Source organism: Fannyhessea sp., from assembly GCF_986145555.1.
In genome coordinates this window covers 1-57,671 of record NZ_CFRCNA010000008.1, presented here as the reverse complement: position 1 = coordinate 57,671, position 57,671 = coordinate 1, and the positions used below count along the sequence as shown (strand labels likewise).

Here is a 57,671-nt window from a genome sequence, read left to right as displayed (position 1 = left end):
ATCTATTTGTGCAGATAAGTATATAGATGAGCAATTTAGAGACGTTGATCTCATGCTTTTTGATCAACTTATTACTTTTGACCATCTACAAAACAAAATTCTTCTTACGGCGCAGGTGGAACTTAAAAACCTGAAAACAAGTTATAACAAAGCGCTTCTTAAAATTGAACAATTAGAGCAACTCATTACAAGAGGTAAACCTGCTTATATTGAGGCAGGAAGCCTAACAGGTGAGCTTCACATACAGCACAGTAAAAAGTCATTTTGCGAAATGGTTGTACGCGCGCAGGAGCATATCATGGACGGAGATATATTTCAAATTGTGCTCTCTAATAAAATTTCAGCAGCATATCATGGCAGTTTGCTTGATACCTACGAAGAGCTTAAGGCTATCAATCCATCTCCTTACATGTTCTACTTTTCGGGCGACGATCTAGAAATTGCAGGGTCTTCACCAGAAACGCTTGTACAACTCCAAGATGGAGTGCTTCACACCTATCCCCTTGCTGGTACAAGACGGCGCGGACGGAATGCATTTGAAGACAAACAGCAAGAAAAGCAACTGTTACATGACGAAAAAGAACTTGCCGAACATAATATGCTCGTTGATCTGGGCCGCAATGATCTTGGAAAAGTGAGCACGTTTGGAAGCGTATGCGTAGAACGCTTGCATAGTATTGAGAGATTTTCTCATGTAATGCATCTAGGATCAGCTGTACGTGGTTGCATTTCCCCTGATAAAGATGCACTTGATGCAATTGTTGCAACGATGCCTGCAGGAACGTTAAGCGGAGCTCCTAAAATTTCGGCGTGTAGGCTTATTGCTCAACTTGAAAAAACACGGCGCGGAATATATGGAGGCGCCCTTGGCTACCTTGATTTTTCGGGGAACATGGACACCTGTATAGGAATTCGCTTGTTATATACAAAAAACGGTGAAGTATATGTGCAAACAGGTGCAGGAATTGTAGCTGATTCGCAGCCAGAAAAAGAGTATGAGGAGTGCATGAACAAAGCCAGAAGCTCGCTTGCAGCACTTCACATAGATGATGAGAATATGCGCGAACTCACCTGAGCGCGTCGTTACAATTGCAAAATTAACTCTTTGGGCATCACGAAAGGAGCGAATATGAATTTACTTATCGATAACTATGACAGTTTTTCGTTCAATCTTTACCAGCTTATTGGTTCTATCGACCCACAGATACGCGTGATAAGAAATGATGAAGTCAAGGTTGAGGATATTCTACGCGAGCATTTTTCTTCAATTATTATCTCGCCAGGACCGGGGGCTCCAAAAGATGCAGGTATTTGCGAAGAGCTTATTCAAAAGCTCAACGATAAGACCCCTATACTAGGCGTGTGCTTAGGTCATCAAGCAATCTGTGAAGCATTTGGCGCAAAGATTGTTCATGCAAAAAAGCTTATGCATGGCAAACAATCTCATATTGAACTTGATTTAAGTTGTCCGCTCTTTAAAGATCTTCCCAAAAAGATCGATGTAGCACGCTATCATTCCCTTGCCGTGGAAGATAGGTGTTTTCCTTCCCCTCTTAAAATCTGCGCGCGAGCAGAAGATGGCGAGATTATGGCTGTTATGCACAAGAATTTACCAATATATGGCGTGCAATTTCATCCAGAGTCAATCATGACACCAGATGGATACACGATATTGAACAATTTTATTAGCATCGCACACAAAGGAGCAAATCATGATTAGTGAAGCAATTAAGAAAATCGTAGACAAACAGGACTTAAGCTATGACGAAGCTTACAAGGTTATGAAAGAAATTATGCAGGGGAAAACTACACAGACACAAAATGCTGCTTTTCTTGCTGCGTTATCTACCAAAAGTACCCATGCTGAAACGATTGACGAAATTTGTGGATGTGCCCAGGCTATGCGTGAATGTGCTACGGCAGTTCCCTATGATGAGGCAGTTCTTGAAATCGTTGGAACGGGTGGAGACAAGTCAAAAAGTTTTAATATCTCAACAACGGCTGCACTGATTGTAGCGTCAGCTGGCGTCAAAGTTGCTAAACATGGCAATCGAGCTGCGAGTTCGCTTTGTGGAGCGGCCGATGTGCTTGAAGCTCTTGGAGTTACTATTAAACAAACGCCTGCTACCTGCAAAAAGCTACTCGATGAGGTGGGCATGTGCTTTCTTTTTGCTCAAAGTTATCACCCCTCGATGAAGTACGTAGCTCCTATTCGTAAAGAACTTGGGGTACGAACAGTTTTTAATATCTTAGGACCCCTGACAAATCCTGCGCATCCTCGTATGCAGCTTTTAGGTGTGTATGATGAGCGTTTATTAGAGCCACTAGCTGCGGTGCTTAAAAATTTAGGTCTGACACGTGCGCTTGTTGTTTACGGAACCGATTGCTTAGACGAAATTTCGCTCTCAGCTCCAACACGTGTTTGTGAGCTTAAGCATGGTGAGTTTACAACCTATGAGATCTCGCCTTTAGAGTTTGGTTTTTCTTTCTGTAAAAAAGAAGATCTTGAGGGAGGCAATCCAGAGGAGAACGCACAAATTACTCGTGATATTTTAGCAGGTAAACAAGGACATTATCGAAACGCTGCAGTCCTTAATGCAGGAGCTGCACTCTATGTTGCAGGTAAAACTTCAAGTATTGAAGAGGGTGTACGACAAGCTGAAATGCTTATCGACAGCGGAGCTGCACGAGCACTTTTGGATAAATTTGTACGTCTGAGCAATACCTATGCTTTAGAGGAAAGTGCCCAATCTGAAGAAAGTTCGAGGTAGCTATGTCTATATTGGAGGAATTAGCGAAGTCTTCGCAAGCTCAGGTAAAGGTTAGAAAATCATGTCCAGGGAAAAGTTATAAAGAGATAGCTCAAAGGGCGCTTGAGATAGCTGACGCAGAACTACTCAATCAAAAAGAAGGAAAATTTTCATTTCCTTTTTATGCAGCGTGCGCGCAACCTGGGCTTTCGTTTATTTGTGAAGTTAAACGTGCAAGCCCCTCTCGCGGACTTATTGCACCTGAGTTTAACCATACAGAAATTGCGCAAGATTATGAAGAAGCAGGGGCAGATGCTATCTCGGTGCTCACCGAGCGCACGCGCTTTTTAGGGTCTGAAGAATATCTGGCAGATGTGGTACGCGCACAGACGTTACCGGTTCTGAGAAAAGATTTTATCATCGATGATTATATGATCTATGAAGCAAAGGTTTTAGGTGCCAGTGCAGTGCTTTTGATCTGTGCACTTTTAGACGATCACACGCTGGGCGATTATCTCAAGCTTTGTTACTCACTGGGATTAAGCGCGCTTGTAGAAGCACATACACGTGACGAAATAGAGCAGGCATGCTTTGCTGGCGCAAGAATTATAGGTATCAATAACCGAAATTTACACGATTTTAGCGTTAATACGCAGTGTACAGCTCAACTTGCTCAAGCTGTACCAGATGGTGTTCTTCTTGTAAGTGAAAGTGGAATCACGCAAGCTCAAGATGTGCGGCAAGCATTTGACGCGCAGGCTGATGCAGTGCTTATTGGCGAGGCTTTGATGCGCGCAAAAGATAAGAAGCAAAAGCTTTGTGAGCTCAAATCCTTATTACCCCAAAATATGCAAGGTCACAATAATGCTTAAACGATTGAGGGATAGGAACTATAAGTTATGACTAGAATTAAAATTTGTGGCCTCAGAACAGCTCAAGACATCCAAGTGGTAGCCACTCTTCCCTGCTCGTACGTGGGATTTGTTTTTGCACGTGGGTCCAGACGCGCAATAACTTTTGAACAAGCAAAAACTTCGCGCAAACAACTTCTGTGTGTATGCGCCAATAAACATAAAATAGCACCTGCTACGGTAGGAGTTTTTGTTAATGAAGCTGTGGATGTGGTAGCTCATTGTTTAAACAGTGGTGTTTGCGATATATGCCAACTACACGGTGTTGAAGACGAAAATTATATAGCACGTTTGCGCAAGCTCACTGACAAGCCCTGTATCCAAGCTTTTCGTATAACAAGTGCTGACGATGTAGCAAAAGCTCAACAAAGCGGAGCAGATTATGTACTCCTTGATGCCGGAGCAGGAGATGGAAAGTGTTTTAACTGGACATCTGCGCAGGCGATGACACGTCCTTACTTCCTAGCTGGTGGGCTTAATTCCCAAAATGTAACAGAAGCCATTACGTTACTTCACCCTTATGCAGTAGATGTAAGTTCGGGCGTGGAAGAACAAGGTCATAAAAGTGAATCAAAAATGAACACGTTTTGTACCGCGGTGGTTAATGCAGACAAAGCGTCTAAGAAAGAGGTGCAACATGGATAATCAAGCAGGTCGATTTGGTGTACATGGAGGTCAATATATCCCCGAGACACTTATGAACGCAGTGATTGAGCTTGAAAGTGCCTACAATCACTACAAGAATGATCCCGTCTTTACCCGTGAACTCACGAAGCTTCTCAATGAGTATGCTAATCGTCCCTCCCTTCTTTACTACGCAAAGAAGATGACTCAAGATTTGGGTGGAGCTAAGATCTATCTCAAGCGAGAAGATCTCAATCATACAGGCGCACACAAAATTAATAACGTGCTTGGTCAAGCCCTTCTTGCTCAGAAAATGGGTAAAACGAGACTCATTGCCGAAACAGGAGCTGGACAACATGGTGTGGCAACTGCCACTGCCGCTGCGCTTTTTGGCATGGAGTGCGAAATATTTATGGGTCGAGCTGACACCGAGCGCCAAGCTCTTAATGTGTATAAAATGCGTCTTTTAGGTGCAAAGGTGCATCCCGTTGATACCGGTACTGCAACGCTTAAGGACGCCGTGAATGAAGCCTTGCGCGAATGGACAAGGCGGATTAGCGACACGCATTACTGCTTAGGGTCAGTTATGGGGCCACATCCCTTCCCTACTATGGTTCGTGATTTTCAAGCAGTCATTTCCTCTGAAATCAAAACACAAATGCTTGAACGTGAAGGGCACCTACCCGATGCTGTGATTGCATGCGTAGGGGGAGGCTCTAATGCGATGGGTTCGTTCTATCACTTTATAGGCGATAAAAGTGTACGTCTTATTGGGTGTGAGGCCGCGGGTAGAGGAGTTAAAACTAAGGATACGGCTGCCACGATTGCAACGGGGAGTTTAGGAATTTTTCACGGCATGAAATCTTATTTTTGTCAGAATGACTATGGTCAAATAGCACCTGTATATTCAATTTCAGCAGGTCTTGACTACCCCGGAATTGGGCCTGAGCATGCGTATCTGCACGATATTGGTAGAAGTGAATATGTGTCTATTACCGACGACGAAGCAGTTGACAGCTTTGAATATTTGTCAAAGATGGAAGGAATTATTCCTGCCATTGAGTCGGCACATGCAGTAGCATATGCCAAAAAGATAGCAGGTCAAATGAGCAAAGATAAAATTTTAGTGGTAACTATATCAGGCCGAGGAGATAAAGACTGTGCGTCAGTTGCGCGTTTTAGAGGAGAGCAGATCGATGAATAATATGTCTAGAATTGCCGAAGCGTTTGGTTTTACAAACTCACAGAATGCAAGAAATCAATCTCATGATGAAGGCGAAATTAAAAAGCCAGATATAGATGCACACGAACGCTCAAATGATTGTGCCACCTATTCAAATGCGTCAGATATAAAGAATGGTCATAAAGCGTTTATCCCCTTTATTACCTGCGGAGATCCCGATCTTGATACAACACGTGCCCTTATTCTTGAAATGCAGTCGCAAGGAGCCGATCTCATTGAATTAGGTATTCCGTTCTCAGATCCCTGCGCAGAAGGTCCCATCATTCAAGAAGCAAATATACGCGCACTTAAAACAGGTATTACCACCGACGATATATTTGACTTTGTACAATCTCTTACTACATGCCCAGATAAAGGCGCGCCTACGCAGGCACCACTCGTCCATGTGCCACTTGTTTTTATGACCTATGCGAATGTTGTTTTTTCCTACGGCTCCACGCGATTTATGCAGCGTTGCAAAGAAGCAGGAATTGCGGGAATCATTCTGCCCGATGTACCTTTTGAGGAACGCAATGAATTTTTGCCCGATTGCAAAAAATACGGGATTGCGCTCATCTCTTTAGTTGCTCCTACATCAAAAGATAGAATTGAGCGTATTGCTCAAGGTGCACAAGGTTTTATCTACGTGGTCTCAAGCTTGGGTGTAACAGGCGAACGGAGTCAATTTTCAAATAACTTAGCCGACATGATTGCACTTATTAGGAAAAATACAAACCTTCCCTGTGCTATTGGATTTGGTATCTCTACCCCTAAGGCGGCAGAAGACATGGCTCGATTAGCCGATGGAGTAATTGTAGGATCTGCTATCGTAAAAATGGTTGGTCACTACCAACAAGATGCTCCTGGGCATGTTGGGAAATTTGTACATGCCATGAAAGATGCGTGCCGCTTGGCTTCTTAAAGCTTAACCTTTGAGACTAAATGCAATGTGTAGCTGGTTATACAAGTGTTAAAGTACCAACAAAGCGTGTAAAAAAGTCAATGAGAGGGGTCAAATTGAACATTTAGTTCAACGAGACCCCTTGAAAGATTGCAGATTACCTCTAATGAGCACACACGTAGTACCGTGAGCGTTTTACTAAGCCAATACTTTTGATACTACATGGTAAAACATGCTTATATGCATTCCTATTCATCTTTGTCACAAGACAATAAACGCTTGGCAACTTTATAAGCAATCGAAGGAGAAAATCCTTTTGAACAAACAAAGCGGACTATCTGAGCATAGGGATCACGAGCATGAAAAACTTTATGTTGACAGATGCGCCAAGCAGTTTGAAATTCGTCTTCTTCAAGTCCATAAGCAGCACATGCTTGATCAATGATCGAAGAATCTATTCCGCGCCTTCTGAGTTCTAACGAGATTTTCTTTGGTCCCCAGCCACTAGCATGCTTTTGTTGAACAAAAATACGTGCAAAGCGAAGGTCATCTATTAAACCAACTTCTTGAGCATGATCGAGAATCTCTTGCACTAAGCTACTTGAATACCCTAAACGAATAAATTTTTCTTTAAGTTCATAATATGAATAATCACGCTTGTTGAGAGCTGTTTCTAGGAGCTGATGAAGCATGTTACGAGAAAGCAGGTCAATCTTTGTTCTAAGCTCTTCCTCTGAAGAAAATGAACATAGCTTGTTACGAGCAAGCGTGCAAAGCTTACGACCCACTGCTACTGGCACTGAAAACTTAACCTCAGCACCATTTGGTTGAGAAACAATAACGTTTGCACGCTTTTTCGCTAATCGAGCATTCAAGGTATCACAGGTTAGTTTTGGAAATTCGACATTGTATTTCCATGTACCGTTATCTGTGCACACGTCAAACTCTTTTCACTTCAATGATACTTTGCACATTCTGAAAACTTAAAGCAATAATTTACTTCTCTGCAGGCGCAGCTTCCACAGGAGCAGGCGCAACGTCATCGTCAGCAAACTCTAAGCCGCAGGCAACTTTAACTTTATTGGTAAGCTCTTCAACAAGATCGGGATTTTGTACAAGAAATTCCTTAACAGCTTCGCGACCCTGACCTAAGCGCTGTTCTCCATAGTTAAACCATGCACCACTTTTTTGAACAATACCAAGTTCTACAGCCATGTCCAAAACGGTTCCCTCTTTAGAAATGCCCGTGCCATACATAATGTCAAATTCTGCTTGCTTAAATGGAGGAGCAACTTTATTTTTTACAACCTTTACGCGCACACGGTTGCCAATCATATCGTTATTCTTTTTAAGCGTTTCAACACGACGAATGTCCAAGCGTACGGAGGAGAAAAACTTAAGTGCACGTCCACCAGGAGTGGTTTCAGGATTACCAAACATAACACCAATCTTTTCACGTAACTGATTGATGAAAATACAGGTGGTTTTTGATTTAGATAAAGAACCAGCTAATTTGCGCAATGCCTGACTCATTAAGCGAGCTTGAAGACCTACGGTTGTCTCCCCTATCTCACCTTCAATTTCGGCGCGCGGAACTAACGCAGCAACGGAGTCGACAACAACAACATCAATAGCACCTGAGCGTACTAACATGTCACAAATCTCTAATGCCTGCTCGCCGGTATCGGGTTGCGATATTAATACTTCATCAATATCAACACCTATACGTGCAGCATAATTAGGGTCGAGCGCATGCTCTGCGTCGATAAATGCAACAACGCCACCTAAAGCTTGAGCCTCAGCAAGAATTTCAAGAGATAGTGTCGTTTTACCCGATGACTCAGGACCGTAAATTTCTATAATACGACCGCGAGGAACTCCGCCGATACCCAAAGCAACATCCAAAGAAAGCGCGCCTGTTGGTATAGCTTCAACCTCGAGATCTGGACCCGAATCCCCATACTTCATAATAGAGCCTTTACCAAAACGCTTTTCAATTTCAGCTGTAGTGGTTTCCAGCTGTTTATCGCGTTCTTCGCCATAGGTTTTTGCATGTATCTCACGTGAAACTTGCTTGGTTTTGCTCATGGCTTCTCCTTATATCGATTTATCCGACAGTATATAACGAACATGCGTTCTATGTCAATTACAGTTTTATAATACTCAACAAAACATGCACATAACTTGGCGCTAACTTGCACGATTAGAGAATAGCCACCCTTCGGCCGACAAATCCATACAGTACTATGAACACAAACACAAAATATCACTCAATACAGAACACAAGCACAACAGATGTGCAGCTTAAAACACAATCAGTCGCTTATTGTAATTTGGAACAAGCATGAGCTGCTTGTGCACCAAGATATTCATCAAGCACATCAGACATCATAGAGAGAGCAACCTTTGTGGTATATGCACGTACTGCAAATCTGGTGCCTTTGGCATGAATGCAGCGCAAGGTAGTATGCCAAGCAGAGCTTGCACAAATCCAAACGGTACCAACGGGCTTATGAGGCTCTTCTCCACCAGGTCCTGCAATACCAGTAACTGACACACTTACATCGCTTAAAAACTTTTTACGAACGCCTAAAGCCATTTGAAGTGCGCAAAACGAAGAAACAGCACCTAAGGACTTAGTATCAAGCAGCGTTGACGACACCCCCAAAATCCGTTTTTTGATTGGGATGGCATAACTAACGCATGAACCTAAGAAGCACGAAGATGAGCCAGGAACGGCTGTAAGAACTGTTGAAATCATGCCGCCCGTGCATGATTCTGCGGTACTCATGGTTAATCCTGCTTGATTAAGTTTTTCAAGGACTTGAGAAGCCACATCAGTTAGATCTTGTGAAATTCCCACAAAGGGCTCAAGCATAGCTTGATACGATGATTCATGAATCTGTCTATAGTTATCAGGTAATGCGGACGCTTCTAAAGCCACATAAGGTACAAGAGTGCCCAGTTGTGAATTTTGATCATAGCTGCACTGTTTAAGAGCTTTTGTCATCTGTTATCACACTCCAGGACTTTACTACATAATCAATTCCCGACAAAACCGTAAGGGCAACAGCAAGAAGCAATTCAAAAAGACCAATAGACTGAATGACTATTTGGATATTGGCCCAAGGCAAGCAAGGTCGCAGTAAAAGTGCACAGATTGCCACTAAAGTGAGGGCTGTTTTTGCTTTCCCAAGACCAGATGCCGCTACCACAACACCACGGGAAGCAACAAGCATACGAAGCGCAGAAATCAAAAATTCGCGGCTTACAATTACCATGAGCATCCAGGCAGGATAAACAGATTTTTCCAGTAAAAAGATGAGTGCAGTCACAACTAAAATTTTATCTGCAATAGGATCTAAAAATTTACCGAAAACCGTAATCTCATTACGACTTCGTGCAAGGTAACCATCGAGTTTATCGCTTAATGACAAAATGACAAACACAAGAAACACTATAAGTGAGCCAAGGTCAAAACACGAACACGCACCAGGCTGCTGGGTTGTTTGCGCCATAGCATCACAAGGTATCAAGCACAAAACATTATTGTTCCATACATAAGACGCTAAAAGAGCCCAGATGGGAACAAGGACAACGCGTGCAATGGTAACAATATTAGCTGATGTCCATATTCTATATTCAGGTGCAGTAGTGTTTTGAGTGTTTTTCATCGGTGTTACACCAACTCTCCCACTAATTCATAACAATAGGCTTCTTTAAGTTTAACACGTACAACATCCCCTGGATTGGCGTCTGTATCTAAAATATGAACGCAGCCATCGCAGTCTGGTGCTTGGAACCAAGCGTGACCAATGCGCTCTTTATCGGGCGAATCCATGTCAATGCTGTCAATAATAACATCAACAACTTCGCCGACGTGTTTAGCAGTTGCCGCAAATCCAAGCTCTTCTGCAGTATCGCGGAGTGTTTGTGTGCGCTCGAGCTTTGTTTCGGCACTGATCTGACCACGCATTTTAGCAGCGGTTGTTCCAAGCTCTTGGGAATAAGAAAACACCGACATATAATCAAATTCTTCTTGTTTAAAGAAATTAACAAGCTCTGCTGCTTCTTCATCGGTTTCTGTAGGAAATCCTACCATACCGGTGGTACGCAGTACCATGTGTGGAATTTCATGACGCAAATGTGCAAAGAGCTTATGAAGCTGTGAAGCCGAACCACTTCGTCCCATCTTCTTTAAGAGGCGCTCATTACAGTGCTGAATAGGAATATCAATGTAAGGCAAAACTTCAGGCGTATCGCGTATTGTAGCGATGAGGTCTTCGGTCATACCCTCGGGCTGCAAATAGAGCACACGAATCCATGCTTTATACGGACGAACAATACGTGCTACTTCGCGGAGCAGCCACGCAAGATTCATGTGCTCGCGTTGTGCGTCGGCTTTGGCAGAACTGCTTGCAAACGAAGGATCATGAAGACCAGAATCCTTTTTTAACGCAGAAGCCGCACCGCGTGACGATAAATCGTCTCCCCAAATACCTGTGTCTTGGCCGATGAGAATAATCTCTTTAACGCCACCTTCCATAAGCATGGTAATTTCAGAGAAAATTTCTTCTGGACAACGTGAAGCATAATGACCACGAATAAAAGGTATTGCACAAAATGCGCAGTATCTATCACAACCTTCAGAAATTTTAACAAACGCGCTGGTACCTTCTATAGTTCTGAGTGCACGTGCAGAGAGTTCTTGCGAAAAAGAGAACGTTGGATGCTCGATACCCAACACATCAGATACGATGCCCACAATGGAGTCCTCATCGGTAGCTTTCACGAATGCAGATACTTCAGGCAGCTCTTTATCAAGAGCAGCTCCGTAACGAGAAGGAACGCATCCGCACATAATAATCGGCAGTTTTTTGATGCCTGATGTTCTTTTTTGTGCTAAATCGAGGGTAACTTCAATGGACTCAGATGTAGCGGATTCCAAAAATGAGCAGGTATTAATAATAACCACATCGGCAGATTCAGCGTCACGGCTTTCTTCAAAACCGCTTTTAAGTAAAAGAGCACGCATGCGGTCGGTGTCAACCTGATTTTTAGCGCAGCCAAGTGTTACAAATAAACAACTTGCTTTAGGTTGTTTTGAAACGCCTGACGGCTCAGCTGTTTTGTCTTTGGAAGATACAGCAGTTGAAGAAACATTTGAAGGTAATGTGTCTATAGATGTATTCATAGTTAAAAAAGAAATCCTTTGTCCGAAAGTATAACCAATGAGCTCAACCTGCCATAACGCATAGCCATACAAGGATGTACATGCGCAAAATATGAGCTACGCTGGATAAGTAACTGCCAAGAAAGTAAGCTTATCGATAATTAGTAAATTGGAGAGGCTGCCCGTAATCTTGCTCTTTTAAAGCCGCAATAACTGACTGCAAAACATCACGAGAAGCAGAACTCACACGTAATTTCTCACCCTCAACTACAGCTTTACATTTAAGCTTTAAATTACGAATATCTTGAGCAATCTTTTTTGAGACTTCCTTAGAAATGCCTTGTATAAGGCTTGCCGTTTGGCGAACCGAAGCTCCAGAAGCACTTTGCGGCTTATTTACCTTAAGTGCTGATAAATCGATGGAGCGTTTAGCAAGTTTAGTACGCAAAACATCAATGACCTGCGAAGCAACAAATTCTGATGGAGCTTCAATGGTAAAGAGAGCGTCCTGTTTAGAAAATTCAATACTAGCTCCAGTTTGCTTGAGGTCATAGCGTTGCGTAAGTTCACGCACACATTGCTGAAAAGCATTGTCTACTTCTTGCATATTTACTTCCGAAACAATGTCAAAACTTGCTTCTTTGGCCATGTTCTTTCCTTTCCTACTAAACTCACTACAGATGAAACAAAGTAAAATACATCTGTTAGCGGTTAGTTATGAGCTCTTTTTATGGGTAGTCTTATTTGATTTCTTTTCTGCCTTTTGAGAAGAAACCTGTTCCTTCTTTGAAGTACTTTTGTTGTCTGCAGAAGTGTTACCTGTGTTAGTATCCACGGACTCATCAGAATCTTTCGATTCACTTTCGGGTTTAGTTCCTTTGATCGTGACAGAACCAATACCTGCAGTTTTTGTGTCAAACTTAACAGGAGTGCCATTTTTTGTCACACGAACTGCTCCGGGGTTGCTTACTTGAATGGTAATGGAATCGGTCACCACATATGTTTGACTCCAAGGTCCAGTTACTTGTTGAGCGATCTGACTTTTACCGTCATTAACGATCTCTACCCAACTGACTTCCCCATCGTTAACACTTACTTCAACTTCGGTTGTATTATGAGACTCTTCTTCTTCACGAGCAGCTTTATCCTTTGCAGCTTGCGAGGCAACATCATCGGTTTTAGAATCGTCTGATTGTTTTTTAGTTTCAGAAGTATCAGCTGCGGTAACCGTAACAGTTTTTCCTGATGAGAGAGAATTTTTTACACAGGAATTGATAGAGAAAATAATAATACACGATAGCAGAAAAACGCACAGAATCGCGCCGAATATAGCTAAACGACGTGGGTCATCAAATAGCCATAACAAGAGGCGTCTCCACAAAGGTTGATTGGCCATCTGACGGGAATTACGCGCAGCTGAAGATGAGCGGCGTTGTTGTCTGTTCACTTGAGGGCGCGTAGCAGAAGCAATATTGCGAGAACGGCGACGCCCAATTTGAGATGATGCAGCTTCATAGGGACGAGCCCCATCATAGTGAAGATCATCTACGTAGTTGTAGTCACGTGGTGAGCGCGTTTGAACCGAATCGCTACCATAACCATAAGGTTGAGCTTGAGGGTTATGGTTACGCCGAGAGTCATTCTCCGTGTCAAACATATAACCTGATTGACGATTGGTAAAAGGGCGATCAGGATAGCTACCACGAGAGCGTGCCTTCGACTGCATAAGCGCAGAGGTATTATAGCGTCCATAATGACGTTCGGGCAAACTTAAAACAGTTGAGCCGGTTTCGCGCGAGTGTACTTCGCTTGTAGTCGCGAAGTCGTGCATATCACCTGCATAACCGCCTGATGTTGGTAAAAGACCACTTCTACCTTGAAAATCTTGTGGTGTACGAGTGGCAATCGTACCACTTAAGCGGCGAGAAGCCATACGAGACGTTGTGTCGATTTGACTTCCAGCAGCACGAGTACCTTGTGAAGATTCAAAACTAGCTAAGTCGTTACTAAACTGGCTCACAATCACACGCGTGTTAAGCCCTAAATAACGAGCATATGAGGACAACATTCCTTGCGCATATCCGCTTTTTGGTATAGAAGGGAAATCACCGTCTTCAAAAGCTTGCAAAACTTGAGGTTTAAGACGCAAAACACGAGATGCTTGTGCGATCGATAAACCAAGTTGACGTCTTCTATCAAAAAGCATTTCACTAAAACGTGGGCGTGACATTCTTAAACCTCCTTATAAGCTGCTTCTTGTGTCTTAAATTCTTCAAGTTGATCTTTGTTCATAAGTACATCGCGAGGCTTAGAGCCGTTGGGAGGACCAACTATCCCTTTTGCCTCTAGCATATCCATAATTCTACCAGCACGAGCATATCCAACACTTAATCTTCGTTGAAGATTTGATGTTGCTCCTTGTTGAGAATCAACTACGATCTGTGCAGCTTCCCAAATGAGCGGATCATCATCGCTGCGATCCTGCCCCGAACCAGAAGCATTAAGCTGACTTGGAATAACCTGTGAAAGAATCTCTTCGTGATAATCAGGCTCTGCCTGCGCGCGGATAAAATCAACAACCGAATTGATCTCGGCATCAGAAGTATAACAGCCTAGCACACGTTTGGGCTCAAGTCCTCGATCCTTAAACAGCATATCTCCATTGCCTAAAAGACGCTCTGCACCTGTTTCATCCAAAATAACGCGCGAATCGATACCTGAAGAAACTTTAAGAGCAACGCGTGAGTCAATATTTGACTTAATTAAACCAGTTACAACATTTGCGCTTGGGCGCTGTGTTGCAACAACAAGATGAATACCTGCAGCACGGGCAAGTTGTGCAATACGAACAATCGAAGCCTCAACATCTTTTCCTGCAACCATCATAAGGTCTGACAACTCATCAATAATTACAACGAGATATGGAAGTGGATCAACGGTTTTATCTTCATCATCAAATTTGCCCTGCTTAACCATTTTGTTGTAACTCAAAATATTACGCGCTCCTGCACGTTCAAAAAGTTTAAGGCGACGCTCCATTTCTGAAACCGCCCATTGCAAGGCAGAGGCTGCTTGTCGTGGCTCCGTAACAACAGGAACATAAAGATGTGGCAAACCGTTATATGCACTAAATTCAACGCGTTTAGGGTCAACCATAATAAGGCGCACCTGTTTAGGTGTTGTTCGCATTAAAAGCGACATGATCATCGAATTGATCATAACCGACTTACCAGAGCCCGTTGTTCCTGCTACCAGCATATGTGGCATTTTAGAGATGTCGGTAATAACAGGCTTTCCACTTGAATCACGGCCAACTGCAACTTGCAAAGGACCACCTGTTGCAAAGGGAAGCACATCTCCTAAGCAAACATTTTGACGTACTGCATTAGGAATTTCGATACCAACATAGGAAGTACCCGGAATAGGCGCAAATATGCGAACCTTTTCGGCGGCAAGCGTAAGCGCAATATCGTCTTCAAGGTTGCGAATTTTATTAACGCGTTCGCCCTCACCCATTTCAACTCGAAACGTTGTAACAAGGGGCCCAGATACATAATCAACAACAGTGCTATGTAAACCAAATTCAAGCAGCGTTCCCTGCAAGCGCTCCATGGTATTTTCCAAATCTTGCGTGCTCGAAGCGCTTTGCGCACTTTTGGGATTAGAGTTAAGCATTGAAAGACTAGGCAACTTATAATCTGAGTCACTATCACCAGGACGTGTAACTACAGGTTGTTTGGTATGCACAACAGACGCAGGTTTTGCATCGTGGGTTTGTGTAGTAGCTGCTGCCTTAGTTGTGCGTGAAGTCGGCGCACTCATACCGCGTGAGCTTTTTGAATCAGAAGAAGTTTCAGAAGCAATATCATGGATATTTTTAGCAACTTTATTTCTAGGCTGTGTAGGGATATGCTGCGCCGAAGACTCCAAATGAGGTGTGCGCAAGAATTCTGGAATATCGTCTGAGGACACATCTTGGATTTCCTTATCATTTTGCACACGTTCTGCCGACTTTTGTTCAAGCGTCTTATCACCTTGAGCATGAAAAGGCATAAGTTTTGAAAAAAATGACGGTTTGGGTGTATCTCCAACAGTATGTTCATCATGTGATGCATGAGATGCTGCTGGCGTAATAACATTGCGTGTGAGCAATTCTGTTTTTCGCGCTTGCGGCTCTTCTGCTGGACTTTTTGTATCAGAAGTTGTAACAGCGGACGCTACACGAGGCGCGCGCTCAAGAACGGTTGTCTTACGCGCGCCCAGAAATGTTGTTTTCATTTCATCAACATCTTGAGAACGTTGTGCCCTTGAAGAAGCAGCGTGCGACGAATCTGCAGACATACCAAAATGATTATCCTCAAACACAGAGGGGTGACGTTGCATGATTTGAAACACGTGTTCGCAGAAATCATGTAATGAAGCCACCAGCGTATTCAGTAGTGTTGAAAGAGGTAATCCGCAGATAACAGCCCCAATAAGAGTTGTGCTGCACATAAGAGCAAGGCCAACAACTTTGCCTAGGTATTCATACAGTATCCAGCCAATACCTGCGCCGCAGATACCACCTTGATGTACAAAAACTTCTGAGCTTAGGATAAAGTCGCGCGTTGCGTAAGGCTCAATACAGATAAGCGTAACTGAAGCAAGTAAACTCAAAAATATAAGCAGCAGTCCACAACTCACTCTTGAAAAGCGAATGCGCTGATTATTGGTAAAAAATGTAAAGCTAAGCACATACAAAGCGTACGCCAAAAGCTGCGCACAAACACCAAAACAAAATTCAAGTGCGTCTTTAAACCCTTTTGTAATCAGAGCCTGCGTTCCTATAAACAAAGAAAAGAGGATCACCGTGGCAACGGTAGCAATAAGGATGCCTACAATATCGCGAACTGGCGCAGAAAGTTGAGTTATTTGTTGTGTATGTTTAGTTCGTTTAAGTTTTCTTCCTTGTGCCTGGGCCATTTAAACCTCCATAACCACAGGAATGATCATGGGACGGGTACGAGTTTGAGACCACAGGAGCTGAGAAAGTGCTCGACGGATCCCTTGTTGATATGACTCTATAGTTACATTTTCATGTTGGGCTTTTACTTCAACATAGTTTTTAATGGAGTTAAGCGCCTCTTGTGAAATATCGTCCAAATTAAATGAAACACCACGGCATGACAGTTCAACATCGGCCAATTTATGCTGATTGGTAACAGTTGCAACACAGAAGAATATGCCATCGCGCGAGAGTTTTTGACGGTCACGGAAAACAACAGGATTAGCATCGGTTACCGATAAACCATCAACATAAATAACGCCCGAATTGACAGGATCTCCCCAACTTAACTTATGGTTTTTAAGAATGAGTTCGTCGCCATTATCAGCGATAAATATATGGTCAGGTTTAATGCCCATCCTTTGTGCAAGTTTCGCATGCTCGCGCTGGTGAACTGCTTCACCATGAACGGGAACAAAATAGCGCGGATGAGTCATAGCAAGTAAAAGTTTAAGTTCTTCTTGACTTGCATGACCTGATACATGCACCAGTGTTTTACTACGGTCATAGACATCACAACCAGTTTTTGAAAGAAGATTTATGACGCCTTGAACACTTTTTTCATTGCCAGGAACAGGTGTAGCCGAAATGATAACGGTATCAGAGGCGGTAATTGTTAAGGACTTATGATCTCCGGTTGCCATGCGCGCAAGTGCGCTCATGGGCTCGCCTTGACTACCAGTACACATAACAACTATTTTGTCGTCTGGAAGTGTATCAAGGTCAAATGCGTCGATAATATTATTGGGAGAAATTTTTAAGTAACCTAAGTCGCGCGCAATACGCGTGTTAGTAATCATAGAGCGGCCTGTGACTACCACTTTTCTTCCCACCGAAACCGCAGCGTCACATACCTGCTGAATACGATGGATGTGACTTGAAAATGACGCAACAAAAACACGCCCTTTAGCATTTTTGATAATATGGCGCAACGATGGTCCAACACTTGACTCAGACGGCGTAAAACCACGACGCGTTGCGTTAGTTGAATCGGCAAGTAATACGTCTATACCCTCTTCTGCAAAGCGACAAATCGCATTGAAATTAGTTGTAACGCCATCAATAGGTGTTTGATCAAATTTGAAATCTCCCGTGTGTAAAAAGCTGCCTGCAGAAGTCTTTACATACATTCCCAAAGCACCAGGAATAGAGTGTGTAATTGAGAAGAAATTAACTTCAAACGAACCAAGCTGAATGCGGTCGCCGTTTTTTACTTCACAAAGCTTTGGACTTACAACCTTATGCTCGGCAAGTTTGGCGTTAATGAAGCCTAAGCTTAGTTTGCTTGAATAAATAGGAACTTTACGATGAAGATCAGCGAGCAAATATGGGATAGCTCCTATGTGGTCTTCATGTCCGTGGGTAATAAGAATTCCACGAAGTTTATCGGCATGCTCAAGAATATAGGTGTAATCTGGGAGAACAAGATCAATGCCCGGTTGATTGTCATCGGGGAACATAAGACCACAGTCGATAACGATTAGATCGTCGCCGCATTCAAATGCAGTCATGTTTTTACCAATTCCATCTAAACCGCCCAATGGAATAATCTTTAAAGCTTTAGTTTTTTTTGGCATATATAGAAAAACCCTTCTCTAGAAATTGATCCAAAATGTAATCATATGCCGTTGCATATGTTAAGTTGTAAATTAAGATGACTAACAAATAAGTAAAAAGTCATATATTTATTGTACCTGAAATTAGCTTTATCAATGAAAATATCGTAAAAAAAGAGTCGCAAAAAGCGACTCTTTACAAGTTAAACCAATTAAAACTGCTACAAAGGTTCAAACGAAAAACAAACAAACCTCGTTAGTTAGTCTTCGTCATGAACTTCGTGATGACGACGCAGTTGTCTGTGAGAAGAAGGAGCAGAAGCATCTTCTTTCAGTGAAAAATGTTTGTGTTGAGCACGTGGGGTATATGGACGAGAAGTGCGTGCTTCAGGTGCATGAGCATGTTGTTCGTCTTTTTGAGCAACTTCGGGCTTATCAAGACGATCAAGAGAAATTTTACCCTTATCATCAACGTCTAAGACGCGAACGCGTACCTGATCGCCAACGGATAGAACGTCCTCAATTTTGTTAACACGACCTTGTGCAACACGAGAAATGTGTAATAAACCATCTTTTCCAGGAAGCAGCTCTACAAATGCACCAAAGGGTTGAATACCTACAACGCGACCAGTGTACTCCTCGCCGACTTCTGGAACTTTAATAATCGCCAAAATACGATCTTGTGCCAGTTTGCCAGCGTCACCTACACCGGAGATGAATACGCTACCGTCTTCTTGAATCTCTACTGTTGCACCCGTTTCGTCTTGAATAGCGCGAATGACTTTTCCGCCCGAACCAATAACGTCGCGAATATTATCAACAGGAATTTTCATGCTGATAATTTGAGGAGCTGTTTCTTTCGTAGAAGTACGTGTTTGAGGAACAGCAGCCAACATAGCATCAAGAATGTGCATACGACCTTCGTGAGCTTGTTTGAGGGCTTGACGTAGAATTTCTGGCGTTAATCCAGTAGCTTTATTGTCCATTTGCATGGCGGTAATACCTTTTGTGGTACCAGTAACTTTAAAGTCCATATCGCCAAGGAAGTCTTCCAAACCTTGAATATCGGTAAGAACAACTGTCTTGCCTTCTTCTTGAATAAGACCCATAGCAACTCCAGATACAGGACGCTTAATAGGAACACCTGCATCCATAAGAGCAAGAGTAGAGCCGCAGGTAGAAGCCATAGAGGATGAACCGTTAGACTCCATAACCTCCGAGACAACACGTATTGCATAAGGGAATTCTTCCTCAGAAGGAATAACGGGCAGAAGCGCACGTTCGGCAAGATTTCCATGACCAATTTCACGACGCTTTGGTGAGCCTAAGCGACCAGTCTCGCCTGTGCAATATGGTGGGAAATTATAGTGGTGAATATAACGCTTACCTTCAGTAGGTTCTATAGTGTCAAGGCGTTGCCATTCGCTGAGCATACCAAGTGTTGCAATTGAAAGAACTTGTGTCTGTCCACGTTGGAACAAGCCTGAACCATGAACTAACGGTAAGTAGTCACCTTTTACCATAAGCGGACGAACTTCAGTGGCGCTACGACCATCGACACGTTCACCAGTTTCTACAACCATTTTACGCATAGCATGTTTTTCAAGACTTTTAAGCTCGGCAGGAATCGCAAGTTCCCATTCTGTTTGCTCGTCTTCTGTAAACTCTTCGACGATTGAAGCTTTAAGTGCTTCAACTTTATCCATGCGGCTGAGTTTATCTGCGTCTTTTAAGGCAGCACTCATCTCGTCAAAGTGAGCAAACACACGATTGTGAACCTCTTCAATAGGTTCATCAAGCTCGTAGCTCTTCTTTTCGCATACGCCATTAACAGCTTCATATTTAGCAAAGAAGTTTTTCTGCTCGGCGCAAAATGCTGCGATAGCCTTTTGACCAAATGCCATAGCGTCAAGCATATCATCTTCAGAAATTTCCTCGGCACCAGCCTCAAGCATAGAAATAAAGGTTTCTGAACCTGCAAGTTCAAGATCAAGATCAGAGTTTTTGCGCTCTTCATAAGTTGGGTTAACGAGATACTCACCCGTAGTTTTATCACGACCAATGCGAACGCATGCAAGCGGCCCCTCGAAAGGAACACCACCTGTATACATAGCCGCTGATGCTCCCATAACGCAAATGGTATCAACTGGATGAATTTGATCTGCAACTAAAGGCATCGCAACAATTTGGACTTCGTTTCTAAAACCATCAGGAAAAGAAGGACGAATTGGACGGTCGATCATACGAGCAGTAAGCGTTGCTTTTTCGGTTGGACGAGCTTCGCGCTTAAGATAGCCGCCAGGTATACGACCAACGGCATACATTTTTTCGATAAAATCAACCGTAAGTGGGAAGAAGTCATAATTTTTGCGTTCTTTTGAAACAACAACGGTAAGATTAACGGTAGAATCGCCACATGATACTAAGCATTGACCAGTTGCTTGCTTTGCAAGCTCACCTGATTCTAGTTTGTAGTGTTTGTTGAACAGATCGAACTCATAGCTAACTTTTGACATAAAATCCTCGATTATCTCCTTCTACCCCATTGTAGAAGGGCTTGCCCAATGTAAAAAAGCACCCGAAGTGGGTGCTTTTTATACAACTATTGAATGTTGTCACGAATACCCAAGCTCTTAATAAGGCTACGGTATGTTTCAACATTTTGTCGTTTGATATAACCCAAAAGGTTACGACGTTTACCAACAAGCATCAGCAAACCACGACGAGTGTGGTAGTCGTGCTTGTGAAGCTTAACATGCTCGGTAAGGCCTTTAATACGCTCGGTAAGCAATGCAACTTGTACACTTGCAGAACCTGAGTCTTTCTCGTCTTTACCAAATTGCTTGATAAGCTCTGCTTTACGCTCTTTTGAAACTGCCATAGGAGTTTCCACCTTTCTGTAAAAAATTTGCCTTAAACTGGGAAAGCGTCAAGGTGTAGACAACAATCCAAGTTGAAGGTACGAACCTTTAACAGAATACCATCTTTTTCTTGTAAAGCAAAGAAAGTTAACCAAAAACTACACATGTGTTGATGCAGGCGTTGCTGCATTATCTTTTGGTGATGTATGCGCAAGAGGGCTGTATTTACGCTTTGGAGCAAGCTTTTGCAAAACATCTCGCTTAATATTCGAAAAAAACCTTGTTTGACACGAGTTTTTGTGGCGCAGCGCCACAGCTCCAAAAAACGTGATTTCCATTTGACCAGGTATCTGCATTGGTACACTTTTGAGAGCCTCTCAAAAGTGAAGCGAAGGACAGTTTTTAGCTTCAGATCTCGTGTCAAACGGGGTATTTTTCGAATTTTTCTCAAAAGTTTTTGTAAATAGGTGCGTTCAGTGAAAGAAAATGTAAACAATAATGCTTTCTTAACAGCTTTGAGATGTTTTAAATCTGGAGAAAGAACTCAAACGCGCGAAGACGCACATCCAAATGAGTAGCTGCCCATTGGTGCGCCAGAAGTCCTAGGCTATACATTGTTTTTGGGTCATAATCGGTATGTATGATCTTGTCAAACACACTACCCAACATAAATTCTAAAAACTGCACTTCTGACGGCGTTATTTCTGAAAGACCATCAATATCATGAGCACAGCTTGTACAAATGCTTCCGCCCGAAGCGGCAGAAAAATAAGCAATATCAGCTTCTCCACAGTAAATGCACGAAGAAAGGATCGGACGATATCCTTCGTGCGCTAAAACTTTAAACGTGTAAGCAACAACTAATGCCAACAACGCGGTATATGAATTAATGGTCTCGCATAAGCTGAGCGCGCGCGAGCAAATGTTGAACATAAAGGGATTGGGCAAATCAGGAAACGTTGTATAACGTGCAAGCTCACAAACCACACAGGCTGCGGCAAAAGCATCAGGGAGCTCGCGCAATGTTTTATGCGGACAAATACTCACAGCTTCTTGAACAATATCTAATGAAGCACCCTCAGCTAAGAGAAAATCTGCTTCATGAGCAAATTCACAAACACCTGCAAATCTTCCACCCGGTTTAAGAGCACCTTTTGCAATTGCTTGACGCTGCGTTCCATCATCACAGACAAGCGTGAGTATTCTATCTTTTTCTTTGAGCTTGGTGCGGTGATCAATAATAAGTGCGTGTTTTCTAATGAGTTTTCTTCGATTCATGAGCACCCAATCCGTGCTTTGCGTGTAACGCTAACGTATCCTTGGTTTATAGGCTCTATATAAGAGCATGTCAGGTTTACCAAACGTGTACAGCAAAAGACAAAAAATCCAAAAGCTAGGCTAATCTTGGTGTACATAGCCTAATTTTTTAATCTCCGAAGCATCTTTTCGCCACAAAGGCACAACGCATACCACTAAATCTAAAAAGACACGTGCCCCCAATAATTTTTCTATATCCTTACGAGCCTCAACGCCAATCTTTTTAATAAGCGCTCCACGTTTTCCGATAATAATAGCCTTTTGTCCTTCACGTTCAACGATGATTTGCGCGCGAATTGCACAGACATCATGATGATGCCATTCAAATTCCGACACATCAACGGCAACGCTATGAGGGATTTCATCACGGGTAAGATTAAGAACTTTTTCGCGGATAAACTCTGCAATCAAATCTTTATCGGACATATCAACATCCATATCGGCTGGAAACCAATATGGCCCGGCTGGAAGATGCTTGCGTACAATCTGCAAAAAGGTATCGACGTTAAAGTTTTTACGCGCGCTTACTACAAGCGTTTGATCATAATTTGCAAGCTTTGAAGCCGCTTCAAGTTGTTTTGTAACAGTTGCAGCATCAACTTTATCCGCTTTGGTAATCACCAGTAATTTAAAAGGAGCCAAGCTCTGTTGAATATGATGAGCGACCCATGCATCACCGCGCCCTACTTCTTGAGATGCGTCAATTAAATGAGCAACCACGTCTACATCTTTAAGCTCGGCAAGCGCGGTTTGATTGAGCTCTTTACCCAAGGCATCTTTAGGCTTATGCAAGCCTGGAGTATCAACAATAACAATTTGAGAGCTGTCATCGGTAAGAACTGCACGCATGCGCCTTCGTGTGGTTTGGGCCACACGAGAGGTAATTGCTATTTTCCCTCCGTAGCATGCATTTAAAAGCGTTGATTTGCCAACACTTGGTCTTCCTACCAAACTTACAAAACCGCTGGTAAACACAAACATTGCTCCTTTGTACTAATCTAAGTCAATTAAATAAAACTCTAAAGCAACCCTAAAGCTCGCAGGTATAAGCCAAAACCAACAACACCAACCATCAGGCATAATACCCAAACAGCAGCTGCAGCAATATCTTTTGCTTTCCCTGCAAGAGGGTGAAACTCCGGAGATACCAAGTCGACAACTGCCTCGATGGAGGTATTAAAAAGTTCGGCCGAAATTACGCAGCCGCAAGACAAAATATAAATACACCATGCAAGTACATCAAAGCAAACGAGAAAACCCAACACACATCCTATAACACCTGCTACAAGCATAACCCGAATATTGCGCTCTTGATGAATAGCTGTGCAAAAACCCTGAATGGCAAATAAAAATGATCGTCTAAAATTGGGATGCTTGGGATGTTTGCCAGGGATCATAGCTACTCTTCCCCACGGTGTCTGGTAAGCGTGACATGGCCTACATGACGGGTTGTACCAACTTCTAAAAGCAGACGATCTTCAAGCGCTTCCATAACTTCCGCTTCATCATCTGTAAGATGGTCATATCCCAGTAGATGAAGCATACCGTGTATCAACAGAAGTCTACACTCGTCTTCATGCGCCATATGAAAAGAATCTGCTTGATGTGCAATATAGTTAGGAGCAAGAACAATGTCACCCAATTCGCAAACTTCTCCGTTTGCTAAATCAGGGTCATCGGGGCGTTCACATTCTAAGGAAATAACATCAGTTGGTCTATCTTGATTGCGCCACGTTTTATTAAGCGTGTGAATATGTTCGTCTGTCACAATGGAAATCGAAACATTACAGGAACGTTGTACCTGTTGATCTTGCAAAACGTAGCTGCAAATATGCATCATTTCGTCTTCTTCTAATATGCTGTCTACTTCTTCGTCGCAATAAAAGTTATACGAATGCTCCACCATGATCCACCTTTAGTTTTGTTATACGTACACGCTATTATACCAATATATACCTTACAACTCCCCTACAACGCAAGTTTTAGCAGAGATCTTAAGGCCTGAGCTTTTCAAACGCATCGTAGGCATCAACAATAGAAGCAACTAAGCTATGTCGCACAATATCATTTCTGTCAAGCGTTACAAAAGCAATATCGCCAAGGTTGCCTAAAATCTTTTGAGCCGAGATAAGTCCGCTTGTTCCAGCAACATCCTTTTGTGTAATATCTCCAGTTATAACAAAACGAGAACCAAAACCAAGTCGAGTCAAAAAGAGTTTCATTTGTGCATGTGTGGTATTTTGCGCTTCATCCAAAATAACAAATGCATGGTTAAGGCTTCTTCCCCTCATATACGCCAAAGGTGCAATTTCGAGCGTACGATTTTGGATCCAGCCTCCAACGGTTTGTGTTCCTTCTAAATCTATAAGCGCATCATAGAGTGGTCGAATATAGGGATCTAACTTGTCTTGCAAAGTGCCTGGCAAAAACCCAAGTGATTCTCCAGCTTCAATAACAGGACGTGTGAGAATAATACGTGATATTTCGTGATTTTTTAAAGCGCGCAGTGCAAAGGCAAGTGCTAAATACGTTTTGCCCGAACCTGCAGGTCCTGTTACAAAAGTTATGCTGTTATGCTGAATTGCCTGGCAATACTTTTTTTGACCTACGGTCTTAGGTACAACAGCAATACCTTTGCCACTTGTATATACAACAGACGCATCCACCGATTCATCAGTATAGTCTGCGTGAAAATAATCGTCAATAAGCAGGCTAATTTCATCAGATGAGGGGTGCAAATCTTGTTGCAATAGGCTTATTAGCTCATGAAGTACATGTAATGCTGCATCAGTTGACGAAGCGCAACCCTCAACAGTTAAGCGATTATGATATACACGCAAAGAAACACCTAAGTGAGATTCAAGTAAACGAAGTACACAATCTCGTGTGCCAAATAGTTCTGCAAGATTTATGTCGCATGGAATGATAAGCTCTTTTTTTATAACTTCCATAGCCATCCTTTGCATACGTAAAACAGTTGTTAGCTAACCTGCCAAAATTTGGCGCTCATTTTGCAGCTGCGTTGCATACTTAGAGGCGCTCAACAAGTAAGCTTGCGTCTTTCATAACAGATAAAATACGCACGTCAACAAGGGTATCAAGACGCGCTTGTTTATCTAGATGAACGTCGAATAAGCCCGAGGTAACACCATAGCCTACCCCTTGGACAAGCACACGATCAGGTTGTCCAATAAGCTTCTTTGCTTGTTCATAGCGCATACGAGAAGCAAGCTCGCGCATGCGTTTACTTCGCGATGCCATGACATGGGGATCAACTTGATTGGGAGCACTTGCTGCAGGAGTGCCTTCACGTTTTGAATATCTAAACACGTGCATCTTTGCAAAACCCATACGCTCACAAAATTCGTAGGACGTTTGAAATTCATCATCAGTTTCTCCTGGAAAACCTACAATTAAATCGGTACCAAGAGCAATTGATGGCATATAAGCTCGTGCATTTTCTACGGCTGCAGCATATGAGCTTGCAGTGTAGTTTCTTCTCATGCGTTTAAGGGTAGCCTCGCAACCCGATTGCAAACAAATATGCAAAAACGGAGCAATTCTTCCTTGTGATTGAGCCATTACCCTCAAAAGCTCATCAGTTACATCGGGCGGCTCTATCGAAGAAAGACGCACTCGTTCAACTGGTGTTTCATCAAGGATAAGCTGTAGTAAATCGGGAAGCCGCACGCGAGATCCATGATAAATTTCTCTAAAATCGCCCAAGTTAATACCAGTAAGCACTACTTCACGCGCACCATGAGCAATGGATGATCGAACTGATGCCAAAACAGACTCACAGCTCACCGAACGCGCAGGCCCTCGTGCTTTCCACACGATACAAAAAGAGCAGCGATTGTTACACCCATCTTGAACTTTAATGCCGGGACGCATTCTTCCTGTTGGCGTAGGCGTCTGAACAAGATCTCCGTCATCGTCTACCGAACCTGCAATACAGCCAAATTCTCCCAACACACGCTGGCATACTCGAGCTTTATTTCGTTCAACTAACACATTATCGGCAATAGAAGACAACTCATCAGCATGTAAATTTGCAACACAGCCTGTAGCAACTACAAAGGGCACGTTAGCAAGATTTGCGGCACGACGCACAATTTTGCGTGTTTTAGCTTCGGCTTCTCCTGTGACGGCACAGGTATTGATAACAATGGCGTCGGCCTCATTTTGATTAACAACCTTACACCCTGCTCGTTCGAGCTCAGAGGCAATAACGTCGGTTTCAACGCGATTGACACGACAACCTAAATTGATAAAAGCAACTTTAGGTACCTGCATTAGTTTCGTCCGTCTACCAGTTTTTTAATACATGCCTTATCGGCCTTTGAAAGTCCTTTAGGGCTTACCACACGAACAACTGCAACAAGAGAGCCACGCGCAGAGCTTTGACGTCGCGGCATACCTTTTCCAGACACGCTAATACGCTGACCATATTCACAAGAAGAAGGAATATGTACTTCAACAGTTTCGTCTGGCAAAATGCCTTGAACCTCCTTTGTACAGCCAACAATTGCCTGCAGGGAGTCAATGGTAAGCTCACAGAAAAGGTCATCCCCTTGACGTTCAAATGTTTTATGTTCGGCTATAACAATACGAAGCAGTAAATCACCCGAAGCAGCACCACGCAAACCAGCTTCACCTCGGTGAGCTACTCTCATAGTTTGACCACTGTGAATACCGCGCGGGATCTCAACGGAAACGCGTTCACGTGACGGAGTTCTTCCTTGGCCTTGGCATGTATCGCATGGGTGATCAAATACTTTACCCATACCACCACAAGCACTACAAACAGTTTGAGATTGTACTTGGCCAAAAATAGATTGCTGAACTTGTGTTACCACGCCTGTTCCCTTACAGTGCGAGCACGTTACTTCATGTGCATCGGCGGCTGCGCCTTTGCCGTTACAATCGTCACAAGGAGCAAGACGCTCGTATGCGATTTTTTTACTGCAGCCACTTGCTGCTTCTTCGAGGGTAATAGTAAAATTCATGCTCATATCGCGACCGCGGTTTGGAGTAGCCGCTCCAGAAGATCTACGTGCACCACCTGAGAAAAACGAGCTGAATATGTCGTCAACGTCAAAGCCTGAACCTCGAAAGAAATCGGACATATCAACATAATCACTGTGAAAACCAGCAGGGCCATCAGCACTGCCATAGCGGTCATAATTAGCACGTTTTTGTTCATCGGAAAGAACCGAGTATGCTTCGTTTACTTTTTTAAATTTCTCTTCTGCACCTGCTTCTTTGTTAATATCGGGGTGCAACTGACGAGCTTTTTTTAAGAAAGCGCGCTTGATTGTTTTAGCATCCGCGTCGTGTGCAACGCCTAATATATCGTAGTAATTTTCTTGTGCAGCCATAGTGTGTATAAATCCCCACCTTTAATAACAATTTACAAACCCAAAAGTTTACGTATCACAACAGGAACAACCGTTAAACAAAACGAGATCAACAAAGGCGTATATCCCGCTTTACCTGCGCTTCTCCACCAGCCTAAAGGATGAACAATGCCACGCTTACATAGAGTGGTTATCCCAATAATTACAAGAATTGCAGGAAATACAAAATTGTAATAGAGCGTATTAGTATACAAGCCAATCGCAAGAATTGGGATAACAAAACCTAAACAACGAGCACCAAGCCGCTCTGCAGCAATAAGGCGCTCAGACGCAACAACACATTCAATAATCAAGTCATGAGCAGGTTTATTGTAAGTACCTGCATGTCCTTTATGCTTAAGAATAATGCGATGACCATCGTGCGTATGAGTTGGAACTAAGACTTCAACCGTATCTTTTTTGAGGCTTCGCCCGCTACCTGCGCAATTTGCACACGGATTAAGAATCAGTTTACCTGATCCTTTACAATGCGAACACACCATGGTATGAGACGACATTCCTAAAAGCATAACAAAATCGAGTTCAAGCGTTCCTTTACCGTCACAAATAGGACAGTCAAGCGTCTGCAACTCTCCTTGAGCTCCAAGCCCATGGCACGCATCGCATGCAACAAAATGTGTATAAGATATTTTTTTGGTACATCCCTGCTTTGCCTGTTTATCATCTAAATGCAGCAAAACCGTAATGTCTTTTCCTTCAACATCTTGATATGCAAACTCGTGCAACGATTCGCTCGAGCTGGTAGACGAAGGGTTTTGAGTAAAGAAATCGAACCCAATATTTGATCCAAAACCAGCTGCGCGCAAAAAATCATCCAAATCAAAACCATCAGGCGTGCTAAACCCACCTTGTGCAAAAGGATCTTGCGAGCCATAAGGAGATTGTGACATAAAAGGATTTCCGTTTAAGGAAGCATCATAGCGTCTGCGTTTTTGTTCATCGGAAAGAACTGCATATGCCTCTGAAACTTCTTTAAAACGTTCTTCGGCATCAGGAGCCTTATTGATATCGGGATGAAGCTTACGGGCTTTCTGTTGAAACGCTTTGCGAATCTCTGAGGACGTAGCGTTCTGGCTTACGCCTAGTATGTCATAATAATTTGTTTTTTGAGCCGATGCCATACACATTCCCATCGCATATCTTATCAATTCTTATAAATTGTACCCTTATATGGCGCTTAATTGATGATGGTTTCATGGTTTAATGCTTAAGGCACCAAAACAGACTTAAGTTCCATAGGAGCTAAATCGAGCAGCGCTTCAAAAATATAATTTCCCAAAAGCCACCCTTTATGTGTTGCATGAAGGTATCCTTGATGGTAGGTCATGAGTCCTAAATCTATCAGCCTATCAAACGTTGCGTGAAGCGTTTGAGCTCCTAATACTTCTTCTGCATAGCTGATAACATCGGGCTCAATGCCTTGAGCCAAGCGCGCTTCAAGCATCAAATCCTCGGCAAGAACTTGCGGCAACGTTAAAAATTCTAGCGAAGCTTTGCGCTGCGAAAGCCGGGGATTGCGAATAAAAGAAGCGCGAGAATCGGTGCAAGTAATGCGAACTCTTACGATATCAGAAGGAAGATTTGGCAACGTTTTCCATACCTGCTTTAAGCGTCTATAAGCTTGGGCTGTAAGCATAGACGCAGCAGAAGGACCAAGTCCAATATAGGTTCGTGCACTCCAATACCCACAATTATGGTCACATTGCTCGTTTGGTTGAGCATAGCTTGAGGTTTCGTAACGCTTATATCCATACGATTCAAGCACATCATGTGCAATATCCATGCGAGCTGCTTGAACCGCCTCACTATTAAATTTTGGGTGCGTATGAGCGTAGCGCGCCCAAAATGCTGTTGATTTTTCGATCGTTAACGGATAAATGCTTACATGGTCTACCTTACAATTGATAACATCATGCAGACTTTTGAGCCAAGAATCATCAGTTTGCAAGGGAATGGCACACATAAGATCACACGACACACTAAAACCCATAGCTTTGAGCGTGCAAAGCCGCTCAAGTGCGCGCTCGGGCGTATGTGTTCTGCCCAGTGCTTTAAGCTCATCAGCATTGGTAGATTGAACGCCACATGAAACACGGTTTATACCTTGACGGAGCATATGATGCAACAGATCATCACAAGCAGATTCAGGATTCACTTCACATGATTTCTCACGGAGCGTTGGACACGTTTCACAAGCACATTCAATAATGTCAGGTAACTCATGAGGTAACGCCGAAGGGGTGCCTCCTCCAATGTAGAGTGTTTCAGTATCTTCACATACATTGGCAGCTTTAAGTTCATTGAGCTGGCCTTTAAGAGCAGCTGCGTACTCGGAAGGAACTGAGGTAGTACTTTTAAAAGGCCAGCTTGCAAAATCGCAGTATCCGCATTTTTGCGTACAAAATGGAATGTGAAGATACAGCTCGTGAATATCCTTATCAGCCAAACGTTGCTTGTATGCCACCATAAAATCAGCGCCCACTTGACATTTCTTGTGACACCTGCTTATCTGTTTGTACCTGCTCTTTAAATGCTTGTAACAAATGTAAAAACTCATCAAGTGTGGTAGCTGTCATAAATTTTTGACGCCACAAAGCAGCATGTGAAAGACCATATAAATACCAGCTACACAGGCTACGTGCTCGTGCCATATGCGCGTGAGTGGCTGCCAAAAGCCGAAGATGCAACTCAAGTGCGTTAAGTCGAGCTGAAATACTATGCGTATCCGTTATATGAGCATGACGATTATGTTCACGCGCGCTCGAGTTGTATAAACCAGCATCTAAGAGAGCAGACAAATCGGATGGATTGCCTTTAAGCAGTAATTTCTTTTTGTTAAAAATTTTAAGTGCGTCATCAAAGATCCACGGATTTCCATAGGTACCTCGTGCAATAAGCACTGCGTGTGCTTGAGTTTTATACAAAATTCTACATGCATCTTCAGCGCTCATAACATCACCAGAGGCAATAACTGGAATATCAACAGCTTCTACAACGCGCTTGATACTTTCCCAGTTGGCCTCGCCTTTATAGAGTTGCTTAGCAAATCGGCCATGCACTGCAAGAGCTGATGCGCCCGCATCTTGCAAAGCGCGGCCAAACTCAGCAGCGCTTTCGTGGTCCATGTAATAGCCACGCCGAATTTTACAGGTAACTGGCACTCTAACTTCGCGCAGGCACGCCCGAACAAGAGCGCAGGCACGATGAGGATCACACATAAGCGCGCTTCCCTCTCCTCGTTTAGTAACTTTAGGAACTGGGCACGCCATATTTATGTCAATACAGCTTAATTTATCACCCAAAAGTTCACCCACCAAGGCGCACGCACGCTGAAATTGCACAGGATCAGAACCAAAAAGCTGAACAATAAGATTAGGCTCTGCGGTGTGTGGCAAGCATAGTTCACGCGTAGCTTGGTTGTTCATGCATAATCCAGCTACGGATACCATTTCGCTGTAGGCATATTGAGCGCCACCAAGCCTATTCATAATACGGTAAGCGCTGTTGGTAACGCCTGCCATAGGTGCTGCTAGAAAAGGCATGTCCTTACATGAATCTAAAAAAGGCTTTTGAGGAGTAACAATATCATGCAAATCGGCAGCGGGAGCATATTGAGAAATAAGAGATTCAACATCACTTGACATGAGATATCCTTATCAATTTTGATCATAGACAACAAAACGGAGAAGCGCAAACTCTATCCAAGTTTGAAAAACGCGTTATTGGTCATCGCCCACGTTGAGCACGGCAAGGAAGGCTTCTTGAGGCACTTCCACCGATCCTATGGACTTCATGCGTTTTTTACCCTCTTTTTGCTTCTCAAGCAGCTTTCTTTTACGCGAAATATCTCCACCATAACACTTTGCAAGCACGTCTTTACGCCGCGCACGTACGGTTGAGCGAGCAATAATCTTATTACCAAGCGCGCCTTGGATGGGAACTTCAAAAAGCTGCTGAGGAATAATTTCTTTTAATTTATCGCATAAATTGCGCGCCATTGCATATGCTTTATCTTTATGAATAATAAACGACAAAGCATCAACAGCATCACCTGCTAAAAGCATGTCAAGTTTTACCAAATCGGAAGTTTTATACGAGTCCATCTCGTAATCAAGGGATGCATATCCTTTGGTACGACTCTTAAGCTGATCAAAGAAATCCAAAATGAGCTCGGCAAGTGGAATATCAAAGTGGAGTTCAACCGATTTTTCACTCAGATAAACCATGTCTTGCGTAGTGCCGCGATGTTCTATTGCAAGCTGCATAACAGCTCCCGTGTACGCAGGCGGAACAATCACTTTAGCTTTAAGGTAAGGCTCTTCTATATGGTCGATTTTGGTAACATCGGGCAAATCCTGAGGAGAGGTAATGCTTAGCATGCGCTTGTCAGTAGTGAATACGTGATAATTGACCGATGGCGCCGTTGCAATAAGATCCAAGTTAAATTCGCGCTCAAGACGCTCTTTAACAACCTCCATATGCAAAAGACCTAAAAATCCAACTCTAAAGCCAAAACCAAGCGCAACGGAAGTCTCCGCACTCCAGGTAAGAGAAGGATCATTTACTTTAAGTTTTTCAAGTGCATCACGAAGATTTTCGTAATATTTAGTGTCGGTAGGAAAAAGACCCGTAAAAACCATGGGTTTTACATCGTGATAGCCTTCACAAGCGCGAGCACACGGACGCTCGACACACGTAATGGTATCGCCTGTTTTAACCAGCTCGGGATCTTTAAGACCAGTAACAACAAAGCCAACTTCTCCAACAGAAAGCTGCGTTACACGCATTTCAGACGGACATTTTATACCAACATCATCACAGAGAAACGTATCTCCGAGCGCCATCATTTTAAGGTTCATGCCTTTTGAAATTTGGCCATCAAAGACACGAACAGTAGCAATGACGCCTCGATATTCGTCAAAATATGAGTCAAGAATAAGCGCTTTAAGCGGTGCGTTAACATTGCCTTGCGGTGGTGATATAAGATAGACCACCTGTTCAAGCAAATCGTGAATTCCTTCACCAGTTTTACCCGAAACAAGCACCGCGTCATCAGCAGGAAGAGCAAGCTCATCTTCGATTTCTTGTTTAACCTCTAAAGGATGTGCAGATGGAAGGTCTATTTTATTGATTGCAGGCACAATGTCTAGGTTTGCATTCATAGCTAAGTTGGCATTAGAAACAGTTTGCGCTTCTACACCTTGCGTTGCGTCAACCACCAAAACAGCACCTTCACATGCAGCCAACGAACGAGAAACTTCATAGGTAAAGTCAACGTGACCTGGTGTATCAATTAAATTAAACTGATAGGTTTGACCGTCGTCGGCTTTATACGCTACGCGCACTGCATTAGATTTAATGGTAATACCGCGTTCACGCTCGATATCCATAGAATCTAAAATCTGACTTTCCATATCGCGCGCAGCCACGGTATGCGTAAGCTCAAGAATACGATCAGAGATCGTAGACTTACCATGGTCGATGTGCGCAACAATAGAAAAGTTGCGAATATGTGATGTGTCATTGTTTTTCATAGTATTCATATCTAAGATGATAGCGTATTTTTTACAAAGTGATATACTTACTTTTTGACCTCGCCGTGTCAAATGAAGGAAAACCCCACTTTCTTCATGCAAAACTAGAGGCCTCAAGAATTGTTACCGAAAGGATCTACCGTGGCTAATATTAAGTCGCAGAAGAAGCGTATTCTTACCGCCGAGAAAGCTCGTATTCGCAACAAGGCTGTACGTTCAGAGCTCAAAACCGCTGTTAAAGAGGTTCGTTTAGCTGTTGAAGCTGCAGATCTCGAGAAGGCTCAAGCTGCTGTAAAACGTGCTGGTCGTCTGTTGGATAAGGCAGCATCTAAAGGCATTATCCACAAGAACCAAGCTGCTCAACGTAAGAGCGGAGCACAAAAACTTGTTAATAGCTTACAGGCATAAATAATACGTGTGCATTTGTAACATTTTTTGAAGAATTGTATGTAAAAGCCCGGGATCTTTGTCTCGGGCTTTTATAGTATATATGTTTCACCTATGAATATCTTATGAAGACACATGTGACGTTTAACTAACTTACAGCTATGCTTGACGAGGCGAACAGATTTTCTGCGCAAATAAAACCAGATCAGTAAATGTTGCACGCGATAGCTTAAAGCGCATATTTAAATCAGCAGATTCGCACAAAAGTTCGTCTAGTTCTGCAGCTTCAAAATTATCCGCCGCGGCGCGTAATTTGTTTACCTGCCAACTTTTTACATTCAACTTTTCAGGCATGTGCGTAAGTTGACCTCGCGCGGCAAGGTTCTTTGCACAAATAAGCTCACGTAATCGCTTAGAGATAAGTGCCAACAAATATAAAGGTGACGTTTGCGCTTGAGCCTCTAACAAGGTAAGTGCACGACCACATTCACGTGCAGCAAGCACATCGATAAGTTCCCAGGGTTGCTGGGCATTTGTTCTTATTACATGCGCGCACACCAGGTCTTTAGTAATTCTTAGAGGCTGCACTGCATGCGATTGATCAATTGAAGAAAAACTAACGCTGTATTTGAGTATTTCAAGTTGTTTTTCGAGAACAGAAAGCGAAGTGCCTACCCTATTTATAAGTTCCTCTGCAGCGTCAAAGTCAACGCTTACGTTTAGCTTTTTTTCGAGTACAGACAAAGTACGATGCGCCTGAGAAGCTGTTTGAGGCTCGCAATTTATAATTGCTTTTGGATCCACTGCAGAAATAGCTTTATATAGCTTTGAATTTTTTGCAAGACGTTGCATGCATAAGCAAACAATACAGCTCGGATTAGGATGTTTAAGATAATCTATGATGTCTGCAATAACTTCTTTAGGTAACGCCTCTGCCTCGTAAATAATTGCCAAGCGTCTTGTATCACAAACAGGCATTTGAAGAAAGACGCTCAACAAACTTTGACTGTCTTTAATATCAACCGCATGCCATTCGTTACAATTAAAAAAACTCATTTGAGGCTGAATGTAGAGCTTAAGACGACGAACGATTTCTGCCATTTTTGCCGTATCGGTACCTAGAGCAACATATACAGGCAACTTTGGGGCGTTTTCCTGTGCCATAAGACTCCTTTACGTTACTGGTGCGGCAAAAACCCATATGCACACAAACGTTTTCAAACACTACGGTGAGCTTGAATTGGTGAGACTAGTATACGTCATGTGTCCCAGGACGAGGCCACTTATAAGCAATAACCACAAGGAATACAGCTACACTGAAAGCTAAGCCTGCAGAAAGTCCATCGGTCGAAACGTACGCAATTGGAAATTTTGAGAAGATCTTAAGCACCAGTAAAATTGCCGACGTAGCATAAGATCCTGCGCATAAAAGCAGCTCTGACACAGGCGCACAAGGCGCGCACATGATGGTTATTACTGCTAAAAGAGCTGTATACACCATACAGGGCACAAGTAACACATTACTTAAAACCGCTATAAAAGAAAAGCCCTGAAAAAAGCCGATTGAAAACGGCAGCGTACTCAGCTGCGCACAAAGCGACACTGACGCAACTTGAAGAACTGAAGTAAGAGCTTTTGCTTGTATTGTATGTATCAAAAGATCTAGTACGCGCTTAAGATACCCTTTTGAGTGAGCACACACATATAACAAGGTACGTAGCAGTTTTACATACGCCCATTCAACAAGAAAGTTTACATAGTTTCCAAAAAGTGCAAGCCCAATAACGCAGCTTACCGATAAAATAAAACTTACATCGCAGGCACACCAAGGATTTAAAGCAATCATAACCAAAGCCGTGCATGACACAGTTGATATAACATGTCTTTGCGCCCGAAAAAAGTCTGCAAACACGCTACAAGCTACCAAACCCCAAGCTCTTAGCGCTGAAAGCGGCATACCACAACTCATAACAAAGACCATGCTTAAACACAGGGTAAGTATACGTTGCGTAAAAAGGGAAAGCGGGATGTGGCTTAAAATCTTAGCAATTAGAAGCGAGAAAAGAGCCAAATGTGTTCCAGAAACACAGACAACATGAGAAATTCCGCACACCCTAAATAAATCAGTCATACCAAGCTGATGCATAGGCTCTTTGTGTCCGCAAATACTTGCAAGCATGAGTGCACTATGCTCTGGTGTTGAGCGTTTGAGCATATTCATACATTGCAAACGAATAAAACTTGCTAACCCATAAAGCCCCACTGGCTTTTGAACATGGTGTACGCGTCCAATAGTCACGGACCCTAAAATTCCTTGAGCACATGTTGAGAGTTTATTGGTATCAGATGTATACGCCTTAAACTGTCCTTGAACCGTATACGTGCTATAGAGTTCAAGTGCTTCTTTGCTGATGAGCTCACAAGTTCCCATATAGCTATCATTCACAAAAATTTTAGCAGGTGTCACATAGCTATGAAACACTGACCTACTATCTGCTATGCACATACATGTAAGCTCATTACGAGCGCTTATATGCTGCAATACATGTTGACGAACACATGTTTGATATACCAAAAAGATACCAAGAACGCAACTTGTACTAGCTGTTAAAATGACCATCCACCCAATTTTTTGTGCACGTTTCAAAAACATATACCAAGGCGCTGCCGCGCGCGCACATCGATATAACAAAACAGTACATCCAACGCACGCACTACCTATACATGCAGGTATTATTGCGTAACTACACAGCAAACTTACTGCAGATGATAGATATACCATGAGCTTCTGAGCGCAAGCCATTTCATATAAACGCGCAGAACGCAGGATCAAAAACAAAACAAGATGAGCCGCTATATACACAGCTAATATCGGAGGGATATATGGTCTTGTAAAACAAGGAAGGCTGAATTTATCCTCTTTGTCAAGGCTTATGCTATACATGGAGATACTTTCGGAGCTTTTCAAATTTCTTTGAGCCAATACCTTTAACACGTTTCAGATCTTCAACATTCTTAAATGGGCCGTGTTCACGACGATCGGCAATAATCCTATCTGCCATAGCAGGACCTACTCCTGGAAGCTCTAAAAGCTCATTTTTTGAAGCCTTATTAAGTGAGATAGGACGCGTTGGCGCGTGTCCTTTGCGCGTTGTTGAAGCGCCTTTGTCTTGCCGGTATGAATCACCAGACGATGAAGCAGCACCAGTTGAATCTTGCGTGAGCGTTGTGTCTTCCCCAATGCGTGGTATATGGACTTTATCACCGTCATGAAGCTCAGATGCTAAATTTAATGCAGCTACATCAGCGTCAGCAGTTAAGCCACCAGCACGCTCAATGCTATCTTTCACGCGCGCGCTTGCAGGAAGTTCATAGACATCGGGATGTGCAACGCAGCCGTCAATATAGATGACTATGCGTTGTGATGTGTCTTCTTGCGATGGTTGTGCGTCTTCTTTTGATTGGTTAGTATCATCGTTTTCTTCAGAAGCGTTTTGGCTTAAAGATGTTTCGTCCGTTGTTGCAAGGGGCATAGGCGTTATCAAAATCGTTGAATATATCCACCAGCCAATGCATGCGATAACAACAAAAAGACCTACCACACATCCAATAACCTCTGGCTTTGCTCCAATAAGCTTATCTTTGAGATTCTGTACAGCATAAGCTAAACCAAGGCAACGTTTGTGCCGATTGTCTAAAGATGCGTCCCAAGAGAGCGGTACTTGCGCACTCAAAGGGTCTTCTAAAGGGTGGCGCTTACGAGAAATTTGAGCCATAAAAATCGCTTTCTTTGGATACCGACAAGACAGTAGTCATATCGTACAAAGAAAGCGCAAAGAGTAAACGTACAAATAAAATAAGGCGTGCGGCTAACATGCTGAAAACATGCATGATTATCAGCACATAGTGGTAAAAATCTATGCCATTGGTGCACGTTTCAAGTAAGTTTACCAAAAAAGCGAAGCTACAAGGGTTATCTACCTAGCTCACGATGATATGCGCGTTTAGCAGAACAGCTATGATATGCATAACACGAGTCATAATCTATGTATTCAATGTGATCAAAGAGCTCATCGATCATACCTGCATGATCAAATGAGTCCCAAGCTGCATGTACCGCATCAAGTTTAGCGTGTGTTTCGGGTCGACGAGGCATAAATAACGTGCAGCAATCAGGCGATGGCTTAGAACTTATATCGTAGGTACCAATTTGCAACGACCGCTTAATAATCTCTTGTTTATCAGACCCAATTAACGGACGAAGTACAGGCAGACTCACCATTTCGTTAACAGCTGCAATATTATCCAACGTTTGAGAGGCAACTTGTCCGAGTGACTCACCTGTTACTAATGCTTTTGCACCTTCTGCGAGGGCAAGTTTTTCGGCAACCGCAAACATAATGCGACGATAAAAAATAATGCGCAGGCTTTGAGGCACACATAAGGATATCTCACGCTGTTGATCCCCAAAGGGGCAAACGTAGAGTCTTCCAATACAACCAGTAGGATCAAGAGCAGAAACAATTTGACGAGTAAGATATTCGCTCGTATCAGCAGTTTGAGGACGACCCGAGAAATGCAAAGGTAAACACACCGCGCCACGTCGTCCAACCATCCATGTGGCAACGGGCGAATCAAAGCCACTGGAAAGCAACGTCACAACTTTACCAGCAGATCCTACGGGCAACCCCCCTACTCCAACTAAAGATAAAACTGCATTGTCATCAAACGCTTCAAAATCAAGTGCGCCATATCCTGCAGCAAGCAAGCTCTGCTCAACAACAGCATACACATAGGCCACATTGTTAACAACTTGAACATCCAATTGAACGTCGGGTTTATGCATCTGCACTTTTTTATCGGGAAATGCTTTACACAAAGCTTCACCTACCAAACAGTTAATCTCAAGCGTATGAAGCTCAAAATTGGTAGACGATTTGTGTGCATGCACTTTAAACGTTAAAAAATGCGGAATATGCGAAAGCGCCAATACGGCAGCTTCACAAATTTGGTCTTTTTCTTGCTCGACACAATACGCAAGAGAAACACGCGCAACACCAGGTATTTTGGCTGCAGCTCGAGCGAGCTCTGGCGTACAATCGCCATTTTTTACACGAATGCGAACATGACCCGAAATTCTGTCAACACCTGCAAGATCAAAAGCACGCAGGCCATGTTTAAGATTTTGAATAAGCTGACGCTCAAACGTAGACCTGTTCTTACCTTTTAATCCAATTTCGTGATAATGAATAAGACAAACACGGGAAAACATACAACCAACCTTACCTTAGATTTCTTAATAAAAAAATACACGACATAATGCCGTGTATTTAACAGATAAAACTTATACACGCATGTTATAAGTTATGTTCAACACGCGCGTTGGAACCACGAAGCTCCTCATCAAAAAGATCTTTTTGATAGCTTAAGTCACCCGAATCGATCTCATTCATAGCAGCAGAAACGGGATCTTTTCCCGAAACTTCTGTGGTAATGGTATCAATATCGTTAATTGCAGCTACACGTAGATGCTGACCGCGAATCATGCTTTTAATGTCGCATGCACGCTTAGCAGCTATTGCACAAAGCAAGAAAGGATTCTCTTCTGTTTTTTCGAGAAGACTGTTAATCTCAGGCTTTGTAATATCTACAGAAGGTGTATCACTTTTATGCATTGCCATATTTTAGGCTCCTTTAGTTTCATAAACATACATCAAATCTTTGAGGTTTTTCGCACATTCATCCAATGAATCATTGATAAGAACAGCGTCATATCTATCCTTAAGCTGCATTTCTTGACGTGCATCAGCAAGCCGTAACTCAAGTGATTCTTTAGTTTCGCTTTTTCTTCCAATAAGACGTTCACGCAAGACGTCCATAGAAGGTGGCGCGATAAAAATAAGAACCGCAGCTGGATAAGCTTTCTGTACATTAAAAGCACCTTGAGGATCAATTTCCAAAATAACGGATTGTCCGCTATGTATGTACTTTTCTACCTCGCTTTTTAATGTCCCATATCTATTGGAATGGACGTGTGCCCATTCAAGAAATGCATCTTGTTCAATTGCACGATTAAATTGCTCATTTGTAAGAAAATGATAATCAATGCCGTCTTTCTCGTGTGCACGAGGAGAACGCGTGGTAGCCGAAACCGTCAAGGCAAAGCAAGGGGAAATCTGATGTAATCTACGGATTACTGTCCCCTTACCGGCACCTGACGGTCCAGAAATTACAAATAAGCGAGGTGTACGTACGATAGCTATTTTGAAAGCACCTCAAGAAGTTGCTCGCGCTGACGAGCGCCAAGACCCTTTACGCGACGAGTTGCACTAATGCCAAGCTCATCCATAATCTTAGTAGCTTTAGCTTTACCATAACCAGGTAATGACTCAATTAAAGCGGAAACCTTCATACGGCTTGCAATAGCATCGTCAGATGCAAGAACAGAAGCGAGAGAAACCTCGCCTTTTTTAATTTTCTCACGAAGCTCAGCACGAGCGTGACGTGCGGCTGCTGCCTTCTCGAGAGCTGCTTTACGCTGCTCATCAGTAAGCTGAGGTAATGCCATCGTTCCTCCAAACATATGTGAATAATGCAGTCATAACAATGAATTGTTACGCAAGCATACAGTTTGTCAATAAACGCAGGAAATTACAAGCTTTTTTTAAAAATTCCCACGTCAGAAAAGATATTAACACAAAATCACGGCAAATAAGCAGTAAATCTGTGAGTTTTTCAGAAAAATTAGTGCTAAGAAGCACTACAAATGTCCTCAACAATTGCTTCAAAAGCATCTCCTGGGTGCGCAGCCTGTGTTATAGGTCTTCCTATAACAAGCTTAGAAGCGCCTTGGCTAAGCGCAAATTGAGGCGTTGCAACACGCGCCTGATCTTGACAAGCCTCGCCTTTTGGACGCACGCCTGGAACAACAATGAGGCCTTTATCACCAAAGATTTCACGCATACGGCGCGCCTCAAAGGCTGAGCAAACCATACCATGAGACCCGTGAGCAGCTGCAAGCGCACCTAGACGATCTACTTCGTTAGCAACACTGTGCTCAATTCCAATTTCGGAAAGCGCTTCGGCATCCATGCTTGTTAAAACAGAAATAGCAACAAGCTTTGCATCGCAACCTATCTGTTCGTGTGCGCGCTCTACGCCCTTACGTGCGCTTTCAATCATCTTAGAAGAACCCAGCGCATGAAGCGAAATTATATCGGCTCCAGCAAGCGCAGCAGAATACGCTGCTCCTTCTACCTGAAACGGAATATCGTGCAACTTAAGGTCAAGAAAAACAGAAAAGCCACGATCACGAAATTCCTGAATAAGAGCTGGACCCTCGCGATAAAAAAGCGTCATGCCAACTTTAACCCAACGGGCTTTTCCGCTCAAGAGCCCAAGCAGCTCTAATGCATATTCTTTATCACAATCAAGTGCAACAATAAGAGAAGAACGTACCTCATCTTCTGTTAACATTTACATGCTCCAATCAAATCGGAAATGCGAGTCACACCTTGCTTTTGAGCCCAATCACAAAGCTCATGTAAAATTCTAGGTGCACTCATAGGATCATAGAGATTTGCAAGACCAACGCTTACAGCTGTTGCCCCTGCAAGTATAAACTCGGCTGCCTCGAGTCCTGTGGTAATACCACCTATACCGCACAAGGGAATCTTAACCGCCTTATGGGCTTCCCATACCATACGAACTGCAATAGGATGAATGGCCGGACCTGAAAAACCGCCGGTAGGACGCGATAGCTTACTTTTATATGTAGTAGTATCAATAGCCATTCCAGGAATAGAATTGATAAGGCTGAGCGCATCGGCACCTTCTGATTCAAGCGCGCGTGCAATTTCGGGAATATTAACGGGACCCATTTTTACCAACAACGGGCGTTTTGTGAGAGGACGAAGCTTGCGCATAATCTCGGCTGCACCTTGAGGCGTAGATCCCATAGCGGCTCCACCACAGGCAATATTTGGACAGCTAATGTTGATCTCAAAACCTGCTGCAAACGAAGCTTTTTCTTCAAACACTTCAAGCGCCGCTACATATTCATCAATAGAATGTCCTGCTACCTGACAAATTACTTGACAGTTTTTCTGCTGTAAGCCTGTCAGATAGGTTCCAGCTGTGTTTATAAGGCCATTAACGCCAGGATTTTGCAGACCAACCGAATTAATAATTCCCGAGGTAACTTCGCACATACGCGGAGCAGGATTGCCTGCCCACGGTTTAATAGAAGCTCCTTTGGTGGTAATAGCGCCAAGTTGGGAAACGTCATAAAACTTTTCAAATTGTTGCCCAAAAGCAAAAGTTCCGGCTGCCGTATTAACGGGATTTTTCATATGAATACCGCCGAGATTAACTTCCATTGAAACAGGTGTCTCTACCATGCTACCTCCTCGGCATTAAATACAGGCCCTACCATACAGCAACCTTTATTGCTCCCGTCAACCATTTGAACGGTACACGTTGCACAAGCTCCAAAACCACAGGTCATCATACGCTCAAGTGAAGCTTGACATGGAATATGTGCAGCTTTTGCAAGTGCTGCAACACGCTTCATCATAGGTGCAGGACCACAGGTACATACACATCCATAAGACGTTTCAGCAAGCAACTTTTGCATTACATCGGTTGTAAAGCCTTTTTCGCCTAAAGTTCCATCATCAGTTGTTAAAAACAAACGATCAACACCTATTGTATGAGCTCGCTTGACACCCCAAAGCTTATCGGCTGTTTGTGCGCCTATGATGACGTCAACTGCAATTCCTTGTGACTTAAACAAAGCAGCCGCAGCAAGGACCGGAGGAGCGCCAATTCCACCACTTACCAGTAAAGCCTTCTCTTTTGATTGAGGTATATCCCAACCATGACCACATGGACCCAAAACGCGTAAAGCCGTTTTTGCCTCAAGTGCGCTTAAACGCTTGGTGGCACTTCCAACTACAGCATAGGCCAGGTAAATCAAACCTGCTTCTACGTCAATATGAGAAAACGAAAGCGGAATGCTCAAAAGCTCGGTTTGGCTTCCCGGAACATGAATATTTATAAACTCTCCTGGCAACATAGTGCGTGCAAGCTCATCACATACCAAAACCAACTCGTAGATGCCATCGCCTACACGAGTATTTGAAACAATATATGCGGTATGTAATTTTGTATCTTTAACTGCCACGCTCTCCCCTCCCTTTTGCGCGTGTAAACTGGTGACACATTTTGTGCGTCACCAGTTAAGTGTACGACTTTGCAAGGTCTTTTTTGTAGCGAAACATCAAAAGTCTTTTGCAATTACAAAACCACAAGCAACCCACGCTCTAAGAAAACCATACAAAAATAAACCGCCGGTAAAGACTTTACGCAAATATGCTTAATTATGCGCATGAGTTTTACGCACAAATTTGTACGGCCTACATACGTGCCTTTTGGTCTATGCAACAACCTTGGTATTGCACAAGGTGCGCTTGCCAGCTACAAAGACATCTGTTGCACAGCCGCAAAAATCGTTGCCAAGCCATGGTGAATTAAGCGACTTACTTTCAAAATAGTCCTGATCAACATGAATTTTTTCAGACATACTGATAAGTGTAATATCTGCTTGCGAACCACGCTTAATAGACACTTCATTAAGACGCAGCAGTGCACGTGGATTGATTGCCATAAGCTCTACCATACGTGACATGCTAATTTTATCGGTTGCAACCATCTTTGAAAGCATAAGAGGTACAGAAGTTTCCAAACCTGTAATACCAAATGACGCAATCTCAAATTCGCAATCCTTTTCGTGCTGCGCATGGGGCGCATGATCGGTTGCAATACAATCGATGGTGCCGTCCGCCACGCCTTCTTGCAGTGCAAGCATATCGCTCTTAAGACGAAGCGGTGGATTCATTTTAAAGCAGGTATTATAGCTATTATCAATGTCATCTTCGTTGAGGAACAAATGATGAGGTGTAACCTCACAGCTTACTGGCAGACCTTCTTCTTTTGCTGCACGAACAAGATCTAAACTTTTTGCAGTTGAAATGTGTGCAATGTGAAGTGGACAACCTGTTAGACGACAAAGCTCAATGTCACGATACACTTCAAGTTCTTCGGCAAGAGCGGGCCAGCCAAACATACCCAAACGGGTAGAAGCTCTACCTTCGTTTACCACACCGTGTGCAGAGAGAGATTTGTCTTCGCAATGAGCAATGACCAAACGATCGAACTGAGACACATAACCCATGCCCGTACGCATCATACCAGCACTTTGAACGCCATGGCCGTCATCGGAAAAAGCACAAGCCCCTTCTAAGACCATATCACCAATCTCGGCAAGCGCTTCGCCTTCTTCGCCGCGTGTAAGTGCGCCAATAGGACGAATGTGCGCAAGATCAGTTGCACGTGCACGATCAATTTGATACCTAATTCCAGTACCCGTATCAGTTACAGGATTTGTGTTAGGCATGGTTGCAACATCGGTAAAACCGCCATGTGTAGCTGAGCGCATGCCGCTCTCAATGGTTTCTTTATATTCGTAACCAGGATCACGAAAATGCACATGCATATCAACTAAGCCAGGAACAAGATATTTACCCTCTGCGTCTATAACTTCATCGTCAGCACAAGCCTCGAGCTGGGGAGCTACATCAACAATGGTTGAACCCTCAACCTTAACATCATATTTACCATCAAGTGATACTTGAGGGTCTACAACATGAGCACCTTTAATCAGATAAGCCATTGTTTTCTCCTCCCAAAAGTAAGTACATTTCTGCCATACGAGTAAGAACGCCTGAATTGACCTGCGTTAATATGCGTGAACGTGCGCAATCAGCCACGTCAGCATTAATTTCCATACCGCGGTTCATAGGACCTGGATGACAAATAATGGCATGTGGTTTCATGCGTTTAACGCGCTGCATATCAAGACCCCACAAGCGGTTATACTCACGGCGCGAAGGAATTGTTGCACCTTCCATACGCTCAAGTTGAACACGAAGCATATAAACAACGTCAACATCTTCGATAACGTCATCAAGTGATGAAGTTTGCTCACATGCAAACCAGCGTGGATCGTCAACCTGAAATGTGGGAGGCCCAACCAAAATAACATGTGCACCCATAGTTTCTAAGGCAGGAACCAAGGATCCAACAACACGAGAATGGCTTAAATCACCAACGATTGCAACTTTAAGCCCATCAAGGTGCTTAAAGTGCTTACGAATGGTATAGAGGTCAAGCATAGCTTGCGTTGGATGTTGGTGTTTGCCATCACCTGCATTAATAACAATGGCATCGGTATTTTCAATAATTTTTTGAGGCGTACCTGCAAGACGAGCACGGCATACAAACATATCTACATTCATAGCGCTGATAGTTTGAATGGTGTCGGCAAGCGACTCGCCTTTGACAACTGAAGAGGTAGAGCCACCCATGCTTAAACTATCGGCAGAAAGTCTTTTTTCGGCAAGCTCAAAAGAACTCTTGGTACGCGTAGAAGGCTCCAAGAATAAATTAACAATGGTGCGTCCTCGCAACGCAGGAACTTTTTTAATTGAACGCTTGTTAACTTCTTCAAACGAAGCAGCAGTATCTAAAATTTGCGAAATATCATCTGCAGTTAAGCTGTTGGTATCTATTAAATGTTTAACCGATAACATTAGCACTCACCTTCCTCGTGCTGTGAATCTGATGTCCAAATTTCTACAGCGTCTTCTTTGTCATATTCGCTCACTAAAACGCGCACATCTTCATCATGAGATGACGGAACGTTTTTACCAACAAAATCAGCACGAATAGGAAGCTCGCGGTGTCCTCGATCAACCATAACTGCCAGCTGGACAGAATCGGGGCGACCATAATCCATCAGAGCATTCAAAGCAGAACGAATGGTTCTTCCGGTAAACAAAACGTCGTCTACCAAAATAATGCGTTGTTTGTCAATTTTAAAAGGAATATTGGTAGCATGAAGAACAGGAACAATTGAGCGATTCACGTCATCACGGTAAAAACTAATATCAAGTTCACCTGTACGTGGACGCGTTCCTTGAATTGCTTCGATTTGCGAAGCCAGACGTTTAGCCAGCGTAGCACCTCGGCGAATAATACCGATTAAAACAACGTCTGACCCCTCATTGCGCTCGATGATCTCATGTGCAATACGCACTAACGCTCGCTGCATTGCCGTGGCATCCATAATTGATGCTTTAAGCTTGGGTTGCATAGCTCTCCTTCCTGTACGCCTTGAGCGTACATATAATAAAAAAGCCTCACCTGCAAAGAGCGGATGAGACACGTAAGAAGGCTATGTTGAGTTGCTGTTCTGCAACACGTACCTTACCGGTATCTCGTACCGCGCTTAAAGGTCGTATTTAGTTTACGTGATAATGATAGAAGTAATCTTGTAAATCTTATCGTCATAAAATCATCACGATGGAAAACATGCAACCTCAATCAGAAAGTATGTATACCAGTCATGACCAACTTGTACACTATGAACGCTTAGGAATAAGAGCTATGACCTTGTAAGTGCGCAAGCACACGACGCACACAGGCCATAACTCCGCGACGTTTAACATAGAGCACCACCAAATCCTTAGATGAAAGCATACGTATTCCTTGGGCACACGCGCGCAACTTTTGTAAAAGTTGCCGTTCGGGTGCAAATCCCAAAAAACCAAATGTAGAAGCACTCATTTGTATACGATCAAGTAAGCAAGCAAGCTCAGCAGCAAACCTTGACCTGTTGAGTGGAGGCTCTTGCACAAGGTCAAACAGCATAAAATCAAGAATCCAACTTATAAGTTCTTTTTGGGCGCGCGGCATCCACGGTTTATGAATCCAATCATTGATGATTGACTTTACCACAAGCATATGTGCTTCAATTTTTTGGGTGTGAGCCTGCGCTTTATGTAAATCATGCGCAAACGAGGACGAACGCATGGTGTAAACATATAAATGATCTTCAATGAGGATCGTTTTTTGTGAACGCGGATAGATATACATAAAAAATACCTGATCTTCGCCCAAACCAACTGCCTCGTCAAAATGCACATTTTCGCGTTGAATAAATGAAGCAGCAAGCGCTACACGCACACCAAAAGGCCGCGAATTACTATGAAAAATGCAGGTGTTTGAATAACCACTAAACTCACCCGCACGAGGTGTCTGCAATTCGCGCATACTTATAGGAGCACACGTATTGGGTTCAACATCAAAACCAAAGGTAATAACCTCAGGATGCTTTTCTACAAAAATATCTACGGCACGCTCAATTGTATAAGGCTTATAGGTATCATCGGCATCAATGAACATCACAATGTCGCCAGTTGCGGCATAAATTCCGCGATTTCGAGCGGCAGATGGTCCTAAATTGCGTTGATTGATAACCTTAAAGCGCACGTCACGCGTAGCAAAATCTTGTACAATCTCTAATGAGTTATCACGTGATCCATCGTTGACACATATACACTCAAAGTGGGTATATGTTTGCGCACGCAGCGAAGAAAGCGTTTGCGAAAGTGTTTCTGCTGCGTTATAAACAGGCATAATAACAGATACCAAAGGCATACTGGAATCAGTTTGAAGCGTGCGAGGCTGTTCATATAACGTATTCATGAGCGTGCACGTCTTTCTTCCAAAGCAATAAATATGCCATATAAGCCAGCTAAACGCAGCGCGAACGCAAGTTTAGAAAGCGTTGAATCATGACGCTTTTTACGAAGATTCAAATACTTTTGTGGATTGGATATAAGTTTTTTAACGTTAAGCGCTCGCCAGCGATCTAAGTGTTCATCAAAGGCAGGATCTTTTTCTGCACGCATGCAAAAATATGTTTTAAGTGCGCCAACAAATTCCAAAGCATGTTTATCATCAAGTCTGTCTAAATACCATAAACAGCCATTTACGCAGGCTGTAAGAGAAGCTGTTTGCAAAAACGGGTTTTGTGAAGCAAGCTTTTGTGCCAAAGTATCAATGCGATCAAACTCGGCTAATAACAAATCCTTTTTAGTAAGGGAGTGAATAGATGATGCTTCGCGATCCTGTCGATACATAATGATAGGAAAATCATCTACAACACAGCTTTGAGCACGTGCAAACACCTCAAAGCTAAACGACGTATCTTGAAAAGAAGCTCCTGGCGTAGAAGAAAATCGGATGTGATGTGCTTCAATAAGCTCAACTCGCGCGTAAAGTCCTGACCAAAGACTTGGCATGGTGAGGAAAAACCGCAGGTCGCGTGATGGATTGATGACGCGATTATGCATTTGCACGGGAAACTGATTAATGTGTTGTGTGATGCCTGAGTTGCTCCACCACATCTTAAAGCCACAGTGAAGCGTATCAGGGTGATAGGTACGAGCAAGCTTGCTCATATGTGAAAGCGCACCCTCGCACATACAGTCATCGGATTCTAATATGGCAAGATAATCACCGCGCGCACGCTCAATGCCATAATTAAGCGTTGCACCGTAGCCCGAATTTTCTTTATGGAATGCCTTAAACCTCGCATCCTTGCGAGCATATTCATCAACAATATCTTGTGAGCCATCGGTAGAGCCATCGTCTAACAAAAGCGCTTCAAAATCTTTAAAATCTTGTGACAAAAGTGAATCTAAGCAAGCACGAAGGTATTCACTAACATTATAAACGGGTATAAGAACGGATATAAAAGGCATACATGTCCTTCTTTAATGGCGAGATTGTACACGATGTTTAATAAAGGTTGCCACACGCGATAACGCATAATTGAGGCCATAGTGCCTACATAACCTGTAGGTATCGCCCATAAGAGAACAGATGTGTTGCTTTTGGTTAAATGCAACACGAGAGTTATTCATAAAAGAAGCATAGCGATTACGCGCCGCACGAGATAGATACGGCATATCCTTAACAAGTTTAGGATCAAGCTGTTGATAAAGTTTACCAATGTAATGTAGTGCTTTATCGTGATATACCTGGAGCGCGCCATTGGCAATAGCATCCTCAACATAGGCAAAGCCAACCGTATAAAGCCCTTTAAGGATGCCTGCATCGCAGATATTGAGCTCTTGGGCAATATCATGCATGTCTTGCCAGCGCCTAAAAGGTAAATCCAACGACTTAAGTGCGGAAGAAGATCCAGGAGCAAGATAGCGATAATGATAGTATGCATTATCGGTATATACAATTGAAGACGCAAGGTTAAGCACCTTAAAGTTAAAAGGCGTATCGACCCAGCCAGCACCTGGAACTTCTTGGAATCGTATGTGTCTCTCATCCAAAAATGATTTTTTATAAAGTGCAGACCAAATTGAAGGATGATGTTCAAGCAAACGAGGACAATCTTTAAGCACAAAGGGCTCAGAGCCTATACAAAGCTTTTTATAATAACTGCAATGTTCAGTATGCTCAGAAGCAGTATCTGGATTAAACACACACCAAAAAGACGATTTCACAATATCAGGAAACTGATAACGCGTAGCCAGCACAAAGAGATCATCATACATATGCGCTTCTACCCAATCATCGGGTTCAAAAATTGCAACATAGACACCTCTTGCCTCAGATATACCCCTATTAACAGTTGCACCATATCCTTGGTTTTGCTTATCGATAATGCGAATACGCGCATCTTTTGCAGCAAACTCTTTCATAATCGCAAGCGAAGCGTCAGTTGAGCCATCATTGATGAGTAAAATTTCAAGATCACAAACATTGTTATTAAGTAGCGATGATAAAGCCTGCTTGAGATAGCGCTGGGTATTATAGCACGGAACAATAACAGAGACGTCGCATGAAGTGCGTTTATCGCAGGCGAGTTTTTCGTTAAGAGTAGCAGTTTGGATATCCATAGTTATCGCTCCAACTTTTTGTATGCCGCACAAACTTCTGCTGCGGGACCTAACGCACGTTGCACACCGTGCTCGATCCAACACGCACGATTACATACACGCTCAATAAGTTCAATGGAGTGACTTACTAACAAAACAGTAACGTTATCTGATTCAACCAATTCGGCAATTCGTTGCTCACATTTTTGCTGGAACAAAAAGTCCCCCACCGATAATGTTTCATCAACAATTAAAATATCTGGCTCGGTAATAGTTGCAATGGCAAACGCAATACGTGCAACCATACCAGACGAATAATTTTTAAGTGGTAACTCAAGAAAGTCTTTAAGCTCAGCAAACTCAACGATCTCATCAAAGTGCTCATCAATGAACGACTTTTTATAACCAAGCAAAGCGCCATTCAGATAAATGTTTTCCTTAGCAGTAAGCTCTTGATCAAAGCCTGCTCCAAGTTCGATAAGCGGCGCAATCGTACCCGTTACGCTACATGTTCCTTGACTTGCACCCAAAACACCTGCAATAATTTTAAGCATGGTAGATTTTCCTGAACCGTTAGTACCCACCAAGCCAAAGGCTTCGCCCTTCTTTATCTGAAAATTGATGTGATCAAGCGCTCTAAATTCCTTAAAACGCAGTTCACGGCGGGCAAGCGCAATAAAATACTCTTTTAAGGAATTAAACTGTTCGGACGCTATGTTAAAAATCATCGAAATGTCATGCACGTCAATAACAGTTGGCGTATCCTGCGTAAAATTGGCAAGCGAAGGTTTAACGAGAACAGGTCTTTGACGCTTGTTATGAGAACCATATACAAACCAGGTGCTAATTGTTTGTTGATTGTTATGTTGGTCAAAAACATCAACGGTTATAAGATAGTGGCCATCACAAGGAAGCTCAAAATCCCAAAAGGGAGCCTGCGTGAACTCGCCATTTGAGCCACACAAACCTTCATCCTCTAAAAACCAGTGGTATTGGTACGTAAACGATGACGGATGAACGAGGTTATCTGGATCAAAATTAAAACGTCCATACAAGTCTGGTGAAGTAGTTTGACCTTCCATGGGAATAGACGTTGTAACACGCAGCTTATCTTTTCCATCAGGCGAAACTATATGGCACAAAAGTTGCGCCTGCCACAAGGGTTGCTTGCTTACAGCTGATTTAGAAGAGTCATCATTGGAAGACTCACGGAAAGTGGATTGGTGAATATCAGTTTGTGTAGTAGTGTGCATAAAAACTCCAAGTGTACGAGACACTGACTTTACTATTGTACGATATTTTTCTAGATCCTAAAAGAAAACATCGCGATCAAAACGGTTCGATAAACAAAACTAAATGAACAGGATAAAACGCTTTTCATGCCTTGAAAAAACAAACCATCCAAGTGCTAGAGAAATCAGCGAGCAAACAATACAGGCAAAATTAAGCTCCAAAGAAGGCATGCGACCGTAGAGCAAAATTTCGCGGATGAAATTAACGTAGTGATACATGGGATTAAAGGTTTCAAGATTTCTAAACCACAAGGGCAAAATTTCTTCTGAATAAAAAAGCGGCGTAGCGTAGGTCCACACCGTAAGGACAATGGTCCACAGATGCATAATATCTCTAAAAAATACAACTGCTGCCGAAAGCAAAAACGAAAGACCCACACAGAACGTACCAACATAAACAATAAAAAGCGGAAGTAACAGTGCAAAACCCGTAGGCGCAATGCCAACAAAAATCATAACAAACGCAACCGCAATAAGCGAAAACGAAAAATTAACAAGCGCAAATAAGACTTTTTCTATAGGGAAGACAAAACGATTAATACGAACTTTTTTGATTAGTGAGGCATTATCAATAATAGAATGCATGCCGTAGGTGGTAGAATCTGCCATCAAAGTAAAGGTAATGTTACCTAAAATAATATACAAAGGAAAACTTGGAATTGACGACGAAGAAAACCGCAGCATAGCAGTAAAAACAATTGCCATAACTACCATCATGAGCAAAGGATTCAAAACGCTCCACAACACACCTAAAAAGCTTCGACGAAACTTAAGCTTAAAATCGCGCGACACGAGCTGTTCAATAATAAACCAATCCCTACTCCAAGGATCAGACCATGTTTCTTTGCGAATTTGTTCATGCGCTGTATCTTGCAAAACTACCCTCTTTAACCAAATGCGAACATAAACTTAGATATATTTTACCAAGAGCCACTCATAAAGGTAAATTCAATCTTTGCCTAATGGTAACATACCCACACGCATATTCATCTAAAAAAGAAAAGCCGCCAAAGGCGGCAATTCTTATACTTACAAATTTAAGTATCAATACAAAAGCAGCGTTACTGCGACACAGGTGCGGACGCGTCTGTGTTCGCAGAAGCGCTCACCTCATGGTCAGTAGATACAGCTTTGTCTGATGATGTTGGTGTAGAAGCAGACAGGCTTGAATCTGAAACTTTGCCCAGATCAGCAGGTGCTTTTGTTGATGGTTCCTTTTGGTTCGGTACAGAACTGTTAGATTCCACAGAAGTATTTACAGGCGTAGCTGAAGAAGCATTAGATTCTGCGGGACTTTGTGCTTGAGCAGCATTATTCTTGTGCGCGTCTACCTTATCTTTTAAAAACGAATAGGTTGTGCCATAAATCTCAACCGTACCGTCATCATTAAAGACTGCAGCATGAACCGAAGAGTTAACCGGCAATGCCAGCCATGCTTTTTCAAATTCATCGGTTGTCACACCAAGTTTTATGCATACATCAGCCTCTACACTTTCAAGTGTTGCGTTTAAGTCCCCTTTCTTAGTGTAGTCTTCAACCGTCACATGAAACTTTTCATAAGCTGAAACATCTGACACTCTCTGCGCAGCAGTGCCGTCATTGTAGAATATCCAATAAAAAACACTGCCATACTCTTTATCTTTAACAATGCGAGATGGCTTTTTAACGCTATTATCCACAAGCCAATCTTGTGCAGAATGCCCCGCATACTCCTTTTGATAATCCTTATTGATCTCATCTTGAGGTTGACTTTCCGGGTGGTCAATAAGCCACTTTACCGTTGCAACTACATCGCGAGCAGTAATTTGCTTTGAAGTAAAGTATGCGGCATCTGCTTTTACACTTTTAATGATATCTTCAAGTGCATGTGAGTGAATATGCGGATTGCCTGCCATGTGCCACGCATAAAAACGATTGGTTTTTGCATCGTAGGCTTTCATATATTTAAGATCAGCAAAAACCTTGTCCAAATCAGAAAGGGAAACCTTATTTTCACTGGTTACATCGTTATAATCAAACAATTCATCATCTTCAACTACAACATTGTCAACATTTTTATCATACTCCCCTACAAATGCATTCGGGAATAAGGGTCGAGGATCGGTGTGTACTACATATTCGTGACCATCACGATCATATACATGCCAGTGATCCTCATGCTTTAAAATCTTTACAATATCCTTATTTTTAATTTCGTCTAAGCCACTATGCACTTCCACAAGGCCAGGAATATTAGGAACAGACGAAGAACTTGATGAATCTGACGAAGATCCATAAGAAGGTGTACTGCTGTAATCTTGTCCGCTACCTCCGTCAAATGCAGGATGCGTATATGATTCATGGTTATGCGAACCTGTATAGGTGCCTATCGTAATATTTGGATAGTAGGAGCTGGGATCGGAATACGTTATGAACTCACGACCATCACTGGTATATACATGCCAATGGTTTCCGTGCTGTAAAATTCTCACAACTTGAACTCCCATATCAGTAAGCTCACTGTTAGACACAACCGAGTGAACATCGCGCAAATCTTGGGTAGTATGGGCAAGTGTAGGATCTTTGTAGGTGATAATTTCGCGCCCATCCTTAGTAAAAACGTGCCAATGGTCACCGTGTTTAATGATTTTTACAATATCGTTTGCGTCAACATCGGGAGCATCAAGTAATACGTCAGTTGTGGTATCAGCTGCATATGTTGTAGTCTTTTCCTTAAACTCAGTTGGAGTTGTTATTTCATTCTCGAGCTCTTGTGCTAATTGTTGAGTTGTAAGGGCTTCATTACGAGGAGAAAGCATACCGTTATATGCAGCAAATGCTAAGCCAACTGTTGCTACACCAGTGAGGATGGCTCCAAGTGCCAAAGGTCCGGTTATATGAGCAAACCATGTGCCGTGTGCTCGACTAACTGTTGTAGTGGGCGCATGATTGGTAGTAGTATCAATCACTTTTTTATCTAGAGAATCCATAAATCTACCTTTCTTTTATATACAAGGGTTTAAAGGAAATATTGAAATACCTACCACTAACCGAAGGTTAATGTCGACGTAGGTGTTTAGGCATTACAAGAGATACGAGCAACACAAAGGTTGCCAAAAGAACAATAACTGAACCTGGCATCAAATTAAATTCAAATGAAATATAAAGACCTATATAGATAACAACAAGCGATATGCACATAGCAACCAATAAGGTGCATTTATATGTTTTACAAAATTGCATAGCACATATAGCAGGAATTACCAACAATGAGGACACAATTAACGAGCCAATAGTCTTTGCCGCAATAGAAATACAAAGTGCAACCAAAAGAGCAAACGAAAAGTTGAGTGAAGCCTGATGTATTCCCATAAGAGATGCACTTGTTGGATCAAAAACGCTTAGATACAAACGTTTATACATAGCTATATACACCACAGCCACCATCAATGCAGCAATAACAACCAAGTAAAGCTCAAAGTCGTCAATAGTAATAATTGATCCAAATAGATATGAACTAATTGATTTAGAATTACCAATAAAACTTGTAAAAATACCAGCTAAACCGATTGAAGCTGCCAAGACAACAACAGTTGAGATTTCTTGATAGGCTTTCAGCCGAGAGGAAATAGCCTCGACGCTTAACGCAGCTACAACGCACGCAGCAACCGATCCTAAAAGTGGATTAAATCCAAAACAAAGACCCACAGCAACTCCAGCAAGCGATGCATGAGCAAGTGTGTCCCCCATCATAGAAAGACGCTTAAGTGTAACAGGAAGGCCAATAAGCGGTAAAATGCAAGCAAGCGCAGTTCCAACTATGCAAGCGCGTTGCATAAACTCATATGAGAACATATCAAGCACAAACATCTACCTCCTCTTTCCATAGGTGAGCTGGAATTTCGTTAAGCTGCCCCTTTTCAAGCCTTACAACACGATCCACATAAGCAGATAATTCATGAAGATGGTGCGTAATCAACACAATCGTTTTTCCTTGGTGGGATAAATGCCGCAGCAACTCATAAAGCTCTTTCGAAAACTTTTTATCAATACCACTGGTAGGTTCGTCCAACAAAATCAACTTAGCGTTTTTAAGCAGTGCAAGTAAAATTCCAACGCGTTGAAGTTGGCCACCTGAAAGTTCAGAAAGTCCTTTATTCACGTGATCTTCAAGTTGAACCATTTTAAGCAGATCAACCACATCTGTTGTAACATGCAAAAAAGAACGATGAATGTTGACGAGTTCTTTAATAGTGGTAGGAAAATTACGATATCCAAGTACAGAATTTTGGGAAACATAGGCAATATCTTGGTGATGATTGCACTGAATGATAGGATCACCAAAAAGTGATATATCACCTTTTGAAGGATGTAAATTCCCCAAAATAAGGTTCATGAGGGTAGACTTTCCTGCACCATTATCTCCAATAAGTGCAACAAACTCCTGCGAAAAGATATCAAGTGATGCATGTGAGATAACTGGGGTATCTGCATATGCAAAACTAATATTGTCTAAGCTACAAACACTATTCACTGAAGGACTCCATCAACGCATCAAGATTCTTTTCCATAAGTGCTAAATAGCCCATATTGACTTCATCATCGGTAAGACTTTCCATGGTGTATAAAGAGGAAGTTTTTGCTCCTGTAGTACGTGCAAGCGTTTCTGCAACTTTAGGCGTTGCACTACCCTCAAAAAAGATGGTAGTAATGTTGTGTTTCTTTACAAAATCTGAGATTGTTGCAAGCTGTGCAGCTGTAGGCTCGTCCTCAGGAGAAATACCTGTTACCGCAACTTGTTTTAAGTCATAATCACGAGCTAAGTAATTAAACGCGGCGTGAGAAGCAACAAAATAACGTTTATCAGGGGCAACGCTAGAAAGCGTATCACTAAATTTCTTATCTAGTTGCTTAAATTCAGCAAGTGACTTTGCATAGTTGTCTTTGTAATACTGCGCATTGTCAGGATCCATGGTGGCTAATTTTTGATAAATCGTATCAAGCTCTTCCATAGCATTCTTAATGCTTAACCACGTATGAGGATTAACATTACCATGCTCGGATTCTTGAGTATCCTTGGTAGTATCTTTAACTACCTCATATTCATTAGAAGACCCAGCGTCTTGTAGGCTATCACCCACAGGCTTTGACGTATGTTCAAGAAGTTCTAGCCCTTGGCTTAAATCAAGAAATTTAGAATCATCACCAACAGTTTTCTTTAAATCAGGAATGAAAGCCTCCATACCTGCTCCGTTATAAACAAACAAATCTGCTTTGCTCATAGCGGCCATATCTTTTGCTTTAAGTTCAAAATCATGAGGTTCCTGATTACCTTTTATGATCATCTTGACATTCATTTTGTCACCAACAATGCGTTTAGTAAGATCATAAACCGGAAAAAATGTTGTATAGATTGTTTTCTTAGAAGCATCATCTGTAGAACTTTCTACAGATGATGTATCTGCTTGTTTATCTTGTTTTCCCTTACACGCAACCAACGGTAGGCTTAAGCAGCAAGCCATAAGAACTGCACCCACGCCCCATAGAATTCTTTTATTCAACGTTCCTCCCCAACTGGACACCAATTGCCATATCCACATAAAATAATACAAAATTACGTCTAAGCGAATATGAAATCTATTTTCATTTCATAGGTACTATATCAGTATTCACAAGGAGTTATTACATAAATTTAGAGAAAGCTCTAATGTTTACGATTTATTCATATTTGGAAATGGATTTCATTTTCTAGGGTGTCCATACCGAGTGAGTAGGTCTTTTTTGGCATTTAGCTATGTTCAGGCAAAAATGGACTAGAGACAAACATATTTAAAAAGAGCCATACCACTAACGGTACAGCTCTTTAGATTAACTCTTGTACATTTGGAGAAGCCAAGATTCATAACTTGTAAAGTATTCTCCGTGAAAAGAAGCTAAGCTTGAGTGCTTTTAACCCATTGGGTGAGTTCACGCTCATATTCATCAACTGTCATGGACTTTGAATCATTTGTTTTCCCTAAAAACGTTTGACTAAAGCATGGCTGCCTATATTCATTATTTGCATAGGTTGCTATGGCAAAACCGGTGCACTCATACGTTTCATTAATGATATTAAGATAGTGACCAGCAGCTGCTTTGTTCTTAACTGGATCTGCATCATACAAAGCCTTTTCTTGCTCGTACCAACCAAAAAATGGTTTCTCAGGATACCATGCTAAATTCTCGCCACAGTTAAACTGCAGAGCATGAGCTATATGCGAACTTGACCAGTTAGCATCCGACATAGCCATTGCCACTAACTCATACGTAACACGTAAGGGTTTAAGACCGTGGCGAGCACGAAGCGCATTACATACTTTCATCTCGGGTATTGACGCAAGCATATTCTTTACGGCTGTGGCGTCGTTTGGATTTCCTTTGTGTGTGTAGCTTGCATAATTAGCCTTGTTTAATATCTCTAATGCACGAGTTGCACCTTTTGCCTTAAAAAACGCAAAAGCACCGTCGTCATAAGCTTGAGTATGCTGAATTGGAATATCTTTAACCGATACTAAGCCTTCTTGCGGATCAAGAGAGTAGATCTTACCTTTATACGTAAGTTCTCCAGTTACCATCCTATAGTCATCATTGAAGAAGAATAATTTACCATTTGAGGTATAGAACCAACCCTTAACAAGGCAACCGTGAGCCTCAGTGTGGAGCCATTTGCCTTGGCTATCTTTTACCCACTCGTTATAGAGTAATCCATCGTTTTTATCTAACCAGAAGGTATAACCTTTATCGGTTAAGATACCTGTTTTCATGGTATGGTCTTGGTTAAAGTAGAACCAGTATCCGCTTTTGGTCTTAAACCAGCCTGTTGCTAAGACTCCGTTATCATCAGTGTGTAACCAGTTT

53 protein-coding genes (1 of these 53 running past the window's edge) are annotated in these 57,671 nt (G+C 42.6%); 8 read left to right on the top strand and 45 right to left on the bottom strand.

The window, feature by feature from the left end; all coding sequences use genetic code 11:
* The 7 genes in view from AC5GD6_RS02945 to trpA are tightly spaced (at most 54 nt apart) and all read left to right on the top strand, a layout consistent with a single transcriptional unit that may run on beyond the window.
* A protein-coding gene (locus AC5GD6_RS02945) for an anthranilate synthase component I family protein (protein WP_491846196.1) crosses the window boundary here: on the top strand, positions 1–1,075 show its 3' portion. The gene continues 413 nt to the left of window position 1, outside the view; 1,075 of the gene's 1,488 nt are visible here — the last part of the coding sequence; its start codon lies off the left edge, out of view; it ends in the stop codon at positions 1,073–1,075.
* Positions 1,076–1,129: 54 nt separating this feature from the next.
* Entirely contained in the window at positions 1,130–1,720 is a 591-nt protein-coding gene (locus AC5GD6_RS02940) for an anthranilate synthase component II (RefSeq protein ID WP_491846195.1), read from the top strand.
* The gene (gene trpD / locus AC5GD6_RS02935) at positions 1,713–2,771 is read left to right on the top strand and encodes an anthranilate phosphoribosyltransferase (protein WP_491846194.1); all 1,059 of its coding nucleotides are present in this window, start codon (positions 1,713–1,715) and stop codon (positions 2,769–2,771) included. The genes AC5GD6_RS02940 and trpD overlap by 8 nt, the downstream gene beginning before the upstream one ends.
* Positions 2,772–2,773: 2 nt before the next feature.
* Positions 2,774–3,622: an indole-3-glycerol phosphate synthase TrpC gene (trpC, locus tag AC5GD6_RS02930; protein WP_491846193.1), complete on the top strand. Its 849-nt coding sequence runs from the start codon at positions 2,774–2,776 to the stop codon at positions 3,620–3,622.
* Between the two features lie 27 nt (positions 3,623–3,649).
* Positions 3,650–4,306, top strand: coding sequence for a phosphoribosylanthranilate isomerase (locus tag AC5GD6_RS02925; protein ID WP_311430878.1), 657 nt, complete (start codon positions 3,650–3,652; stop codon positions 4,304–4,306).
* Complete coding sequence (gene trpB, locus AC5GD6_RS02920; RefSeq protein WP_491846192.1) at positions 4,299–5,489, top strand: tryptophan synthase subunit beta; 1,191 nt, start codon at positions 4,299–4,301, stop codon at positions 5,487–5,489. Before AC5GD6_RS02925 ends, trpB begins: the two co-directional genes overlap by 8 nt.
* A complete protein-coding gene (gene trpA / locus AC5GD6_RS02915) occupies positions 5,482–6,429 on the top strand; it encodes a tryptophan synthase subunit alpha (protein WP_311430880.1) in 948 nt (315 codons plus the stop codon). The genes trpB and trpA overlap by 8 nt, the downstream gene beginning before the upstream one ends.
* A gap of 227 nt (positions 6,430–6,656) precedes the next feature.
* Here trpA and AC5GD6_RS02910 read toward each other — a convergent pair whose 3' ends face one another.
* The 22 genes from AC5GD6_RS02910 to lepA form a co-directional block, all read right to left on the bottom strand.
* Entirely contained in the window at positions 6,657–7,346 is a 690-nt protein-coding gene (locus AC5GD6_RS02910) for a regulatory protein RecX (protein WP_311430881.1), read from the bottom strand.
* Between the two features lie 58 nt (positions 7,347–7,404).
* Positions 7,405–8,496, bottom strand: coding sequence for a recombinase RecA (gene recA / locus AC5GD6_RS02905; protein WP_311444117.1), 1,092 nt, complete (start codon positions 8,494–8,496; stop codon positions 7,405–7,407).
* 235 nt (positions 8,497–8,731) lie between these two features.
* Positions 8,732–9,418, bottom strand: coding sequence for a CinA family protein (locus tag AC5GD6_RS02900; RefSeq protein ID WP_491846191.1), 687 nt, complete (start codon positions 9,416–9,418; stop codon positions 8,732–8,734).
* Positions 9,402–10,082: a CDP-diacylglycerol--glycerol-3-phosphate 3-phosphatidyltransferase gene (gene pgsA, locus AC5GD6_RS02895; protein ID WP_464361066.1), complete on the bottom strand. Its 681-nt coding sequence runs from the start codon at positions 10,080–10,082 to the stop codon at positions 9,402–9,404. Before pgsA ends, AC5GD6_RS02900 begins: the two co-directional genes overlap by 17 nt.
* Positions 10,083–10,087: 5 nt before the next feature.
* Positions 10,088–11,602 (bottom strand): 30S ribosomal protein S12 methylthiotransferase RimO, encoded by a 1,515-nt coding sequence (rimO, locus tag AC5GD6_RS02890; protein WP_311430885.1) that lies wholly within the window; start codon positions 11,600–11,602, stop codon positions 10,088–10,090.
* 130 nt (positions 11,603–11,732) lie between these two features.
* Positions 11,733–12,230 (bottom strand): YajQ family cyclic di-GMP-binding protein, encoded by a 498-nt coding sequence (locus AC5GD6_RS02885; protein WP_311430886.1) that lies wholly within the window; start codon positions 12,228–12,230, stop codon positions 11,733–11,735.
* Between the two features lie 66 nt (positions 12,231–12,296).
* Entirely contained in the window at positions 12,297–13,811 is a 1,515-nt protein-coding gene (locus AC5GD6_RS02880) for a helix-turn-helix domain-containing protein (RefSeq protein WP_311430887.1), read from the bottom strand.
* A 2-nt stretch (positions 13,812–13,813) separates the two neighbouring features.
* A complete protein-coding gene (locus AC5GD6_RS02875) occupies positions 13,814–16,543 on the bottom strand; it encodes a DNA translocase FtsK (RefSeq protein WP_491846190.1) in 2,730 nt (909 codons plus the stop codon).
* A complete protein-coding gene (locus AC5GD6_RS02870; protein ID WP_311430889.1) occupies positions 16,544–18,202 on the bottom strand; it encodes a ribonuclease J in 1,659 nt (552 codons plus the stop codon).
* 239 nt (positions 18,203–18,441) lie between these two features.
* On the bottom strand, positions 18,442–20,697 hold the full coding sequence (locus AC5GD6_RS02865; protein WP_491846189.1) for a polyribonucleotide nucleotidyltransferase: 2,256 nt from the start codon (positions 20,695–20,697) through the stop codon (positions 18,442–18,444).
* An 86-nt stretch (positions 20,698–20,783) separates the two neighbouring features.
* The gene (gene rpsO, locus AC5GD6_RS02860) at positions 20,784–21,062 is read right to left on the bottom strand and encodes a 30S ribosomal protein S15 (RefSeq protein ID WP_006302888.1); all 279 of its coding nucleotides are present in this window, start codon (positions 21,060–21,062) and stop codon (positions 20,784–20,786) included.
* Between the two features lie 505 nt (positions 21,063–21,567).
* Positions 21,568–22,320 carry a DNA repair protein RecO gene (gene recO, locus AC5GD6_RS02855; RefSeq protein ID WP_311430891.1) on the bottom strand — a complete coding sequence of 251 codons (753 nt, stop codon included), beginning with the start codon at positions 22,318–22,320 and terminating at the stop codon, positions 21,568–21,570.
* A 120-nt stretch (positions 22,321–22,440) separates the two neighbouring features.
* Positions 22,441–23,340 (bottom strand): GTPase Era, encoded by a 900-nt coding sequence (gene era / locus AC5GD6_RS02850; RefSeq protein ID WP_491846188.1) that lies wholly within the window; start codon positions 23,338–23,340, stop codon positions 22,441–22,443.
* Between the two features lie 38 nt (positions 23,341–23,378).
* Positions 23,379–23,756, bottom strand: coding sequence for a diacylglycerol kinase family protein (locus AC5GD6_RS02845; protein ID WP_276777786.1), 378 nt, complete (start codon positions 23,754–23,756; stop codon positions 23,379–23,381).
* Positions 23,757–23,758: 2 nt separating this feature from the next.
* Positions 23,759–24,265, bottom strand: a complete 507-nt coding sequence (gene ybeY, locus AC5GD6_RS02840; RefSeq protein ID WP_311430893.1) for an rRNA maturation RNase YbeY — start codon at positions 24,263–24,265, stop codon at positions 23,759–23,761.
* An 88-nt stretch (positions 24,266–24,353) separates the two neighbouring features.
* Positions 24,354–25,310 carry a PhoH family protein gene (locus AC5GD6_RS02835; protein ID WP_311430894.1) on the bottom strand — a complete coding sequence of 319 codons (957 nt, stop codon included), beginning with the start codon at positions 25,308–25,310 and terminating at the stop codon, positions 24,354–24,356.
* Between the two features lie 79 nt (positions 25,311–25,389).
* Positions 25,390–26,655 (bottom strand): tRNA (N(6)-L-threonylcarbamoyladenosine(37)-C(2))-methylthiotransferase MtaB, encoded by a 1,266-nt coding sequence (mtaB, locus tag AC5GD6_RS02830; protein ID WP_311430895.1) that lies wholly within the window; start codon positions 26,653–26,655, stop codon positions 25,390–25,392.
* Positions 26,655–27,740 (bottom strand): DnaJ C-terminal domain-containing protein, encoded by a 1,086-nt coding sequence (locus tag AC5GD6_RS02825; RefSeq protein ID WP_311430896.1) that lies wholly within the window; start codon positions 27,738–27,740, stop codon positions 26,655–26,657. The genes mtaB and AC5GD6_RS02825 overlap by 1 nt, the downstream gene beginning before the upstream one ends.
* Positions 27,741–27,772: 32 nt before the next feature.
* Complete coding sequence (locus AC5GD6_RS02820; protein ID WP_311430897.1) at positions 27,773–28,900, bottom strand: DnaJ domain-containing protein; 1,128 nt, start codon at positions 28,898–28,900, stop codon at positions 27,773–27,775.
* An 86-nt stretch (positions 28,901–28,986) separates the two neighbouring features.
* Positions 28,987–30,246: a coproporphyrinogen-III oxidase family protein gene (locus AC5GD6_RS02815; protein ID WP_311430898.1), complete on the bottom strand. Its 1,260-nt coding sequence runs from the start codon at positions 30,244–30,246 to the stop codon at positions 28,987–28,989.
* 4 nt (positions 30,247–30,250) lie between these two features.
* Positions 30,251–31,423: a tRNA dihydrouridine synthase gene (locus AC5GD6_RS02810; RefSeq protein WP_491846187.1), complete on the bottom strand. Its 1,173-nt coding sequence runs from the start codon at positions 31,421–31,423 to the stop codon at positions 30,251–30,253.
* Positions 31,424–31,498: 75 nt separating this feature from the next.
* Complete coding sequence (gene lepA, locus AC5GD6_RS02805) at positions 31,499–33,313, bottom strand: translation elongation factor 4 (protein WP_491846186.1); 1,815 nt, start codon at positions 33,311–33,313, stop codon at positions 31,499–31,501.
* Positions 33,314–33,454: 141 nt separating this feature from the next.
* Between lepA and rpsT the strand changes: the two genes are divergently transcribed.
* On the top strand, positions 33,455–33,721 hold the full coding sequence (gene rpsT / locus AC5GD6_RS02800; protein WP_006302875.1) for a 30S ribosomal protein S20: 267 nt from the start codon (positions 33,455–33,457) through the stop codon (positions 33,719–33,721).
* Positions 33,722–33,859: 138 nt separating this feature from the next.
* Here rpsT and holA read toward each other — a convergent pair whose 3' ends face one another.
* The 23 genes from holA to AC5GD6_RS02685 form a co-directional block, all read right to left on the bottom strand.
* Positions 33,860–34,864 carry a DNA polymerase III subunit delta gene (gene holA, locus AC5GD6_RS02795; RefSeq protein WP_491846185.1) on the bottom strand — a complete coding sequence of 335 codons (1,005 nt, stop codon included), beginning with the start codon at positions 34,862–34,864 and terminating at the stop codon, positions 33,860–33,862.
* Positions 34,865–34,949: 85 nt separating this feature from the next.
* Entirely contained in the window at positions 34,950–36,206 is a 1,257-nt protein-coding gene (locus tag AC5GD6_RS02790; protein ID WP_491846184.1) for a ComEC/Rec2 family competence protein, read from the bottom strand.
* Positions 36,207–36,636: 430 nt separating this feature from the next.
* Positions 36,637–37,476, bottom strand: coding sequence for a helix-hairpin-helix domain-containing protein (locus AC5GD6_RS02785; protein ID WP_487317708.1), 840 nt, complete (start codon positions 37,474–37,476; stop codon positions 36,637–36,639).
* A 197-nt stretch (positions 37,477–37,673) separates the two neighbouring features.
* Positions 37,674–38,972 carry a tRNA sulfurtransferase gene (locus AC5GD6_RS02780; RefSeq protein ID WP_491846183.1) on the bottom strand — a complete coding sequence of 433 codons (1,299 nt, stop codon included), beginning with the start codon at positions 38,970–38,972 and terminating at the stop codon, positions 37,674–37,676.
* An 85-nt stretch (positions 38,973–39,057) separates the two neighbouring features.
* Positions 39,058–39,381, bottom strand: a complete 324-nt coding sequence (locus tag AC5GD6_RS02775; protein WP_006302869.1) for a DNA-directed RNA polymerase subunit omega — start codon at positions 39,379–39,381, stop codon at positions 39,058–39,060.
* 3 nt (positions 39,382–39,384) lie between these two features.
* Positions 39,385–39,957: a guanylate kinase gene (gmk, locus tag AC5GD6_RS02770; RefSeq protein ID WP_276770416.1), complete on the bottom strand. Its 573-nt coding sequence runs from the start codon at positions 39,955–39,957 to the stop codon at positions 39,385–39,387.
* A 2-nt stretch (positions 39,958–39,959) separates the two neighbouring features.
* The gene (gene mihF / locus AC5GD6_RS02765; RefSeq protein ID WP_035434543.1) at positions 39,960–40,268 is read right to left on the bottom strand and encodes an integration host factor, actinobacterial type; all 309 of its coding nucleotides are present in this window, start codon (positions 40,266–40,268) and stop codon (positions 39,960–39,962) included.
* 182 nt (positions 40,269–40,450) lie between these two features.
* Complete coding sequence (gene pyrF, locus AC5GD6_RS02760) at positions 40,451–41,176, bottom strand: orotidine-5'-phosphate decarboxylase (protein WP_464395133.1); 726 nt, start codon at positions 41,174–41,176, stop codon at positions 40,451–40,453.
* The gene (locus AC5GD6_RS02755; protein ID WP_061102450.1) at positions 41,170–42,099 is read right to left on the bottom strand and encodes a dihydroorotate dehydrogenase; all 930 of its coding nucleotides are present in this window, start codon (positions 42,097–42,099) and stop codon (positions 41,170–41,172) included. The genes pyrF and AC5GD6_RS02755 overlap by 7 nt, the downstream gene beginning before the upstream one ends.
* Entirely contained in the window at positions 42,093–42,884 is a 792-nt protein-coding gene (locus tag AC5GD6_RS02750) for a dihydroorotate dehydrogenase electron transfer subunit (protein ID WP_311430906.1), read from the bottom strand. The genes AC5GD6_RS02755 and AC5GD6_RS02750 overlap by 7 nt, the downstream gene beginning before the upstream one ends.
* Positions 42,885–43,136: 252 nt before the next feature.
* The gene (locus tag AC5GD6_RS02745; protein WP_491846182.1) at positions 43,137–44,432 is read right to left on the bottom strand and encodes a dihydroorotase; all 1,296 of its coding nucleotides are present in this window, start codon (positions 44,430–44,432) and stop codon (positions 43,137–43,139) included.
* The gene (locus AC5GD6_RS02740; RefSeq protein WP_006302862.1) at positions 44,416–45,351 is read right to left on the bottom strand and encodes an aspartate carbamoyltransferase catalytic subunit; all 936 of its coding nucleotides are present in this window, start codon (positions 45,349–45,351) and stop codon (positions 44,416–44,418) included. Before AC5GD6_RS02740 ends, AC5GD6_RS02745 begins: the two co-directional genes overlap by 17 nt.
* On the bottom strand, positions 45,351–45,914 hold the full coding sequence (gene pyrR / locus AC5GD6_RS02735; protein ID WP_006302861.1) for a bifunctional pyr operon transcriptional regulator/uracil phosphoribosyltransferase PyrR: 564 nt from the start codon (positions 45,912–45,914) through the stop codon (positions 45,351–45,353). The genes AC5GD6_RS02740 and pyrR overlap by 1 nt, the downstream gene beginning before the upstream one ends.
* Positions 45,915–46,192: 278 nt before the next feature.
* Positions 46,193–47,308, bottom strand: coding sequence for a glycosyltransferase family 2 protein (locus tag AC5GD6_RS02730; RefSeq protein ID WP_491846181.1), 1,116 nt, complete (start codon positions 47,306–47,308; stop codon positions 46,193–46,195).
* Positions 47,305–48,369 carry a glycosyltransferase family 2 protein gene (locus AC5GD6_RS02725; RefSeq protein WP_491846180.1) on the bottom strand — a complete coding sequence of 355 codons (1,065 nt, stop codon included), beginning with the start codon at positions 48,367–48,369 and terminating at the stop codon, positions 47,305–47,307. The genes AC5GD6_RS02730 and AC5GD6_RS02725 overlap by 4 nt, the downstream gene beginning before the upstream one ends.
* Positions 48,370–48,381: 12 nt before the next feature.
* The gene (locus tag AC5GD6_RS02720) at positions 48,382–49,524 is read right to left on the bottom strand and encodes a glycosyltransferase family 2 protein (RefSeq protein WP_491846179.1); all 1,143 of its coding nucleotides are present in this window, start codon (positions 49,522–49,524) and stop codon (positions 48,382–48,384) included.
* Positions 49,525–49,526: 2 nt separating this feature from the next.
* Positions 49,527–50,756 (bottom strand): ABC transporter ATP-binding protein, encoded by a 1,230-nt coding sequence (locus AC5GD6_RS02715; protein ID WP_082139623.1) that lies wholly within the window; start codon positions 50,754–50,756, stop codon positions 49,527–49,529.
* A 99-nt stretch (positions 50,757–50,855) separates the two neighbouring features.
* Positions 50,856–51,671 (bottom strand): ABC transporter permease, encoded by an 816-nt coding sequence (locus AC5GD6_RS02710; protein ID WP_006302856.1) that lies wholly within the window; start codon positions 51,669–51,671, stop codon positions 50,856–50,858.
* Positions 51,672–51,856: 185 nt separating this feature from the next.
* Positions 51,857–53,764 carry a hypothetical protein gene (locus tag AC5GD6_RS02705; protein WP_491846178.1) on the bottom strand — a complete coding sequence of 636 codons (1,908 nt, stop codon included), beginning with the start codon at positions 53,762–53,764 and terminating at the stop codon, positions 51,857–51,859.
* A 67-nt stretch (positions 53,765–53,831) separates the two neighbouring features.
* Positions 53,832–54,644, bottom strand: a complete 813-nt coding sequence (locus tag AC5GD6_RS02700; RefSeq protein ID WP_491846177.1) for a metal ABC transporter permease — start codon at positions 54,642–54,644, stop codon at positions 53,832–53,834.
* Positions 54,631–55,308 carry a metal ABC transporter ATP-binding protein gene (locus tag AC5GD6_RS02695; protein ID WP_491846176.1) on the bottom strand — a complete coding sequence of 226 codons (678 nt, stop codon included), beginning with the start codon at positions 55,306–55,308 and terminating at the stop codon, positions 54,631–54,633. Before AC5GD6_RS02695 ends, AC5GD6_RS02700 begins: the two co-directional genes overlap by 14 nt.
* A complete protein-coding gene (locus tag AC5GD6_RS02690) occupies positions 55,301–56,311 on the bottom strand; it encodes a metal ABC transporter solute-binding protein, Zn/Mn family (protein ID WP_491846198.1) in 1,011 nt (336 codons plus the stop codon). Before AC5GD6_RS02690 ends, AC5GD6_RS02695 begins: the two co-directional genes overlap by 8 nt.
* Positions 56,312–56,707: 396 nt before the next feature.
* A partial coding sequence (locus tag AC5GD6_RS02685; protein WP_491846175.1) for a CAP domain-containing protein occupies positions 56,708–57,671 on the bottom strand: 964 nt, incomplete at its 5' end.

Bases quoted from the DNA above. Each gene is read 5' to 3' on its own strand.
- AC5GD6_RS02940 (WP_491846195.1), top strand. From the start codon at position 1,130: ATGAATTTACTTATCGATAACTATGACAGTTTTTCGTTCAATCTTTAC.
- trpD (WP_491846194.1), top strand. From the start codon at position 1,713: ATGATTAGTGAAGCAATTAAGAAAATCGTAGACAAACAGGACTTAAGC.
- trpC (WP_491846193.1), top strand. From the start codon at position 2,774: ATGTCTATATTGGAGGAATTAGCGAAGTCTTCGCAAGCTCAGGTAAAG.
- AC5GD6_RS02925 (WP_311430878.1), top strand. From the start codon at position 3,650: ATGACTAGAATTAAAATTTGTGGCCTCAGAACAGCTCAAGACATCCAA.
- trpB (WP_491846192.1), top strand. From the start codon at position 4,299: ATGGATAATCAAGCAGGTCGATTTGGTGTACATGGAGGTCAATATATC.
- trpA (WP_311430880.1), top strand. From the start codon at position 5,482: ATGAATAATATGTCTAGAATTGCCGAAGCGTTTGGTTTTACAAACTCA.
- recA (WP_311444117.1), bottom strand. From the start codon at position 8,496: ATGAGCAAAACCAAGCAAGTTTCACGTGAGATACATGCAAAAACCTAT.
- AC5GD6_RS02900 (WP_491846191.1), bottom strand. From the start codon at position 9,418: ATGACAAAAGCTCTTAAACAGTGCAGCTATGATCAAAATTCACAACTG.
- pgsA (WP_464361066.1), bottom strand. From the start codon at position 10,082: ATGAAAAACACTCAAAACACTACTGCACCTGAATATAGAATATGGACA.
- rimO (WP_311430885.1), bottom strand. From the start codon at position 11,602: ATGAATACATCTATAGACACATTACCTTCAAATGTTTCTTCAACTGCT.
- AC5GD6_RS02885 (WP_311430886.1), bottom strand. From the start codon at position 12,230: ATGGCCAAAGAAGCAAGTTTTGACATTGTTTCGGAAGTAAATATGCAA.
- AC5GD6_RS02880 (WP_311430887.1), bottom strand. From the start codon at position 13,811: ATGTCACGCCCACGTTTTAGTGAAATGCTTTTTGATAGAAGACGTCAA.
- AC5GD6_RS02875 (WP_491846190.1), bottom strand. From the start codon at position 16,543: ATGGCCCAGGCACAAGGAAGAAAACTTAAACGAACTAAACATACACAA.
- AC5GD6_RS02870 (WP_311430889.1), bottom strand. From the start codon at position 18,202: ATGCCAAAAAAAACTAAAGCTTTAAAGATTATTCCATTGGGCGGTTTA.
- AC5GD6_RS02865 (WP_491846189.1), bottom strand. From the start codon at position 20,697: ATGTCAAAAGTTAGCTATGAGTTCGATCTGTTCAACAAACACTACAAA.
- rpsO (WP_006302888.1), bottom strand. From the start codon at position 21,062: ATGGCAGTTTCAAAAGAGCGTAAAGCAGAGCTTATCAAGCAATTTGGT.
- recO (WP_311430891.1), bottom strand. From the start codon at position 22,320: ATGAATCGAAGAAAACTCATTAGAAAACACGCACTTATTATTGATCAC.
- era (WP_491846188.1), bottom strand. From the start codon at position 23,340: ATGTTTGTGTTTACCAGCGGTTTTGTAAGTTTGGTAGGAAGACCAAGT.
- AC5GD6_RS02845 (WP_276777786.1), bottom strand. From the start codon at position 23,756: ATGATCCCTGGCAAACATCCCAAGCATCCCAATTTTAGACGATCATTT.
- ybeY (WP_311430893.1), bottom strand. From the start codon at position 24,265: ATGGTGGAGCATTCGTATAACTTTTATTGCGACGAAGAAGTAGACAGC.
- AC5GD6_RS02835 (WP_311430894.1), bottom strand. From the start codon at position 25,310: ATGGAAGTTATAAAAAAAGAGCTTATCATTCCATGCGACATAAATCTT.
- mtaB (WP_311430895.1), bottom strand. From the start codon at position 26,655: ATGCAGGTACCTAAAGTTGCTTTTATCAATTTAGGTTGTCGTGTCAAT.
- AC5GD6_RS02825 (WP_311430896.1), bottom strand. From the start codon at position 27,740: ATGGCTGCACAAGAAAATTACTACGATATATTAGGCGTTGCACACGAC.
- AC5GD6_RS02820 (WP_311430897.1), bottom strand. From the start codon at position 28,900: ATGGCATCGGCTCAAAAAACAAATTATTATGACATACTAGGCGTAAGC.
- AC5GD6_RS02815 (WP_311430898.1), bottom strand. From the start codon at position 30,246: ATGGTGGCATACAAGCAACGTTTGGCTGATAAGGATATTCACGAGCTG.
- AC5GD6_RS02810 (WP_491846187.1), bottom strand. From the start codon at position 31,423: ATGTCAAGTGATGTTGAATCTCTTATTTCTCAATATGCTCCCGCTGCC.
- lepA (WP_491846186.1), bottom strand. From the start codon at position 33,313: ATGAAAAACAATGACACATCACATATTCGCAACTTTTCTATTGTTGCG.
- holA (WP_491846185.1), bottom strand. From the start codon at position 34,864: ATGGCACAGGAAAACGCCCCAAAGTTGCCTGTATATGTTGCTCTAGGT.
- AC5GD6_RS02790 (WP_491846184.1), bottom strand. From the start codon at position 36,206: ATGTGCATAGCAGATAGTAGGTCAGTGTTTCATAGCTATGTGACACCT.
- AC5GD6_RS02785 (WP_487317708.1), bottom strand. From the start codon at position 37,476: ATGGCTCAAATTTCTCGTAAGCGCCACCCTTTAGAAGACCCTTTGAGT.
- AC5GD6_RS02780 (WP_491846183.1), bottom strand. From the start codon at position 38,972: ATGTTTTCCCGTGTTTGTCTTATTCATTATCACGAAATTGGATTAAAA.
- AC5GD6_RS02775 (WP_006302869.1), bottom strand. From the start codon at position 39,381: ATGGCAATGCATAAAAGTGATACACCTTCTGTAGATATTACAAAGCCT.
- mihF (WP_035434543.1), bottom strand. From the start codon at position 40,268: ATGGCATTACCTCAGCTTACTGATGAGCAGCGTAAAGCAGCTCTCGAG.
- pyrF (WP_464395133.1), bottom strand. From the start codon at position 41,176: ATGTTAACAGAAGATGAGGTACGTTCTTCTCTTATTGTTGCACTTGAT.
- AC5GD6_RS02755 (WP_061102450.1), bottom strand. From the start codon at position 42,099: ATGGTAGAGACACCTGTTTCAATGGAAGTTAATCTCGGCGGTATTCAT.
- AC5GD6_RS02745 (WP_491846182.1), bottom strand. From the start codon at position 44,432: ATGGCTTATCTGATTAAAGGTGCTCATGTTGTAGACCCTCAAGTATCA.
- AC5GD6_RS02740 (WP_006302862.1), bottom strand. From the start codon at position 45,351: ATGTTATCGGTTAAACATTTAATAGATACCAACAGCTTAACTGCAGAT.
- pyrR (WP_006302861.1), bottom strand. From the start codon at position 45,914: ATGCAACCCAAGCTTAAAGCATCAATTATGGATGCCACGGCAATGCAG.
- AC5GD6_RS02730 (WP_491846181.1), bottom strand. From the start codon at position 47,308: ATGAATACGTTATATGAACAGCCTCGCACGCTTCAAACTGATTCCAGT.
- AC5GD6_RS02725 (WP_491846180.1), bottom strand. From the start codon at position 48,369: ATGCCTTTTATATCCGTTCTTATACCCGTTTATAATGTTAGTGAATAC.
- AC5GD6_RS02720 (WP_491846179.1), bottom strand. From the start codon at position 49,524: ATGGATATCCAAACTGCTACTCTTAACGAAAAACTCGCCTGCGATAAA.
- AC5GD6_RS02715 (WP_082139623.1), bottom strand. From the start codon at position 50,756: ATGCACACTACTACACAAACTGATATTCACCAATCCACTTTCCGTGAG.
- AC5GD6_RS02705 (WP_491846178.1), bottom strand. From the start codon at position 53,764: ATGGATTCTCTAGATAAAAAAGTGATTGATACTACTACCAATCATGCG.
- AC5GD6_RS02700 (WP_491846177.1), bottom strand. From the start codon at position 54,644: ATGTTTGTGCTTGATATGTTCTCATATGAGTTTATGCAACGCGCTTGC.